The sequence below is a fragment of the Janibacter cremeus genome, from assembly GCF_029395675.1.
GTDB lineage: Bacteria > Actinomycetota > Actinomycetes > Actinomycetales > Dermatophilaceae > Janibacter > Janibacter cremeus_A.
In genome coordinates, this window is record NZ_CP115184.1 from 57,672 (window position 1) to 113,761 (window position 56,090).

56 protein-coding genes (2 of these 56 cut by a window edge) are annotated in these 56,090 nt (G+C 66.9%); 23 read left to right on the forward strand and 33 right to left on the reverse strand.

Annotated features, from left to right (window positions below):
• The 5 genes from O9K63_RS00265 to O9K63_RS00285 all read right to left on the reverse strand — a co-directional run.
• Positions 1-1,271, reverse strand: partial view of a choice-of-anchor B family protein gene (locus tag O9K63_RS00265; RefSeq protein ID WP_277239702.1) — the 5' portion only. The gene continues 79 nt to the left of window position 1, outside the view; 1,271 of the gene's 1,350 nt are visible here — the first part of the coding sequence; the start codon lies at positions 1,269-1,271; its stop codon lies beyond the left edge, outside the window.
• A 98-nt stretch (positions 1,272-1,369) separates the two neighbouring features.
• On the reverse strand, positions 1,370-2,167 hold the full coding sequence (locus tag O9K63_RS00270) for an inositol monophosphatase family protein (protein ID WP_277239704.1): 798 nt from the start codon (positions 2,165-2,167) through the stop codon (positions 1,370-1,372).
• A gap of 21 nt (positions 2,168-2,188) precedes the next feature.
• Positions 2,189-3,316: a ribosome small subunit-dependent GTPase A gene (rsgA, locus tag O9K63_RS00275; RefSeq protein WP_277239706.1), complete on the reverse strand. Its 1,128-nt coding sequence runs from the start codon at positions 3,314-3,316 to the stop codon at positions 2,189-2,191.
• Positions 3,316-4,620, reverse strand: a complete 1,305-nt coding sequence (gene aroA / locus O9K63_RS00280; RefSeq protein WP_277239708.1) for a 3-phosphoshikimate 1-carboxyvinyltransferase — start codon at positions 4,618-4,620, stop codon at positions 3,316-3,318. Before aroA ends, rsgA begins: the two co-directional genes overlap by 1 nt.
• Before the next feature lie 5 nt (positions 4,621-4,625).
• On the reverse strand, positions 4,626-5,108 hold the full coding sequence (locus tag O9K63_RS00285; RefSeq protein WP_277239710.1) for a DoxX family protein: 483 nt from the start codon (positions 5,106-5,108) through the stop codon (positions 4,626-4,628).
• A gap of 131 nt (positions 5,109-5,239) precedes the next feature.
• Here O9K63_RS00285 and O9K63_RS00290 point away from each other — a divergent pair, with 131 nt between their 5' ends.
• Both O9K63_RS00290 and O9K63_RS00295 read left to right on the forward strand, forming a co-directional pair.
• Positions 5,240-6,070: an SOS response-associated peptidase gene (locus O9K63_RS00290; protein WP_277239712.1), complete on the forward strand. Its 831-nt coding sequence runs from the start codon at positions 5,240-5,242 to the stop codon at positions 6,068-6,070.
• Positions 6,067-6,705: an alpha/beta hydrolase family protein gene (locus tag O9K63_RS00295; RefSeq protein ID WP_277239714.1), complete on the forward strand. Its 639-nt coding sequence runs from the start codon at positions 6,067-6,069 to the stop codon at positions 6,703-6,705. The genes O9K63_RS00290 and O9K63_RS00295 overlap by 4 nt, the downstream gene beginning before the upstream one ends.
• Before the next feature lie 57 nt (positions 6,706-6,762).
• Here O9K63_RS00295 and O9K63_RS00300 read toward each other — a convergent pair whose 3' ends face one another.
• Positions 6,763-8,085: a PucR family transcriptional regulator gene (locus O9K63_RS00300; protein ID WP_277239716.1), complete on the reverse strand. Its 1,323-nt coding sequence runs from the start codon at positions 8,083-8,085 to the stop codon at positions 6,763-6,765.
• A 98-nt stretch (positions 8,086-8,183) separates the two neighbouring features.
• On the opposite strand from O9K63_RS00300, the gene O9K63_RS00305 reads away from it, so the two are divergent.
• From O9K63_RS00305 to O9K63_RS00320, 4 genes are all read left to right on the forward strand, one after another.
• Complete coding sequence (locus O9K63_RS00305; RefSeq protein ID WP_277239718.1) at positions 8,184-9,269, forward strand: ferredoxin reductase; 1,086 nt, start codon at positions 8,184-8,186, stop codon at positions 9,267-9,269.
• Positions 9,269-10,516 carry a fatty acid desaturase family protein gene (locus O9K63_RS00310; RefSeq protein WP_277239721.1) on the forward strand — a complete coding sequence of 416 codons (1,248 nt, stop codon included), beginning with the start codon at positions 9,269-9,271 and terminating at the stop codon, positions 10,514-10,516. Before O9K63_RS00305 ends, O9K63_RS00310 begins: the two co-directional genes overlap by 1 nt.
• A 329-nt stretch (positions 10,517-10,845) precedes the next feature.
• Positions 10,846-11,031 (forward strand): hypothetical protein, encoded by a 186-nt coding sequence (locus tag O9K63_RS00315; RefSeq protein ID WP_277239723.1) that lies wholly within the window; start codon positions 10,846-10,848, stop codon positions 11,029-11,031.
• A gap of 329 nt (positions 11,032-11,360) precedes the next feature.
• Entirely contained in the window at positions 11,361-11,504 is a 144-nt protein-coding gene (locus tag O9K63_RS00320) for a hypothetical protein (protein WP_277239725.1), read from the forward strand.
• A 36-nt stretch (positions 11,505-11,540) separates the two neighbouring features.
• Here the strand turns inward: O9K63_RS00320 and O9K63_RS00325 are convergent, their stop codons facing one another.
• Complete coding sequence (locus tag O9K63_RS00325) at positions 11,541-13,874, reverse strand: MMPL family transporter (protein ID WP_277239727.1); 2,334 nt, start codon at positions 13,872-13,874, stop codon at positions 11,541-11,543.
• 124 nt (positions 13,875-13,998) lie between these two features.
• On the opposite strand from O9K63_RS00325, the gene O9K63_RS00330 reads away from it, so the two are divergent.
• Positions 13,999-14,574 carry a TetR/AcrR family transcriptional regulator gene (locus tag O9K63_RS00330; protein ID WP_277239729.1) on the forward strand — a complete coding sequence of 192 codons (576 nt, stop codon included), beginning with the start codon at positions 13,999-14,001 and terminating at the stop codon, positions 14,572-14,574.
• A 43-nt stretch (positions 14,575-14,617) separates the two neighbouring features.
• Here O9K63_RS00330 and galE read toward each other — a convergent pair whose 3' ends face one another.
• From galE to O9K63_RS16825, 5 genes are all read right to left on the reverse strand, one after another.
• Positions 14,618-15,637 (reverse strand): UDP-glucose 4-epimerase GalE, encoded by a 1,020-nt coding sequence (galE, locus tag O9K63_RS00335; protein WP_277239731.1) that lies wholly within the window; start codon positions 15,635-15,637, stop codon positions 14,618-14,620.
• A 99-nt stretch (positions 15,638-15,736) separates the two neighbouring features.
• Positions 15,737-16,033 (reverse strand): mycothiol system anti-sigma-R factor, encoded by a 297-nt coding sequence (gene rsrA / locus O9K63_RS00340; RefSeq protein ID WP_277239733.1) that lies wholly within the window; start codon positions 16,031-16,033, stop codon positions 15,737-15,739.
• Positions 16,030-16,680 carry a sigma-70 family RNA polymerase sigma factor gene (locus tag O9K63_RS00345; protein WP_277239735.1) on the reverse strand — a complete coding sequence of 217 codons (651 nt, stop codon included), beginning with the start codon at positions 16,678-16,680 and terminating at the stop codon, positions 16,030-16,032. The genes rsrA and O9K63_RS00345 overlap by 4 nt, the downstream gene beginning before the upstream one ends.
• A 251-nt stretch (positions 16,681-16,931) precedes the next feature.
• On the reverse strand, positions 16,932-17,225 hold the full coding sequence (locus tag O9K63_RS00350) for a GIY-YIG nuclease family protein (RefSeq protein WP_277239806.1): 294 nt from the start codon (positions 17,223-17,225) through the stop codon (positions 16,932-16,934).
• Positions 17,226-17,421: 196 nt separating this feature from the next.
• Positions 17,422-17,496 (reverse strand): 50S ribosomal protein bL37, encoded by a 75-nt coding sequence (locus tag O9K63_RS16825; RefSeq protein WP_422389016.1) that lies wholly within the window; start codon positions 17,494-17,496, stop codon positions 17,422-17,424.
• Positions 17,497-17,625: 129 nt separating this feature from the next.
• On the opposite strand from O9K63_RS16825, the gene O9K63_RS00355 reads away from it, so the two are divergent.
• The 3 genes from O9K63_RS00355 (at position 17,626) to O9K63_RS00365 (ending at position 20,425) form a co-directional block, all read left to right on the forward strand.
• Positions 17,626-17,886, forward strand: coding sequence for a hypothetical protein (locus O9K63_RS00355; RefSeq protein ID WP_277239739.1), 261 nt, complete (start codon positions 17,626-17,628; stop codon positions 17,884-17,886).
• A 74-nt stretch (positions 17,887-17,960) separates the two neighbouring features.
• Complete coding sequence (locus tag O9K63_RS00360) at positions 17,961-19,154, forward strand: HD-GYP domain-containing protein (protein WP_277239741.1); 1,194 nt, start codon at positions 17,961-17,963, stop codon at positions 19,152-19,154.
• Positions 19,151-20,425, forward strand: coding sequence for an HD domain-containing phosphohydrolase (locus tag O9K63_RS00365; protein WP_277239743.1), 1,275 nt, complete (start codon positions 19,151-19,153; stop codon positions 20,423-20,425). Before O9K63_RS00360 ends, O9K63_RS00365 begins: the two co-directional genes overlap by 4 nt.
• A gap of 176 nt (positions 20,426-20,601) precedes the next feature.
• Here the strand turns inward: O9K63_RS00365 and sodN are convergent, their stop codons facing one another.
• From sodN to O9K63_RS00380, 3 genes are all read right to left on the reverse strand, one after another.
• Positions 20,602-21,003, reverse strand: a complete 402-nt coding sequence (gene sodN / locus O9K63_RS00370) for a superoxide dismutase, Ni (protein WP_277239745.1) — start codon at positions 21,001-21,003, stop codon at positions 20,602-20,604.
• Positions 21,004-21,087: 84 nt separating this feature from the next.
• Entirely contained in the window at positions 21,088-21,417 is a 330-nt protein-coding gene (locus O9K63_RS00375) for a S24 family peptidase (RefSeq protein ID WP_277239747.1), read from the reverse strand.
• Positions 21,418-21,437: 20 nt separating this feature from the next.
• A complete protein-coding gene (locus O9K63_RS00380) occupies positions 21,438-23,471 on the reverse strand; it encodes a hypothetical protein (protein WP_277239749.1) in 2,034 nt (677 codons plus the stop codon).
• Positions 23,472-23,725: 254 nt separating this feature from the next.
• Between O9K63_RS00380 and O9K63_RS00385 the strand changes: the two genes are divergently transcribed.
• Entirely contained in the window at positions 23,726-24,886 is a 1,161-nt protein-coding gene (locus O9K63_RS00385; RefSeq protein ID WP_277239751.1) for an NAD(P)-dependent malic enzyme, read from the forward strand.
• A 328-nt stretch (positions 24,887-25,214) separates the two neighbouring features.
• Entirely contained in the window at positions 25,215-25,676 is a 462-nt protein-coding gene (locus O9K63_RS00390) for an Hsp20/alpha crystallin family protein (protein WP_277239753.1), read from the forward strand.
• A 90-nt stretch (positions 25,677-25,766) separates the two neighbouring features.
• Here O9K63_RS00390 and O9K63_RS00395 read toward each other — a convergent pair whose 3' ends face one another.
• The 3 genes from O9K63_RS00395 to cysC are packed head-to-tail and all read right to left on the reverse strand — an operon-like array spanning position 25,767 to position 28,688.
• Positions 25,767-26,513, reverse strand: a complete 747-nt coding sequence (locus O9K63_RS00395) for a 3'(2'),5'-bisphosphate nucleotidase CysQ (protein WP_277239755.1) — start codon at positions 26,511-26,513, stop codon at positions 25,767-25,769.
• Positions 26,506-27,483: a sulfite exporter TauE/SafE family protein gene (locus O9K63_RS00400; RefSeq protein WP_277239757.1), complete on the reverse strand. Its 978-nt coding sequence runs from the start codon at positions 27,481-27,483 to the stop codon at positions 26,506-26,508. The genes O9K63_RS00395 and O9K63_RS00400 overlap by 8 nt, the downstream gene beginning before the upstream one ends.
• Complete coding sequence (gene cysC, locus O9K63_RS00405) at positions 27,471-28,688, reverse strand: adenylyl-sulfate kinase (protein ID WP_277239759.1); 1,218 nt, start codon at positions 28,686-28,688, stop codon at positions 27,471-27,473. The genes O9K63_RS00400 and cysC overlap by 13 nt, the downstream gene beginning before the upstream one ends.
• A gap of 138 nt (positions 28,689-28,826) precedes the next feature.
• On the opposite strand from cysC, the gene cysD reads away from it, so the two are divergent.
• The 4 genes from cysD to O9K63_RS00425 all read left to right on the forward strand — a co-directional run bounded on the left by cysD (position 28,827) and on the right by O9K63_RS00425 (position 33,526).
• Positions 28,827-29,738 (forward strand): sulfate adenylyltransferase subunit CysD, encoded by a 912-nt coding sequence (gene cysD / locus O9K63_RS00410; protein ID WP_277239761.1) that lies wholly within the window; start codon positions 28,827-28,829, stop codon positions 29,736-29,738.
• A 14-nt stretch (positions 29,739-29,752) separates the two neighbouring features.
• The gene (locus O9K63_RS00415; RefSeq protein ID WP_277242345.1) at positions 29,753-30,994 is read left to right on the forward strand and encodes a sulfate adenylyltransferase subunit 1; all 1,242 of its coding nucleotides are present in this window, start codon (positions 29,753-29,755) and stop codon (positions 30,992-30,994) included.
• Positions 30,995-31,301: 307 nt separating this feature from the next.
• A complete protein-coding gene (locus O9K63_RS00420; RefSeq protein WP_277239763.1) occupies positions 31,302-32,585 on the forward strand; it encodes a nucleotide sugar dehydrogenase in 1,284 nt (427 codons plus the stop codon).
• 14 nt (positions 32,586-32,599) lie between these two features.
• Positions 32,600-33,526: an NAD-dependent epimerase/dehydratase family protein gene (locus tag O9K63_RS00425; protein ID WP_277239765.1), complete on the forward strand. Its 927-nt coding sequence runs from the start codon at positions 32,600-32,602 to the stop codon at positions 33,524-33,526.
• 186 nt (positions 33,527-33,712) lie between these two features.
• On the opposite strand, the gene O9K63_RS00430 is transcribed toward O9K63_RS00425, so the two are convergent.
• The 11 genes from O9K63_RS00430 to O9K63_RS00470 all read right to left on the reverse strand — a co-directional run bounded on the left by O9K63_RS00430 (position 33,713) and on the right by O9K63_RS00470 (position 47,550).
• Positions 33,713-34,905, reverse strand: a protein-coding gene (locus O9K63_RS00430) for an IS3 family transposase (RefSeq protein WP_277242346.1) whose coding sequence is annotated in 2 segments (ribosomal slippage) — positions 33,713-34,618 and positions 34,621-34,905 — 1,191 coding nt in all. Because the reading frame shifts where the segments join, the coding sequence is not laid out codon by codon here.
• 708 nt (positions 34,906-35,613) lie between these two features.
• Positions 35,614-36,636: a glycosyltransferase family 4 protein gene (locus tag O9K63_RS16830; RefSeq protein WP_431190397.1), complete on the reverse strand. Its 1,023-nt coding sequence runs from the start codon at positions 36,634-36,636 to the stop codon at positions 35,614-35,616.
• Between the two features lie 709 nt (positions 36,637-37,345).
• Entirely contained in the window at positions 37,346-38,020 is a 675-nt protein-coding gene (locus O9K63_RS00435; RefSeq protein ID WP_277239767.1) for a sugar transferase, read from the reverse strand.
• Positions 38,013-39,146, reverse strand: a complete 1,134-nt coding sequence (locus tag O9K63_RS00440; RefSeq protein WP_277239769.1) for a DegT/DnrJ/EryC1/StrS family aminotransferase — start codon at positions 39,144-39,146, stop codon at positions 38,013-38,015. The genes O9K63_RS00435 and O9K63_RS00440 overlap by 8 nt, the downstream gene beginning before the upstream one ends.
• 50 nt (positions 39,147-39,196) lie before the next feature.
• On the reverse strand, positions 39,197-39,706 hold the full coding sequence (locus tag O9K63_RS00445; protein ID WP_277239771.1) for an acyltransferase: 510 nt from the start codon (positions 39,704-39,706) through the stop codon (positions 39,197-39,199).
• Positions 39,706-40,791, reverse strand: a complete 1,086-nt coding sequence (locus O9K63_RS16835) for a glycosyltransferase (RefSeq protein ID WP_431190337.1) — start codon at positions 40,789-40,791, stop codon at positions 39,706-39,708. Before O9K63_RS16835 ends, O9K63_RS00445 begins: the two co-directional genes overlap by 1 nt.
• Positions 40,727-41,911, reverse strand: coding sequence for an O-antigen ligase family protein (locus O9K63_RS00450; protein ID WP_277239773.1), 1,185 nt, complete (start codon positions 41,909-41,911; stop codon positions 40,727-40,729). The genes O9K63_RS16835 and O9K63_RS00450 overlap by 65 nt, the downstream gene beginning before the upstream one ends.
• Positions 41,905-42,939 carry a glycosyltransferase family 4 protein gene (locus O9K63_RS00455; protein ID WP_277239774.1) on the reverse strand — a complete coding sequence of 345 codons (1,035 nt, stop codon included), beginning with the start codon at positions 42,937-42,939 and terminating at the stop codon, positions 41,905-41,907. The genes O9K63_RS00450 and O9K63_RS00455 overlap by 7 nt, the downstream gene beginning before the upstream one ends.
• A 25-nt stretch (positions 42,940-42,964) precedes the next feature.
• Positions 42,965-44,170 carry a lipopolysaccharide biosynthesis protein gene (locus O9K63_RS00460; RefSeq protein ID WP_277239776.1) on the reverse strand — a complete coding sequence of 402 codons (1,206 nt, stop codon included), beginning with the start codon at positions 44,168-44,170 and terminating at the stop codon, positions 42,965-42,967.
• Positions 44,151-45,896: a polysaccharide biosynthesis protein gene (locus O9K63_RS00465; RefSeq protein WP_277239779.1), complete on the reverse strand. Its 1,746-nt coding sequence runs from the start codon at positions 45,894-45,896 to the stop codon at positions 44,151-44,153. Before O9K63_RS00465 ends, O9K63_RS00460 begins: the two co-directional genes overlap by 20 nt.
• Before the next feature lie 199 nt (positions 45,897-46,095).
• Positions 46,096-47,550, reverse strand: coding sequence for a polysaccharide biosynthesis tyrosine autokinase (locus tag O9K63_RS00470; RefSeq protein WP_431190338.1), 1,455 nt, complete (start codon positions 47,548-47,550; stop codon positions 46,096-46,098).
• A 50-nt stretch (positions 47,551-47,600) separates the two neighbouring features.
• Between O9K63_RS00470 and O9K63_RS00475 the strand changes: the two genes are divergently transcribed.
• Entirely contained in the window at positions 47,601-48,188 is a 588-nt protein-coding gene (locus O9K63_RS00475) for a low molecular weight phosphatase family protein (protein ID WP_277239783.1), read from the forward strand.
• Here O9K63_RS00475 and O9K63_RS00480 read toward each other — a convergent pair.
• Both O9K63_RS00480 and rfbA read right to left on the reverse strand, forming a co-directional pair.
• A complete protein-coding gene (locus O9K63_RS00480; protein ID WP_277239784.1) occupies positions 48,181-48,624 on the reverse strand; it encodes a PGPGW domain-containing protein in 444 nt (147 codons plus the stop codon). The two genes, O9K63_RS00475 and O9K63_RS00480, sit on opposite strands and share 8 nt — an antisense overlap.
• A 118-nt stretch (positions 48,625-48,742) precedes the next feature.
• On the reverse strand, positions 48,743-49,609 hold the full coding sequence (rfbA, locus tag O9K63_RS00485) for a glucose-1-phosphate thymidylyltransferase RfbA (RefSeq protein ID WP_277239785.1): 867 nt from the start codon (positions 49,607-49,609) through the stop codon (positions 48,743-48,745).
• Positions 49,610-49,643: 34 nt separating this feature from the next.
• Here rfbA and O9K63_RS00490 point away from each other — a divergent pair, with 34 nt between their 5' ends.
• The 6 genes from O9K63_RS00490 (at position 49,644) to rfbB (ending at position 54,457) form a co-directional block, all read left to right on the forward strand.
• Positions 49,644-50,480 (forward strand): SGNH/GDSL hydrolase family protein, encoded by an 837-nt coding sequence (locus tag O9K63_RS00490; protein WP_277239787.1) that lies wholly within the window; start codon positions 49,644-49,646, stop codon positions 50,478-50,480.
• 99 nt (positions 50,481-50,579) lie between these two features.
• Entirely contained in the window at positions 50,580-50,894 is a 315-nt protein-coding gene (locus O9K63_RS00495) for a hypothetical protein (protein WP_277239788.1), read from the forward strand.
• A 275-nt stretch (positions 50,895-51,169) separates the two neighbouring features.
• Complete coding sequence (locus tag O9K63_RS00500) at positions 51,170-51,580, forward strand: helix-turn-helix domain-containing protein (RefSeq protein WP_277239789.1); 411 nt, start codon at positions 51,170-51,172, stop codon at positions 51,578-51,580.
• Between the two features lie 24 nt (positions 51,581-51,604).
• Positions 51,605-53,020, forward strand: a complete 1,416-nt coding sequence (locus tag O9K63_RS00505; RefSeq protein WP_277239791.1) for a bifunctional dTDP-4-dehydrorhamnose 3,5-epimerase family protein/NAD(P)-dependent oxidoreductase — start codon at positions 51,605-51,607, stop codon at positions 53,018-53,020.
• Positions 53,021-53,167: 147 nt separating this feature from the next.
• Positions 53,168-53,443 (forward strand): hypothetical protein, encoded by a 276-nt coding sequence (locus O9K63_RS00510; protein WP_277239793.1) that lies wholly within the window; start codon positions 53,168-53,170, stop codon positions 53,441-53,443.
• Positions 53,444-53,464: 21 nt separating this feature from the next.
• Positions 53,465-54,457 (forward strand): dTDP-glucose 4,6-dehydratase, encoded by a 993-nt coding sequence (gene rfbB / locus O9K63_RS00515; RefSeq protein WP_277239795.1) that lies wholly within the window; start codon positions 53,465-53,467, stop codon positions 54,455-54,457.
• A gap of 170 nt (positions 54,458-54,627) precedes the next feature.
• Here rfbB and O9K63_RS00520 read toward each other — a convergent pair whose 3' ends face one another.
• Both O9K63_RS00520 and O9K63_RS00525 read right to left on the reverse strand, forming a co-directional pair.
• Positions 54,628-55,134 carry a GDYXXLXY domain-containing protein gene (locus tag O9K63_RS00520; RefSeq protein WP_277239797.1) on the reverse strand — a complete coding sequence of 169 codons (507 nt, stop codon included), beginning with the start codon at positions 55,132-55,134 and terminating at the stop codon, positions 54,628-54,630.
• Positions 55,131-56,090: the 3' portion of a DUF2157 domain-containing protein gene (locus O9K63_RS00525; RefSeq protein WP_277239799.1), read on the reverse strand. 276 nt of this gene lie beyond the right edge of the window; 960 of the gene's 1,236 nt are visible here — the last part of the coding sequence; its start codon lies beyond the right edge, outside the window; the stop codon is at positions 55,131-55,133. Before O9K63_RS00525 ends, O9K63_RS00520 begins: the two co-directional genes overlap by 4 nt.

Sequence of the window (56,090 nt, forward strand, 5' to 3'; positions counted from 1 at the left end):
ACCTTCCCGGACTCGAAGTAGGGGTAGTTGCCCCAGGTGCCAGCGAACTTCGTCTCGTCGTCGTTGGGGTAGACGTCGAGGAAGCCACGCTCGGTGAGGCGGCCCTGCTCGGCCTTCCAGGTGTCCATGACCCGCAGACCGGAGGTGTAGTTGCTCTGGTAGGCGAGACCGTCCTTGATGAAGATGTTGTGGTCGATCGACGGGTTCCCGCTGCCGTCGGCGCCACGCAGGACCGGGTTGTCCAGGTCCTGCAGGTCCCACACGTAGGTCGTCGTGCTGTCGACCGTGCCGGTGAGCTCGTCGAGCTCGTCACCCAGCAGGAAGTAGGCCTGGTCCTCGGTGAACCAGCCCTGGTGGGTGTAGGCGGCCGTCGTGTACGAGACGCGCGCGAGCATGTCGATCGCGGACTTGTCCGTGACGTCGAGGATCGTCACCGTGTCCTCGTTGGAGGCCACGCAGATCTCGCGACCGGCGTGCTCGGTGTCCGGGCCCGCGTACTCCACGCACTGGATGTCGTGGGTGTAGCCGTCCTCGCCGTAGCATCCGGCGAGCTCCGGCTGGCCCGGGCTGGAGAGGTCGTACATGATCGGCCCGCCGTCCACGTCGGCGCAGCCGGGGGCGGTGACGCCGCGCGTGGAGCCGACGACGTAGAGCGACGCACTCTCCTCGTTGACGTAGAGGTTGTGCGACTGCCCGACTCCTGTGATCCGGGTGTCTTCGCTCCAGTCCTGCTCGGACGTGACGCCGCGCAGCCTCGTGAGGTCGAAGACCTGCACGCCGTGCCCGGCGGCCTCGGAGCCGATGTAGGCGTGGTTGCCGTAGGTCTTGATGTCACCCCAGATGTTGCCGGAGCCCTCGGCGGCGGCCGGCAGCACGCCGAGGTGGACGGGGTTGGCCGCGTCGGTGATGTCGACGAAGGCGGTGCCCTCGTAGAGCTTGGCCAGGGCGTACTCCCTGCCGGTCTGCGGGTCGGTCCAGCCCCAGACGTCATTGGCCCAGATGCTGTCGCCGAGGTCCTTCAGCGGGGTGAAGGAGGCGACATCGACCTTGTGGCAGGGGAAGAGGTCCCCGGCCATGCCGTCCTCGCAGCGCAGATCGCTCATCGGCTCCTGTGGCACCCCACCGGGGCTGATGTCCTCCTGGACCAGATCGAAGCCGGCCGCCTTGCCCTCGCCCTCCTTGTGGGTGGGATGCGCTGCGGCGGTGGTGGCGCTGATCAACAAGCCAAGACTCGCGACGGCGACGGTGGCGACGCGGGTTGGTCGTCTCATGGTGCGTTCCTCTCGGTAGGGGTGCACCGCACGTTATGGCCTGGATCACACTCCCGCATGTTGAGACGAGCTCCAGCACCGCGCCCTGCGCCGGGCGGTCAGGCGTCGGGGGCCAACCGCCGCAGCACCTCGTCGTGCAGCAACCCGTTGGTGGCCAAGGCGTTGCCACCCCAGGGGCCGGGCTCGCCGTCCAGGGACGTGAACCGCCCGCCGGCCTCCTGGACGATCGCGGCGAGGGCGGCCATGTCGTGCAGCTCGAGCTCGGGCTCGGCGGCCAGGTCGACCGCCCCCTCGGCGACGAGCATGTAGGACCAGAAGTCCCCGAACGCCCGGGTGCGCCACAGGTCGGAGGTGAGGTTGAGGAAGGAGCGGGCACGGCCCAGCTTCCGCCACCCCTCGAGGGAGCTGTAGGAGAGCGAGGCGTCACCCAGCCGGGAGACCTTCGACACCGAGACCGGCCGGGCCTGCGCGAGTGACCGCCCGGTCCAGGCGCCGGCCCCCTTCGCCGCCCACCAGCGACGGCCGAGGGCGGGTGCGGCGACCAGGCCCATGACGCACTCGTCCCCGTCGACGAGTCCGATGAGCGTGGCCCAGACGGGCACGCCGCGGACGTAGTTCTTCGTGCCGTCGATCGGGTCGATGATCCAGCGTCGCTGGGCGGAGCCGGTCGTGCCGTACTCCTCCCCGACGACGGCGTCCCGCCCACGGGCGCGCGCGAGCTGGGAGCGGATGGCCTCCTCGCACGCGCGGTCGGCGTCGCTGACGGGGCTGAGGTCGGGCTTGGACTCGACGACGAGGTCGTCGGCCCGGAAGCGTGCCAAGGAGATCGGCTCGACCTGGTCCGCGAGGACGTGGGCCAGACGCAGGTCATCGGCGTAGGGGGAGCTTGCGGACATTGCGTCAACGTACCCGAGGGATCAGCTGTCCTCGCCGGAGCGTGCCCGCAGCAACCGGCGAAGGGAGTCCAGCCGCTGCTCCCCGCCCGGACCCGCGTGGCCCTCGGCCACCCAGGCGTCGAGGGCGCAGTCCGGCTCGTCGTGGCTGCAGCCTCGCGGGCACCCGTCCTCGGCGCCCTCCCAGAGCTCGGGGAAGTGCCGGATGATCGTGTCGGCCTCGACGTGCGCGAGCCCGAAGGAGCGGATCCCCGGGGTGTCGATGATCCACCCGGCCGCATCCGGGTCCCCCTCTCGCAGCTGCTTAGGCTCCTGCGAGTTCTCCGGGTCCCCCTCTCGCAACTGCCTAGGCTCCTGCGAAGGGGTGGGCTCGGGTCGGGAAACGCCGGGCAGCCGCAGCGCGAGGGCGCTGGTCGAGGTGTGCCGCCCCCGGCCGGTGACGTCGTTGACGTGGCCGGTGGCGCGGTGGGCCTGCGGCACGAGCGCGTTGACGAGCGTGGACTTGCCGACGCCGGAGTGGCCGACGAGCACGGACACGCGACCGGCGAGGCGCTCGCGCAGCTCGTCCAGTGCGGGGATCTGCGCGCCGAGCACCGACGTGACGACGTGCGGCACGTCCAGCGGCGCGTACTGCGCCAGGAAGTCCTCGGCGGACGCGAGGTCGGACTTCGTCAGCACGAGCAGCGGGTCCATACCGGCGTCGTACGCGGCGACGAGGCACCGGTCGATCAGGCGCGGCCGCGGCTCGGGATCGGCAAGCGCCGCCACGACGACGAGCTGGTCGGCGTTGGCGACGATGACCCGCTCGACCGGGTCGGTGTCGTCGGCGGTGCGCCGCAGCACCGTGTCCCGCTCCTCGACCCGCACGATCCGGGCGAGCGTGTCGCGCTGCCCGGAGGTGTCACCGACCATGCCGACCCGGTCACCGACGACGATCGGGGTGCGGCCGAGCTCGCGGGCGCGCATGGCGGTGACGACGCGCTCGGGTGGACCGGGGACCAGGGTCGTCCACCGTCCCCGGTCCACGGCGGTGACGCGACCGATGACCGCGTCCTCGTGCTTGGGGCGTTCCTTGGTGCGCGGTCGTGAGCCCCGGCGGTTGGGGCGCACGCGGATGTCGGACTCGTCCCACTGGCGCGCCGAGCGGCCCATCAGCCGGCCGACGTCCTGATCATGGACTCCCAGAGTCCGACGAACCCGGGCAGCGTCTTCGCGACGGTCCCGGGGTCCTCGATGACGGTCCCGGGGGCGGCGATCGACATGACCGCCCCGGCCATGACCATGCGGTGGTCGGCGTAGGTGTGGAAGGTCGCCGGGCGCAGCGGCCGCGGGTCGATCCGCAGCCCGTCCTCGCGCTCGGTCACCTCGACGCCAAGGGCGCCCAGCTCCTGCGCGAGCGCGACGATCCGGTCGGTCTCGTGCCCGCGGATGTGCCCGACGCCGCGGATGATCGAGGGCCCCTCGGCGCACGCGGCGAGGGCGGCGACGACCGGCGTGAGCTCGGCCGCGTCGCTGAGGTCGAGGTCGACCCCCTGCGGGTGCCCGTCACCGGCCACGGTGAGCGTCCGCGCGTCCAGCCGGACCTCGGCACCCATCTGGTCGAGCACGTCGCGGATGCGGTCCCCGGCCTGGGTGGTGTGCTGCGGCCAGTCCGGTACGACGACCGTCCCGCCCGCGACGAGCGCGGCGGCGAGGAAGGGTGCGGCGTTGGACAGGTCCGGCTCGACCGTGACGTCCAGCGGCAACAGCTCTCCCGGCTCGACGCGCCAGGTGTTGGGCTCGGAGTCGTCGACCTCGGCACCGGCATCGCGGAGCGTCTCGACGGTCATCTCGATGTGGGGGAGCGAGGGCAGCGGCCCGCCGTTGTGCACGACGGTGATCCCCTCCCCGTACCGTGCGCCGGCCAGGAGCAGCGCGGAGACGAACTGCGAGGAGGCCGAGGCGTCGAGGGTGACGGTGCCGCCGTCGACGGAGCCCTGTCCCTCCACGACGAAGGGGAGGGTGCCGGTCCCGCCGTCGTCGACGCCGACCGAGAGGTCGCGGAGCGCATCGAGGACAGCGGCCATGGGCCGGGTGCGGGCGTGCTCGTCGCCGTCGAAGGAGACCGGCCCGCGTGCGAGGGCCGCCACGGGCGGCAGGAAGCGCATCACGGTACCGGCGAGACCGCAGTCGATCGTCCCGCCGCCGCGCAGGGTGGCGGGGGTGACGAGCCAGTCGGGGGAGGTCAGCGCGTCGGCCGAGGAGGTGGCGTCGTCGACGCCGGCGCCGAGCTGGCGCAGTCCCTGCGCCATCAACTCGGTGTCACGGGAGCGAAGGGGGCGGCGCAGCCGGGATGTCCCGCTCGCCAGGGCGGCCAGGACGAGATAGCGGTTGGTCAGCGACTTGCTCCCCGGCAGCGTCACGGTCGCATCGAGCGGTCCGGACGCTGCCGGGGGATGCCAATCTGGGCTGGTCATCCGGGTCAGTGCGCCGCGTTCTTCGCCTGGAGGGCCGCGAGCTTGGCCTCACGGCGGGCACTGTTCTTGGCCTGCTTGGCGCGGTAGCTCAGCCCGGGCTTGCCCTCGGTGTCGGCGGCCGCGAGCAGCAGACCACCGAGGAGGGAGAGGTTCTTGAAGAACTGGACCTGCTCACCCTGCTTCTTCTCCGGGTCGGTCTCGGTCCACCACTGGTGGGTCAGCGTCGTGGGGACGATCGAGCCGAGCAGCACGAGCGAGCCGAGGCGGGGGGCCTTGCCGGTCGCGACGAGCACACCGCCGCCGATCATCGCCGCACCGTTGGCGCGCACGAGCAGCTCGGAGTCCTCCGGCAGGCCGAGCGGGGCGGCGAGCTTCTTGATCACCGGCTCGGCGGCGTCCTTGTGCGCGGAGGCGTAGCGCACGGCGTTGATGCCGCCGAGGATGAAGATGCTCGAGAGGAGCGGACGGGCGATTCGACGAACGATCATGGTGCGGTCTCCTTGTCGTCGTGGGGTGTGTCGCTGCACCGACCGGGCGGGTCCCGGTCGGGTCGGTACATGCCTACCGTAGTTCGTTACATCCTGCCCGTACCCGCCGACAGGGCGCCTATGCTGGAGCAGTGTGTGGACGATATGCGGCCACGGCCGACCCGGGTGAGCTCATCGAGGAGTTCGAGATCGACGCCGACCGGACGGGCGAGCCCACCCGTTCGATCCTCAAGTCCCCGCAGGACCCGCCGCCGGCCACCCCGGACCACAACATGGCGCCGACGAAGCAGGCGCCGGTCATCCTCACGCGCGCGCCGAAGGACGAGCCGGGAGCACCCCTTCGCCAGCTGCGGTTGCTGACCTGGGGCCTGGTGCCGTCCTGGGCCAAGGACACCAAGGTGGGGCTGCGGATGACCAATGCCCGCGCGGAGAGCGTGCTGGAGAAGTCCTCCTTCGCCCGGGCGGCCGCCGTGCGGCGCTGCCTCGTGCCGGCGGCCGGCTGGTACGAGTGGCAGGCCTCGCCGGTCGCGACCGATGCCAAGGGCAAGCCGCGCAAGCAGCCCTTCTTCATCCACCGCGGGGACGGTGACCTGCTGACCTTCGCGGGGCTGTACGAGTTCTGGCGGGACCGCGCGCTGCCCGACGACGACCCGGCGGCATGGCTGGTCAGCTTCACGATCATCACCACCGCTGCGGAGCCGGGGATGGACCGCATCCACGACCGCCAGCCCCTCGTCCTCGAGCGCGCGGACCACGAGCGCTGGCTCGACCCGGACCTCACCGACCCGACGGGGATCGAGGACCTGCTCGCCTTCTCGCAGCCGGGACGGTTCGCGGCCCATCCGATCTCGACGGCGGTCAATGCCACGCGCAACAATGGTCCGGGCCTCCTCGAGCCACTCCCGCAGAGCGAGCTGGTCGGCGTCGTCGACCCGGAGACCGGAGAGGTGATCGGGGCATGATCGAGGTAGTGACGCAGCAGGGCCCGGCCAGGGTCCACTTCCACGAGGCGAAGGGGGACCCGGCCGGCTCCCTGCTCCTCACCCACGGAGCCGGCGGCGGGGTCGACGCGAAGGACCTCGCCGCGATCGCGGCGGCGCTGCCGCCGCTGGGCTGGACCGTCGCGCTCGTCGAGATGCCGTGGCGGGTGGCCGGCAAGAAGGTCGCGCCGATGCCGCCGAGGCTCGATGCCGACTGGCGCGAGATCGTGGCCGCGGTGCGCGACGACCTGCCCGGCCGGTTGGTCATGGGCGGGCGCAGCGCCGGTGCGCGGGTGGCCTGCCGGCTGGGCGAGGAGCTCGGCGCGCAGGCCGTGCTGTGCCTGTCCTTCCCGCTGCTGCCGGCCGGCAAGCCCCCGGAGAAGTCCCGTATCGGCGAGCTGCTGCTGCCGATCCGCGCCGGGCTGCCGCTGCACGTGGTGCAGGGGATGCGCGACCCCTTCGGCGGGCCCGACCACGTGCGACGCGCGCTCTCGGGCGAGGGCGTCGAGATCGATGGCGACCGCGTGCGCGTCGACGAGGCACCCGGGTCGCACTCCTTCACCGACGGTGCCGCCGTGGCCGACGCAGTGGCGGCGAGACTGGCCGCATCTGCTTAGGCTCCTGCGCACGGCTTCGCATCTGCTTAGGCTCCCGTGCGGGATCGGCGCATCTGCTCAGGGTCGTGTGCCCAGCGCGAGGATGATCGCCAGCACCTCGTCCGGGTCGGTCAGTCGGTCGCCGTAGAGATCGCGCACCTGGTTCATCCGGTAGCGCACGGTCTGCGGGTGCACGTGCAGCACCTCGGCGACGATCTCGCGGCGCCCCTGCAGCAGCAGCCACGCGCGCAGGGTCTCGGCGAGCCGGTCGGCGGTGCCCTCGGCGACATCGGCGAAGGGAGCCAGCGCCGCCTCGCGCAGGTCGGCCAGGGCGGTCGGGTCAGCCTGCAGGACGAGCTCGGGCAGCACCGCGTCGGTGTCGAGCGGGGCGTCCGCGGGGGCCAGCGGCAGCGCCCGCACCGCCCGGTCGTAGGACTCCCCGGCGAGCTGCCACGGGCGGGCGGGGCCGATGACGGCGGGGCGGCCCTCGAGGACCTCGTGCAGGTGGGCCCGGGCAGGGCCCCCGGCGTCGGGGACGAGCAGCGCGGCCTGCCCGCTGACCGGGTGCTCCTCGCGCTGGGGGAGGTCCTCGGAGAGGGTGAGCGTGCGCGGGTCGAGGACGGCGGCGGTGGTGCCCAGGCGTGGGCTCGGCACGAGCACGGCGGTGAGCGTGCGCGGCGGGGTCCACGTGGCGGCGGCCGCGGCGGCGTCGAGCTCACCCTCACCGGCACCGGTGAGCAGCCCGCGGGTCAGCCGGTCGAGGTGGACGATGCGGGCGCGCTCGGCGCTCGTGGTCTGGCTGTTGTGCCCGGCGACCGAGGCGGCGGACAGCTCGTCGATGTAGGTGAAGACCAGCTCGGCGAAGCGCCCCAGCGTCGCGGCGTCGACCCCGGCGGCGATGGCCTCGACGGACAGCTCGCGCCACGCGGCGCCGGCGCCCACCCGGTAGGCGGACAGCAGTGCCTCGACGGGCCGGCCGGTGCGCGCCTCGGCCTGCCCGAGGTCGCGGGCGGCGGTGACCCCGACGCCGACCTGCGCGTCCGAGCGGGGCGTGGTCTGCCCGGCGAGCGAGACGAAGCTCTCCAGCGAGACCTGCACGGCCTTCTCGATCACCCGCCCCATCCGGCCTTGGAAGGGCACGTCGTAGGCGGGCACCTCGCGCATGATCTCGGCGACGACGAGCTTGGCCACCCGCGGCAGGTGCTGGCGAAGGGCGTCGACCGTCGCCTCGTCGAGGGCGAGCGCCGCGGCCCGTTGGGCGGTCCGCCCGCCGTCCTTTCGCAACTGCGTGGGCTCGTGCGAGTTCCCGGCCCCCTCCTTTCGCAACTGCTTAGGCTCTTGCGAGTTCCCCGCCCCCTCCTTTCGCAACTGCTTAGGCTCGTGCGAAGGCTCGTCATCCATCACCAGCACCCCACTTGTCTCCCGTGAACAAATACCTCGGTCAGATCCTACTCGCGCAGGATCAATCCCGTGGGCAGTTGAGGCGGGAGGATGGAGACATGGCAACGACTCTGACCCGAGCCCGCGAGACCGCGGCGCGCTTCGCGCGCGGTCTGGCGACGCCTGTCATCCCCGAGGACTACCTCGATCTCTTCGCCCCCCTTCGCTCCGGTGCCGACCTGCGCGGGCGCATCGTCGCGATCACCCCGGAGACCGCGGACGCGGCCACCATCACCATCCGCCCCGGCAGGGACTGGCAGGGCCACCTGCCCGGCCAGTACATCCGCTTGGGCGTCGACGTCGACGGTGTGCGCTGCTGGCGGGCCTACTCGCTGACCTCGGACACGAGCGCGCGCGACGGGCTGATCTCGATCACCGTCAAGGCGATGCCCGACGGCGTCGTCTCGCGCCACCTCGTCCACCACGCCCGCCCGGGCACGCTGGTCCAGCTGGACCAGGCGACCGGCGACTTCATGCTGCCGCAGTCGGTGCCGGCCAAGGTCCTCTTCCTCACCGGCGGCTCGGGCATCACCCCCGTCATGGGGATGCTGCGCAACCACGACTTCGACGGGCGCGACGTCGTCCACGCGCACTCCGCGCCGACCGCCGACGACGTGATCTTCGCCCGCGAGCTGGCCAACCCGGCTCCCGGCGTGCGGGTCATGGTGCGCCACACCGACCACGAGGGGATGTTCACCCCCGACCAGCTCGAGCAGGAGGTGCCCGACTGGCGCGAGCGCGAGACGTGGATCTGCGGACCCACCCCGATGCTCGACGCCTTCGAGGAGCACTACGCGGCGCACGGCCGCAGCGACCTGCTGCACGTGGAGCGCTTCCGCCCGGCGATCATCGAGGTCGGCGAAGGGGGCACCGCCACCCTGCGTACGGGCGAGGAGCAGAAGGAGCTCGACCTCGACGGCGGCACCACCATCCTCGACGCGGCGGAGGACGCCGGCGTCCTCATGCCGAGCGGCTGCCGGATGGGCATCTGCTTCGCCTGCGTCCTGCCCATGACCGACGGTGCCGTGCGCGACCTGCGCAACGGCGACCTGACCACGACCACCCCGGACGACCCGGCCGTGAAGGTGCAGACCTGCATCTCGGCCGTCGCCGGTAACTGCACCATCGAGACCCAGGAGAAGTGATGACTGCGACGCTCGAGCGCACCACTGCCCGCACCACCGACGCCCGGATCACCGGCGGCTCGTCGGAGGTGATCCACACCGACGTCACCATGACGCCGTCCCCGATCGCACACCTGACCCCGCAGCAGATCGAGCAGCTCGGGCGTGAGCTCGACGAGATCCGCACCGAGACGATGGACTCGCTGGGGGAGAAGGACGCCCGGTACATCCGTCGCGTCATCGCCGCCCAGCGCTACCTCGAGATCGGTGGCCGCGCGGCGCTGTTCTTCTCCGGCAACCCGGTCGCGTGGGTGGCGGGCACCGCCGCGCTGAGCGCGTCGAAGATCCTGGACAACATGGAGGTCGGGCACAACATCATCCACGGCCAGTGGGACTGGATGCGTGACCCGAGGATCCACTCCTCGACGTGGGAGTGGGACAACGTGACCCCGGCGGACCACTGGAAGAACAGCCACAACAAGGTCCACCACACGTACACGAACGTCGTCGGCCACGACAACGACCTCGGCTACGGCATCATGCGCGTCGACGACGCCCAGAAGTGGTACCCGGGCTACCTCATCCAGCCGGTCACCCAGTTCATCAACGCCACCTTCTTCGAGTACGGCATCGCCGCCTACGACCTCGAGCTGGGCAAGCACTGGGCCACCCGCCACGACAACCCGGAGTGGATGGCCGAGGCGAAGAAGGTCGTCAACAAGATCAAGAAGCAGGCCGGCAAGGACTACCTGCTCTTCCCGCTGCTGGCCGGGCCGAACGCGCTGTCGACCCTCGGCGCGAACGTCGTCGCCAACCTCGTGCGCAACTACTGGACGCACTCGGTCATCATGTGCGGCCACTTCCCGGCCGGGGTGAAGACCTTCGCCAAGAACTCGATCGACGGGGAGACCCGCGGCGAGTGGTACCTGCGCCAGATGCTCGGCTCGGCGAACATCACCGGCTCGACGGCGATGCACATCGCGACCGGCCACCTGAGCTACCAGATCGAGCACCACCTCTTCCCCGACATGCCCAGCCGCCGCTACCCGGAGATCGCCCCCAAGATCGAGGCGCTCTTCGACAAGTACGGCCTGGAGTACGTCACCGGCCCGCTGCACAAGCAGGTCGGCTCGGCGTGGAGCGAGATCCTCCGCCTGTCCCTGCCCAACGACACCTCGCTGGGGCAGACGATCCAGATCCTGCGGACGAAGGGCATGAAGGGTCTGAAGGCCCGCGCCCGGGCGACCCGGCACATCTACGCCCGCTGAGCCACGGTGGTTGAGGTGTGACGAGCGCCAGCGAGGAGCCTCGAAACCACCCCCACGCTGGTTGAGGTGTGACGAGCGCCAGCGAGGAGCCTCGAAGCCACCACACTCGAAACCACACCCCACCCGAGATGAGCGCAGGGCCGCAGAACGCGGCCCTGCGCTCATCCGTGTGTTCCCCGGGATGTCCGAATACTGACGAAGTGCTGACTATCGCGTGACATTTCTTTGGCGTTTCCGTAATCTTTCCTTGTGAGCAATTGGATGGCGTGGGGAGACGCCGACAACACCCCCTTCGATGCACTGTCACTGCGAGCAGAGGGGCGGACCGCATGACCAAGTTGTGCCGCCTCTTCGGCCACAAGCGCTACCGCGTGACCGTCGTGGACGCCTTCGACGGCCGTCGCTACTACGCGCACCCCAACGGCGCCCGCACCGCCTGCCACAGGTGTCACCGCGTGCTGCCGAAGAGCGAAGGACGCCACTCTGCCGTGATGGCAGAGGCCAGCTACTCCTGACCGCGCCCCCACGGTGGTTGAGGTGCGACGAGCGCCAGCGAGGAGCCTCGAAACCACCAGCCCCCCACGGTGGTTGAGGTGCGACGAGCGCCAGCGAGGAGCCTCGAAACCACACCCCACCAGAGACGAGCCCAGGGCCACAGAATGCTGCCCTGCGCTCATCCCGTTCGCGCCCCCCGGGTTGTCCAAATACTGACAGAGTGCTGACCACCCCGTGACTTGTCACGGGTGATTCCGTAATATTTCCTCATGAGTAATTCGACGGCGTGGGGAGACGCCGACAACACCCCCTTCGATGCACGGTCACAGCGAGCAGGGAGGCGGGGCGCATGAAGGTCCTGTGCCGCCTGCTCGGCCACAAGCGCTACCGCGTCACCATCGTCGATGCCCATGACGGGCGGCGCTACTACTCGCACCCCAACGGCACCCGCACTGCATGCCGTCGCTGCCATCGCGTCCTACCGAAGGAGTGACGCACCCGCCGCGATGTCGTGCGGCAGGGCGAGCGCTCACTCCTCACTGCTGGATGTCGCAGCCCTGAGGGGTGGCCGGCGGCCAGCGCCAGGTGTCGGCTCATCGACGTCGGCTGTGCGCAGGGCGCGGGTGTGGGCGACGTGCCTCGTGCCCCGGCCGGCGCCGTTGGCGGGTGCGATGGCGGCAGGGGGCGGTGCACCATCGGCCGGGTCGAGCTCGTCGAGCTCCTCCTCGAACGGGTCGACCGGGTGGTCTTCGAGCTCGACCCCGGGCAGCAGTCGGTCCAGCCACCGGGGCATGTACCAGGCAGCCTTGCCGGCCACCGCCATCACCGCGGGGACGAGGACCAGTCGGACGATGGTGGCGTCGATCGCGATGGCGACCGCGAGGCCGAAACCGAACAGGTTGACCACCCGATCGTCGTTGAGCAGGAAGCTGGCGAAGACCACGACCATCACCGAGGCGGCGGCGGTGATCACCCGCGCGGTGGCGGCGATGCCGTCGGCGACCGCCTCACCGGCTCTGCCGGTGCGGAGGTACTCCTCGCGGACGCGGCTGAGCAGGAAGACCTCGTAGTCCATCGAGAGGCCGAACAGGACCGCGAAGAGCATCATCGGTGCGAACGACTCGATCGGTCCTGGCTCGGTGCCGAAGAGGTCGGCGAGCCAGCCCCACTGGAACACCGCGACCACGGCGCCGTAGGCGGCCCCGACCGAGAGCAGGTTCATGATGGCTGCCTTGATCGGCACGAAGATCGAGCGGAACTCCACCAGGAGAAGCAGGAAGCTCAGGCCGACCACGAAGCCCATGAACCAGAGCATCCGTTCCTCGAGCTTGTCGGCGAGGTCGATGTTCGTGGCGGTGGCACCACCGACGTGGACTGAGGCGCCCTCGGCCTGGTCGGCCAGCACGTCGTCGCGCAGGTGATGGACCAGGGCCTCGGTGGCCGCCGCGTCGGGGGAGGTTGTCGGCACCACGGTGAGCACGGCGGTGTCGCCGGCCTCGTTCACCACCGGTGGGGCGACCTGCGCGACCCCGTCGACTGCGGCGATCTCGGCGGCCAGGTCGGTGGCTGCCTTCTTGGTCTGCTTGGGGCCGCTGTCGTCGTACTCGGCGGTGACCATGAGCGGTCCGGTCCAGCCGGCACCGAAGGAGTCGTCGACGAGCTCGTAGGCGGCGCGTTCGGTGCTGTCCTCGGGGGCGGAGCCGGCGTCGGCCGTGCCCAGCCGCAGGTCGAGCACCGGCGCGGCCATCACGGCGAGCAGCGCGAGGGCGGCGACCAGGTGGGGCCACGGGCGACGCTGCACGTGGTGGGTCCACCGGTGCCAGCCGGAGACGTGTCCGTCGCCGTGGTCCAGGCGGGTCCGTCGCACCCGGAACCGGTCGAGGTTGTCCCCGAAGACGCCGAGCAGGGCGGGCAGCAGGGTGACGGCCGCCAGCAGGGTCGTGGCGACGGTGATGGCGCTGGCCAGGCCGAGGGTGGCGACGAAGGGGATGCCGATGGCGTACAGCGACAGGATCGCGATGATCACGGTGGTGCCGGCGACGAGCACGGAGCGACCGGCGGTGGACAGCGCGATCGGGATGGACTCCTTGGCTGGGTGGCCGGTGGCCAGGCCCTCGCGGTGCCGGGTGACCACCAGCAGGGCGTAGTCGATGCCGACCCCGAGTCCGATCATCGCCGCGACCACTGGGCCGGCGGTGCCGACGGCGACGTACTCGGCCAGCAGGAAGATCGCGCCCATGCCCATGCCGAGCGCCAGGACGGCGGTGATCAGAGGCACCAGCATCGCGAACACCGAGCCGAAGGCCACCAGCAGGACCAGGACGGCTGCGGCGAGGCCGATGGCCTCGCTGCCCGAGGGGTGGTTCTCCGCGTCGAGCGCGGCTCCGCCGTACTCGACCTGCACGCCGAGGTCCTCGACCGGGGCGAACGCGTCCTGCGCGGCCTCGATGTGGTCCTCCTCGATGTCGGCCGCGCGGTCGGTGAACCGGACCGTGGAGACGGCAGTCGCGCCGTCCTCGGAGACCATTTCCGGTCCGGGTCCGTACGGCGACGACGCCGAGGAGATGCCGTTGAGCTCGGCCACGTCCGCAACGGCCGCGTTGACGGCCTTGCGGATCTGTGGGCCGCTGACGCCGTCCTCGGCGTGGATGACGACCTGCATCCCGTCACCGGACATCTCGGGGAACTGCTCCTCCAGGGCGTCGTAGGCGGCCTGGGAGTCGGTGTCCTCGATCGACATGTCGTTGCTGAACGAGCCGCCGTAGGACTGGCCGGCGAACAGGAGGCCGCCGACCAGCAGCAGCCAGGTCACGATGACCAGCCATCGGTGGCGGACGGAGAAGGTGGCTAGTGCTCGCAGCATCACGGCTCCCGGCGGTTCGGTACGGAGTGGCCTGACCCCTCATCCGGGGTCAAATGAGACAAGTCTGTCTCGTTTCATCAGCATACATCCCCCGCGGAGAACGCACGTGGGTACGCTTCCCGGCATGGCCGTCCAAGGTGAGGAGCACGCCCGCGCCGACGCAGTGCGCAACCGCGCCGCCTTGCTCGACGCGGCCGCCGACGTGCTGGCGGTGGCTCCGCACTCGTCCCTGGCCGAGGTGGCCACCCGCGCCGGCCTGGGGCGGGCGACGCTCTACCGACACTTCGAGAACCGTGAGGCGCTCCGCGCCGCGATCCGGGCGGAGGCGCTCTCCCGGGCAGCCACCGCACTCGCCGACGCGGACCTGCTGGAGTGCGACACTCGCGAGGGCATCCGCCGGGCAGCCGCCGTGCTCGTCCCGCTCGGCGTGCGGTTCAGGATCCTGCTCAGCGAGGGCGCCGACACCGATGAGGACTTCCTCGCCGCCCGGAACGAGGCACTGGCGCCCCTGTGGGGCGTGCTGGCGCGCGGGGTCGAGACCGGCGACCTCCCCACCAGTGCGAACACCGCATGGCTCGGGCTGGTGCTCGCCGGGACGCTGATGGCCGCAGTCCGCGCGGCCGGAGCCGGCCTGATCGATTCCGCTGAGGCAGGCGACCTGGTCGCGGACGCGTTCGTCAGCGGCTTCGGAGCCAGCTGACCGCCGCCCGAGCCTTGGTCGGTGCGGGCCTGGCGGGTACTTGTTAGTCGGTGTAGCCCTGCGGGTTGGCTGACTGCCAGCGCCAGGTGTCGGCGCACATCTGCTCGATGGTGTGCTCGGCGCGCCAGCCCAGCTCGGTCTCGGCACGGGAGGCGTCGGCCCAGAATGCGGCCAGGTCGCCTCCTCTGCGCGGCGCCACCTGGTAGGGGATGGCCTGCCCGCTTGCCGACTCGAAGGCTGCAATCATCTCGAGCACCGACGTGCCGTGGCCGCCACCGAGGTTCCACGCCCGCTCGGCGACCTCGGGGTGGTCGCGCAGGTACTCCAGCGCGGCGACGTGCCCCTCCGCGAGGTCGACCACATGCAGGTAGTCGCGCTGGGGCGTGCCGTCGGGGGTGGGGTAGTCGTCACCGAAGACCTGCAACTGCTCACGGCGGCCCACGGCGACTTGGGCGATGAAGGGCATCAGGTTGTTCGGCACACCGTGCGGGTCCTCGCCGATGCGGCCGGAGGGGTGCGCGCCGACAGGGTTGAAGTAGCGCAGCAGGGCCACACGGGGGCCGCCAGCTGCGGCGACGTCGCGGAGCAGCATCTCCTGGACAAACTTGGTGCGGCCGTAAGGGTTGTTGGAGGCCAGCGGCTCGTGGGTCTCGACGTAGGGGACCGGCGCGAGCTCGCCGTAGACCGTCGCCGACGAGGAGAAGACGAGCACGGGGATGCCGGCTCGGTCCATCGCCCGGGCCAGGACGAGCGTGGAGCCGACGTTGTTGTCGTAGTACTCCAGCGGGATCTGGCTCGACTCACCGACCGCTTTCAGGCCGGCGAAGTGGATGACCGCGTCGAACCGTCCCTCGGCGAGGAGTGCGTTCGTCTTGTCGACGTCGCGCAGGTCGAACGAGTGGGTCTCGATCGTGCGTCCGGTCAGCTCCTCGAGCCGGGGAACGACGCTCGGCCGCGAGTTGACGAAGCTGTCGAGGATCACCGGCTCGTGGCCGTCCTCGACGAGTCGGACGACTGTGTGTGAGCCGATGTACCCGGCTCCGCCGGTGACGAGGACGCGCATGCAGTCACCCTAACCGGGCCGGCATCAGAGGGTGGTCGAGGTGCGTATCCAACGGAGGTTGAGGTGCGAGGAGCTCTGCGACGAGCCTCGAAACCAGCCTCAGCCCTCGCTGACGCGCCGCACCTGGGTGACCTCGGCCCAGGACCCGTCGTCGCAGATGGACGTGATGCGCTGCATGATCATGGTGCGCAGCTGTGGGGGAGCGGTCTCCCGGGCGCAGGATCGGCGGATCAGCTGCTTGATGATCTGCTCGCGCTCGTGCTCCTCGAGGCAGGGGGCGCACTCGGTGAGGTGCCGGGCGATCTCGCGGGCGTCCTCGGTGGTCATCTCGCCGTCGAGGTACTCACTCATCCGGTAGAGCGCCTGCGAGCAGTCCACGTGCTCGTCATGGCTCATGACTGGTTCTCCTTCGCAGCGGCGACCCCGCGGTCGGCGGCGTAGTCGGTGAGCATCTCGCGCAGCTGGCGGCGTCCCCGGTGCAGGCGCGACATGACCGTGCCGATGGGGGTGCCCATGATCTCGGCGATCTCCTTGTAGGCGAATCCCTCGACGTCGGCCAGGTAGACGGCCATCCGGAAGTCGTCGGGCAGGTCCTGCAGGGCCTGCTTGACCTGGCTGTCGGGCATCCGGTCCAAGGCCTCGACCTCGGCGGAACGCAGGCCCTTGGACGTGTGCTGCTCGGCCTTGTGCAGCTGGTAGTCCTCGACCTCGGGACTGTCCGACTGCTTCGGCTCGCGCTGCTTCTTGCGGTAGGTGTTGATGTAGGTGTTGGTCAGGATCCGGTACATCCACGCCTTGAGGTTGGTCCCCGGGCGGTACTGGTGGAAGGCGGCGAAGGCCTTCGCGTAGGTCTCCTGGACCAGGTCGTCGGCGTCGGTCGGGTTGCGCGTGGTGCGCAGCGCCGCGGAGTAGAGCTGGTCGAGCAGCGGCATCGCCTCGCGCTCGAAGCGCGCACGGCGCTGCTCGGTGGTCTCGGTCTCGACGTCAACTGCGGCATCGGCCTGGGCCTGTGCCTCCAGATCGTCGGTCGTGGGGTCGCTCATTGCACTCCACCCTAGTGGGGTGGCGGTGCGCTCTCCGGCGTGCAGCACGAGCAAGTCCGGCTCCTGTCCCTCGCAGTTCTCTCGCGAGGTCCAACGTCATCGCCCGCCTCCTCATTCCAAGGAGCCCTCATCACCCGGTGATTGAGGTGCGGAGGCCGCCTGCGGCCGGAGCCTCGAAATCACGCTCTTCGTGCCTCCACCCGGTGATTGAGGTGCGGAGGCCGCCCGCGGCCGGAGCCTCGAAATCACGCTCAGTCCGGCGCCCGACCACCACGCCGCCTCGCCAAACCCGGCAGCGCCGCGAAGTCTCCCCGGATCAACGCTTCGCGCTTGGCGCGTGACCAGCCCTGGATGCGCTTCTCCAACGCGTACGCCTCGGTGACGCGCTCGGTCTCATGGGCCCACACGAGCTCGACCGGCATCCGGGTGCTCGTGTACACGGCGCCTCGTCCGACGGCGTGCTGCTGCATCCGGTGCTGCAGGTTGCGCGTGCTGCCGACGTAGTAGCTGCCGTCGCCGCAGCGCAGGATGGAGGTGTGCGCCATGGCTCCAAGCACATCAGGTCGGGCTCATGGCGAAGGGGGATTGTCCACAGGTCCGTGGCTTCGAGGCTCGTCGCAGGGCTCCTCGCACCTCAGCCACCGGGTGGGAAGTCCCTCAGCCGCCGGGGCTGGGACATGACGAAGGGGGCCGGCCCGGTGTCAACCGGGCGCGGCCCCCTTCGTCGGCTGAGTCGTGGACTCAGGCGTTGGGCTTCTTGCCGTGGTTCGCGTTCTTCTTCTTGCGGTCACGACGCTTGCGAGCGCGCTTGCTCATGGTGACTCCCTTCGGGGTCGGTGTAACCGCCGATCGGCGGCCCGGTGGTCAGGGGAATAATTCTGACACGGCAAGAAATGATCACCACATTCCTTCCCGCCATACCATTTTACTGGCATCATGTGCACTATGAAGACAAAGATGATGCTCGCCGCTTCCGCCCTTGCCCTCTCGCTCGGCGGCCTCATTGGTGGTGCCAGCACTCAGGGGAACGTCGACTGGGCGAAGTCCTCGCTCAACGTTGACTGGGCCACCTCGACGCTCAACGTTGACTGGGCTTCCTCAACCCTCAACGTTGACTGGGCCAAGTCCTCCCTCAACGTCGACTGGGCCAAGGCCACTCGCAATGTGGACTGGGCCGCTGGCACGGACAACGTCGACTGGGCCTGACCCGCGCCGCACGGTCGCGTCTGGCCCCGCTGACGCGACCCGACCGGTCGGCTGAGGCGGCACCTCGGTCGACCGTGATCTACGTCGTCACTGTCGCTATTGCGGCAGTGATGGCGCTTCTCTGCGCCGTATGGCTCCATGGCGCTCCCCAGCCAACCTCTTGGGTAATCGCGTTCCTTGTCGTGGCCTTCATCGCCTCGCTCGGGCGACCCCAAGCCATCGGTCCGATGCAGTTCTCGGTCTCGGCCATAGTGCAGATCGCAGCCATCCCCCTCATCGGTGGCGTCGGGGCCAGCGTCGTGTCGCTCATCCCCGCGATGACCGAACGCACATCGGCCATCAAACGGATCTTCAACTCGGCCCAGCGGGTGCTTCTCGTACTGGTTGGTTCGCTGGCGTACCACGGGGCCGGTGGGATCGCTCTGCGGCCCGGCTTGGAGAATGTGGACCTGTTCACGCTCGTTGTCGCAATGGTCGCGGCCAGCGCGGCTGCCGCCCTGGTCAACACGACGCTCTTGGCCGGAGTGCTCCAGCGGGACACGGGTGGTTCGCTTGCCTTCATCCTTCGGGACGCTCTGCCACGTGTCCTCAGTTCTTATGCCCTGTCTTTTGTCGCTGCCTACCTTCTGGTGGTGCTGTGGTCACCGGCACGGCTGGGATGGATCTCCGCGCTGTTCTTCCTGCCCACCATCGTCGTCATCCAGTGGAGCCTGCGACAGCTCGCGGACGAGTGGGCCATTCGGCACGAGGTGCTCGCCCCCTTCGTCACCGCTCTTGATGTGCGGCACCCGGGAGCAGCCGATTCAAGCCGTCTGGCAGCCGGCGCCGCGAGCGCGATCGCTGCGGCCGTGGGGCTGCGGCCGTCATTCGTCGACAAGGTCGTCATGTCCGCTCGGCTGCGGGACGTGGGCCTGCTCGCGCTCGAGGGCAGGCCGGCGGCGATCGTCCGGCGCGACCACGCGGTGGCGTCGTCGAAGGTACTCGGACAGATCGGCTTCCTCGCCGGACCGGTGGAGTACATCGCCGGGCACGACGAGCGCGTCGACGGACAGGGCTGGCCGGAAGGCCTGGTCGGGGAGCAGATCCCCCTGGGCGCCCGTGTTCTCGCGGTCGCCGATGCCTGGAGCGACGCGGTCACGGACGGGTGCACCGCCGAGGAAGCAGTCCGGCTCTGCGAGGCCCGGGTCGGCACGGCCCTGGATGAGGTGTGCGTCAACGCGCTCCGGCGAGCCCACGGGCGGGGACAGCTCCCGGCGGTGGTCCGATGAACCACAATCACACCAGGCCCGGGATCCTCCTCTTCGCCGTCGCGGTCATCCTCGGGTCGTTCGCCACCCTTCGCGGAGAGCTGGACGGGTCGGCCCTCACCCCCTTCGTCGTCGTCGCGTTCATCGCGATCATCGTCGGCATGCAGCTGCCGGTCAGTCTGGCCCAGCGGGTGCTGACGCCCCTGACGACGGCGGCGGCCCTCGGGCTGATCCTCGCCCCGCTGAACTTCGACGGGCGGGCACCCGGCGCTGCCTCCGTCCTGGTCATCGTCTGGTTGGGCATGCTCATCGGCGGCGTGGCTCGCCGGTTGCGAGGGAGGCAGTTGGTCGAGGGGTCTCTCGCTGCCCGATTCCTCGGCATGGCCCTGACCGCGGTGCTGGCGCGGGACGTCAGCATCGGCGACACCACGGTGGTCGAGTGGGCCTTCGCGGACGGCACGCGGCGCTCGCTCGCGGTCTTCGCCCTCCTCGCGGTGGCGGCCGTGGGCGGCCTCTTCGAGGGCGTCCTGGAGAAGGCCGTCCTCTGGCTCGACGAGGGCGGCACGCTCCTGGGGATGATGACCGACGAGATCCGTCCGCTCGCCGGGATCGCCGCGGCCACGGCCTCCGCCGGCCCCCTCATCGCCGTGGCGCACCCGGTCCTTGACTGGGTGGCCATCCCGCTGCTCCTCCTGCCGGTGCTGATGATGTACCTCGCGGTCCAGTGGGTGCAGGACAGCCGCCGCGACCTCGAGGAGTCGATCGCCGCGATGTCCCGCCTGCCGGAGGTCAGCGGCTTCTCCCGCACCGGGCACGGGCGCCGGGTCGCCGACATCGCGGTGCGGATCGCGAACGAGATGAGTGTGGACCCGGAGACCTCCCAACGCATCGAGCGCACGGCCCTGCTGCACGACCTCGGGCACCTCGGCCTGCCGGAACCCCTGCCGGGGGGCAGGACCCTCAACGCCTCCTCCCAGACCCAGGAGCAGATCGCCTGCACCACGGTGCGGATCGTCGGGAGCGCGCCGATGTTCGAGGAGCTGCTGCCACTGCTGGACCAAGTGCGCACGCCCTTCCGCCAGTGGCGAGAGTTCGGCGAGCGCATCCCGCTCGAGTCGCGCATCGTGCGCGTCGCCAATGCCTGGGACGACATCACCGAGGGGGCGCGCTCGCCGCGGGCCCGGCAGGTGGCCCTGGAGCGGCTGCACCTGGGTCTGGGCTACGAGTACGACCCGGACGTCGTCGCGGCCCTTGAGCAGGTCTTCGTCGCCGAGGGTGCGTTGGTGGTGTAGGTCGGGCTGGTTTCGAGGTTCGCCCGCTGCGCGGACTCTCGCCTCAACCAGCGGTGGTCGACGTGGCTTCGTGGCTCGTCGCAGAGCTCCTCGCACCTCAGCCAGCGGTGCCGGCATGACGAAGGGGGCCCACCGCACCGTGTGCAGTGGACCCCCGACGATCGGGACGAGCAGGCTCAGCCCTGCTTGGTCTCCCAGAAGATCTTGTCGATCTCGGCGATCTTGGCGAGGAGCTCGTCGGCCTTGCCCTCGTCGAAGGTGCCCTTGGTGCCGGAGGCGCCGGCGAGCTTGGTGGCCTCGTTGACCAGCACGTGCAGCTGCGGGTACTTATCGAAGTGCGGCGGCTTGAAGTAGTCCGTCCACAGCACCCACAGGTGGTGCTTGACCAGCTCGGAGCGCTCCTCCTTGATGACGATCGCGCGGGCGCGGAAGTCCGGGTCGTCGCTCTCGTTGGCCTTCTGGATGATCATCTTGACCGACTCGGCCTCGATGCGAGCCTGCGCGGGGTCGTACACACCGCAGGGGAGGTCGCAGTGGGCGCTGACCTCGGTGATCTGGAAGATGTCGCGAAGACGCATGTGGTGCCTTCCTCTCGTGGTCGGTTGCTGCCGCCCGTCATGCGAGCGGCGCCGTCTTCAACCTACTCGTTAGCCCCGACGACGTCACGTGAAGGAGGCTCTCCTGCAAGGTATTCGCAGTACAACCCGGGCGAGGACCGCCGAGCGGGGGAGGGAGCCCACGAGCCACGAGTCCACGCCGACGCCGGGGTTGTCCCCCTCGATCCACCACCGGTCCGGGTCCGCCGGGTCGGTGCCGGTGACGCGCTTGACCGACACCGGTCGCGGCATGCCGTGCGCGTCGCGGGGGAGCCGCACGATCGCCAGCGAGCCGACCCGCGCCCGGGCGCCCCAGAGCACGAGCAGCAGGTCGCCCTCGTGCAGGGTCGGCTCCATGGAGGCTCCGACGACGCGTGCCAGGCCCGGACGGATCATGCCCGCATCGTAGGTGTCGGCTAGCGGATGAGCCTGCTGTAGGTGATCGCCGAGCCGCTGACGTAGCCGGTGCGGCGGGCCGTGGCCCGGGCCTTGATCCGCTTCCCCCGGTCGATCCGCCTGACCGTGTACGTCTTCGCGGTCGCTCCCGTGATCCGGGTCCCGTTGCGGTACCACCGGTAGCGGTAGCTCGAGGGTCGCGGCGTCCACGCCCCGACCCTGGCGGTCAGGGTCCGCCCCGCGGCGGGTGTGCCGGAGATGTACGGGCGGGTCGTGGAGTGCATCGGGATGCCGACGCGGTAGGAGGTGGCGGGCTTGTTCTTGTAGCCCGCGCGTCGGGCCCTGACCGTAACCGTGAGGTAGCGGCCCGCGTCCGCGGTCCTCGGGGTGTACGTGCGCGCGGTGGCTCCCGTGATCGCGACGCCGTTGCGCTTCCACCGGTAGGTGTACGACGTCGGGGTCGGGGACCACGCGCCGTTCGACGTGGTGAGCTTCTTGCCGACCCCCTTCGTGCCGGTGATCCGCGGGACGGCCGTGTTGGTGAAGAGGCGCAGCGTCGCGTTGTTCGAGATCCTCACGACCGCGTCGCTGCTGCTCGTCGAGACCGTGGTGACCTTGATGCGGCCGTCGTGGCTGGAGAAGGTCCGGCCGGCGGCGAGGACCCCGTCGGCGTCGGGCGCGGTGCCGGGTGTCGGGTCGAGCAGCACGCTCGCGCCGGACAGGCCGTTGTAGCGCAGGACGCGGACGCCCGGCACCGCCGCGGTGGGGGTGTGGGCATCGCGCCCGGACGCGGTGCGGTACTCGACGTAGTAGGTCGTCCCGGTGACCGAGTTCGTGACCCTGGCGGCGCGGACGCCGGTGCGGCCCGACAGGGGCGCGAGGGTGACGGAGGTGGTCCCCGGGCCGACGGTGACGGCCGCGGCGGCCTCCAGGGTGCCGACCCGCAGCGCCTGCGGCGTGGAGAGCATCGCCGCCTCGCTCGGCCCCGAGTAGCTCATGACGTCGAAGCCGTCCTCGTACTCGTACTCGGTGCAGTCCGAGGGCCACCAGTCGTCGACGAGCCGGGCATCGGTGCGCCCGGGGCACACGAGCCAGTTGGCATGGCCGAGGGACATGTTGTGCCCGAGCTCGTGGGCGAGCACCGGCCAGTCGGTGTCGGCGACGGAGAGCATGCCCCCGTCGTTCGGCCCCGACCCGATCGTGCCGTACCCGTACCCGCACCCGGCGCGGGCCGCGGAGCGGGGGAGGTTGACCACGAGGCTCGCGTTGTCCGCCCAGGTCCACCCGAGTCGCTCGGCCGCCTCCGCCCAGTAGTCGAAGGGACCGGCGCTCGAGCAGCTGTGCACGGAGGTGTACTGGGCCCGCACCGTCGGGGCCCCCACCTGCAGCGTGGATCGGGAGTTGTCCCGCCAGAACGAGTCGACCGAGGCCACCTGGCCGGTCGCCGTCGCGGTCGACACCGGCTCGCGTGTCAGGCCCCTCGGCGTGACGGCGACGTAGGTGATCCTGCGCGTCGCCGGGGTGTAGGTGGCGGCTGCCGGCGCCACTGCCGCGACGACCTCGGTCACCTCGAGCTCCGGGGCGTCGGGGGCCAGTGCCGCGTCGGCCGTGGCCCGGCCCAGGTCGGAGCCGAGGGGCGAAGGGGTGGTGTCCGAGGCCGCGTCGACGTCACCGGGGTCGAGCCGGTGGGTGCTGGGGGTGCCCACCGGGGCGGGGATGCGCAGGGTGCGCCCGTCCTCGGCGGCGTCGGCGACGAGCTGCGGCACGGCGACGTCGAGGCTGACCCGGCTGCCGGGGGTGATCGTCTCCAGGGCCTCGCCGGAGACCGGGAGCACGCGGTCGGCCACCTGCACGGCGTGCCACTGCCGGTCGCCACGGCGCTCGACCGCGGTGCTGAGCAGGTCACCGGAGACCCGCACCCGGGCGTCGGAGGCGGCGGCCGCGCCGGGCCCGGCGGGTGTGGCGGCGCTCGCGGATCCGGTCGGCGCCGTCGCCAGCAGCGTCCCGATCAGGGACGTGGTGACGAGACTCGCGAGGGCGGTGGACAGGCGCAAGGCGCGCTCCCTGGATGTGAGACCTGGACAGGAGACACGGAGCGTGCCGGGAGGGAGCGCTCGACGTGGTCGCAGAGTATTGCGCCCGGGCCCGTCCGCACCACTTGTGGCGGGACACGGCGGGCATCATGCGCCGAACGGTCCGTGCACGTGTGGGATGATTGCGAGCGGCTCACCAGCCGCCCACTCGTGACCACACCCGGTCGCCCCGGGGCGTTTCTTGATTCTTTCGATTTCTCCGAGGTTTGTCTGCCGTGTCTGCGTCCGAGCCCACCACCACCTACGACCTCACTGCCCCGCAGTTCGTCGCCCACGAGGGCGGCAAGGTCGAGGTACGGGCGACGAAGCCGCTGGAGGGGCAGGAGGACCTCTCCCTCCTCTACACGCCCGGTGTGGCCGATGTCTGCCTGGCGATCGAGGAGGACCCCTCCCTCTCGCGCCGCTTCACCGCCCGCAACAACACCGTCGCGGTCATCACCGACGGCACCGCGGTGCTGGGCCTGGGCGACATCGGTCCGCTCGCGGCGATGCCGGTGATGGAGGGCAAGGCCGTCCTCTTCAAGCACTTCGCCGGCGTCGACGCCATCCCGGTGTGTCTGGAGTCCGGATCGGTCGAGGAGCTCGTCAACACCATCGCCCGCATGGCGCCCAGCTTCGGTGGCATCAACCTCGAGGACATCTCCGCGCCGCGCTGCTTCGACCTCGAGCGACGGCTGCGCGAGCGGCTGGACATCCCCGTCTTCCACGACGACCAGCACGGCACCGCGATCGTCGTGCTCGCCGGCCTGATCAACGCCTGCCGCGTCGTCGAGCGCACCATCGGCTCGCTGAAGGTGGTCGTCGGTGGTGCCGGCGCGGCGGGTGTCGCGGTGACCCAGCTGCTGCAGCTGGCCGGCGTCACCGACATCGTCGTGTGCGACTCCCGCGGGATCATCGGCAAGCACCGCCACGACCTGGTCACCCACAAGGAGATGCTCGCCGCGACGACGAACATCTCCGGCAAGACCGGCACGATGGCCGACGCGCTCAAGGGCGCCGACGTCTACATCGGCGTCTCCGGGGGCACCGTCCCCGAGGAGCAGATCGCGTCGATGGCCGAGGGGCCGATGATCTTCGCGCTGGCCAACCCCACGCCGGAGGTCCACCCGGACATCGCGCACAAGTACGCCTCGATCGTGGCCACGGGTCGCAGTGACTTCCCGAACCAGATCAACAACGTGCTCGCCTTCCCCGGCATCTTCCGCGGGGCCCTCGACGCCGGTGGGGTGCAGATCAGCGAGGAGATGAAGCTCGCCGCCGCGCGCGCCATCGCCGACCTCGTCGAGGAGCCCACGGCTGACCTGATCATCCCGCCGGTCTTCCAGGAGGGCGTCGCCGAGGCCGTCGCCGCCGCCGTGGCCGCCCACGCCAACTGACCCACACGGTGGTTGAGGCGCGAGCGGTGGTTGAGGTGTGAGTCCGCCCTGGCGGGCGAGCCTCGAAACCTTCGCGCAGCGAGCGAGCCTCGAAACCACCCACGCAACCACACCCCGGCCCCAAGGAGGCCCCCCTTCGATTCAGGGCGGAGGGGGGTCGTCTTGGGGCCGGGGCGTGTCGCCCAGCACCCCCCAAAACCACCTCAAAAACCCCTCACAAACCACTTGGCACTCTCAAGGCGAGAGTGCTAAATTTTTGCTGTCGGTACAGGGAAGCGCCACCCCCGCGGGGGCGGTGGGTGGCCCACATTGTTGGAGGTGACCTTTGATGATGCGCACTGATGGATTCAACGAGCTGGATGCCTTGGCCCAGGGGTTGCTGGGTGGGCGCTCGACACCGCGATCGCCGCAGTTCATGCCGGTCGACGTCTACCGCATGGAGGACCAGTACGTGGTCCACGCGGACCTGCCGGGCATGGACCCGGGCAGCATCGACGTCAACATGGGCCGTGGTGTGCTGACACTGACCGCCCACCGCACGGCGCCGCCGGAGGAGCGCGTGCAGTGGCTGACCAGTGAGCGGTTCTCGGGCAGCTACCGCCGCCAGATCACCTTCGGGGACGACATCGACCCCGACCAGGTCAAGGCGAGCTACGACAACGGGGTGCTGACGGTGACCCTGCCGCTGAATTCGCGTGCGATGCCCCGTCAGATCTCCGTCGAGAGCAAGGGGGCCGAGCCCATGGAGGTGTCTGCCTCCAGCAGCGAGCAGCAGCGGATCGACAGCTGAGGCCGAGCCCCCGAGGCAGAGCGGCCCCGCCCTGGTGGCGGGGTCGCTCTGTGTGACGACACCGGGCGAAGGACGCCGCCCGCGCCGCGCTCAGTCCTCGACCGCGCGGATCCCCTCCAGGACGGCGTCGGCGACCTCCGGTCGGCAGACCACGAGGTCGGGCAGGTAGGGGTTCTCGTTGTTGTAGAGCAGCTCCGAGCCGTCGATGCGGCTCGTGTGGAGACCGTGGGCGCGGGCCACGGCGACGGGCGCCGCGGAGTCCCACTCGTACTGGCCCCCGGCGTGCACGTACGCATCGGCGATGCCGTCGAGGACGGACATGGCCTTCACTCCGGCCGAGCCCATCTCGACGAGGTCGGCACCGAGGTGGTCGGCCAGTCGGGTGACGAACTCCGGCGGCCGGCTGCGGCTGACGGCGAGGCGAAGGGGGTTGCCCGCCGCTCCCTTCGCCGGCTCGCTCTCGGCGCTCGAGTAGGTCACGCCACGGGCCGGGCGGCCCACGGCCCCGGCGACGAGCTCGCCGCCCTGCCACAGGGCCACGTGCACCGCCCAGTCGTCCCGCTCGGCCTCGCTGAACTCGCGCGTGCCGTCGAGCGGGTCGACGATCCACACTCGCTGCGCGGACAGGCGGGCGTGGTCGTCGGCGCCCTCCTCGGACAGCACGGCGTCGTCGGGGCGGGCCGTGGCCAGCTCGGCCATGAGGAAGTCGTGGGAGACCCGGTCGCCGAGGTCCTTCAGCTCCTTCGGGTCGATGCCGGCGTGCTCCTCGCGGGTGCGCAGGAGCAGCTCGCCGGCAGCCGTGGCCAGCTCGGCGGCGAGAGTGTGGTCGTTAGTCATGGTTGCTTCCTTGTCGTTGTCTCAAGCGTTCGGCGGCGGCCTGCAGGCCTTCTTCGCGGGTGCTGGGGAAGGGGGGAAGTCCGTGCGCCCTGCGCACCGCCCCCCACGCGATGGGCCCGAGGACGAGCAGTGTCGCTCCCGCGATCCCGACCCACACCGGGGGCAGGCCGAGCATGCCCAGGCCGGTCAGCGACAGCACGATCGCGATACCGCGCCGCACGACGTTCTGCTGGACCCAGGAGGCCAGTCGGGCGCCGAGGTAGGTGCCGGGGGCGCCGCCGATGATCAGGGGGAGCAGGATGGACCAGTCGACACCCTCGTAGATGACGTGACCGATGGCTGCGGCGATGACGAGGGGGATGGCCTGCACGAGATCGGTGCCAACCAGCCGGTTGGGAGCCAGTCTGGGGTAGAGCATGAGCAGGGCGACCATGATCAGGGAGCCGGACCCGACACTGGTCAGGCCGACGAGGAGGCCGCCCAGGGCGCCGACGATAATCGTGGGGACGACGCGAAGCGTGGGGTTGTCGTCGGTGTAGGGGGTGCCTCCCTCGCTGGCGATCTGGATGTTGTGGCGCATGTTGAGCAGTGTCCGCAGGACATAGGTCCCCGCCGCCAGGAGCAGCGCGACACCGATGGCCATCTTCACGAAGGACTGCTGCTCCTCGGGCGAGCCGACCTGATTGATGAGCCACCCGCCGGCCGCCGCGGTCGGGACAGACCCCAGGATGAGCAGTCCGGCGAGTTTCACGTCCGGCGAGCCGTGCTTGAGGTGGGCCGCGGCACCGACGGACTTGTTGACGGCAGCAGCGACGAGGTCGTTGGCCACGGCCGTGGTCGGCGGGATACCCAGGAAAATTAGCGCCGGGGTCATCAGGGCGCCACCGCCCATGCCGGTCAGGCCGATGACGATGCCGACGGTGAAGGCGACGAACAGCAGGGAGGCGATGTCCCCCATCAGATGGTCCACTCGGGCTGGGTCGGGTCGGCGAGGTGGCCGCGCTCACGCAGCAGGTCGAGCACCTGGTCGCGGGCCTCGTCGATGCTGATCGACGAGGTGTCGAGGTCGAGGTCGGCGTCGGTGGGCGCCTCGTAGGGGGCGCTCACGCCGGTGAAGTCCTTGAGCTCGCCGGCCTGGGCCTTGGCGTACAGGCCCTTGCGGTCACGCCGGGCGCACTCCTCGACCGGGGTGCTGACGTGGATGAGGACGAAGTCGCCGCCGCGGTCGGTGGCCATCGCCCGCACGGCCTTGCGGGTGGAGTCGTAGGGGGCGATGGGGGAGCAGATTGCCGCGCCGCCGTGGTAGGCGATCTCGGCGGCGACCCAGCCGATGCGGCGGATGTTGGTCTCGCGGTCCTCGGGGGAGAAGGTCAGCCCGGCCGACAGGTGCCGACGCACGACGTCCCCGTCGAGGATCGAGACTGGCCGGCCGTCCTCCTCGAGGATCGACTCGCGCACCGCCCGAGCGACGGTCGACTTGCCCGAGCCGGACAGCCCGGTGAAGAAGACGACGAGACCACCCGATTCGCCGGTACGGTCCACCGTGTGCGTGCCGGGCAGCCGGGTGGTGTGGGTGCCGAGCCAGGCGACGGGGCCGGGGGCGTAAGCGGAGACCACCTCGTCCTGCAGCTCGGGGTCCGTGGCCGCGATCCTCGGGTCGAGCGGGACGGCGATGACACGAGCCCCCGTCAGGCCCTTGGCGACCTCGAGGCTGCGCCGCAGGAGATTGACCCCGCGGGTGTAGGGCGACATCGTCGGGCCGCACAGGACGAGCAGCAGGACGGGCCGGCCGGTGCTGACGTTGCGGATCTCGGTGATGTCGTTCCGGTTCAGCCGGCGGTCGACGACGATCGTCAGCGTCTCCTTGTCGACAGTCGCGCGCACCTGGGCGGGGGAGAGGTAGAGACGCTCGTATGGTCGGGGGGAGCCATTGCCCAGCCACTCCGGCGTCCCGGTCGGCCCGTCACTCCCGATCTGCTCGGCAGGGAACCGCGCGATCGGGACACCCTCGGGGTCGACGACCTCCAGCCCGTCGCGCTGCGCCGCTCGGCGCACGTCCTCGTCGATGGTGAGCGTGGGCCCCTGCGGGGCGGAGGCGCCGACCCTGAGCCGCTCGAGGGCGTCGAGCTGGTCGAAGGGGGGACAGTACTGCTGGGCGCGGGCTGGTCCGGTCACGCCATGGATTGTGACAGGTCGACACCCCACCATGTCCAAGTGACTCGCTGGGAGATGACATGTCGCGGGCCATCGCTCTTGAGCATGTCGCGACGGGTATGGTTGGCGCGATCCGTGTCCCCTGCCGTGAGAGAGACGATGTCCACGCATGCCGACTACCGGCTGAGTCATCTGGACCAGCTCGAGGCCGAGTCCATCCACATCTTCCGCGAGGTCGCGGCCGAGTTCGAGAAGCCGGTGCTGATGTTCTCCGGCGGCAAGGACTCCATCGTCATGCTCCGCCTGGCGGAGAAGGCGTTCTACCCCGCGCGGGTGCCCTTCCCCGTCCTGCAGGTGGCCACTGGCTACGACTTCCCCGAGGTGCTCGCCACGCGCGACCGCTGGGTGGAGCGGCTCGGGGTGCGCCTGCACGAGGCATCCGTGGAGCAGGCCATCGCCGACGGGATCGTCGTCGACGACGGCAAGACCCCCCGCAACCGCCTGCAGATCGGCACGCTGCTGCACGCCATCGAGTCCGAGGGATACACCGCCGCCTTCGGCGGCGGCCGTCGGGACGAGGAGAAGGCACGGGCCAAGGAGCGGGTCTTCTCCCACCGTGACGACTTCGGCCAGTGGGACCCGAAGAACCAGCGTCCGGAACTGTGGTCGCTGTACAACGGTCAGCTGCACGAGGGCGAGCACATGCGTGTCTTCCCGCTGAGCAACTGGACCGAGCTGGACATCTGGCACTACATCGCCCGAGAGGACATCGACATCCCCTCGATCTACTACGCGCACCAGCGCAAGGTCTTCGAGCGGGGCGGGATGCTCTTCACCGAGAGCGAGTACAACCCCTGCCGCGAGGGGGAGACCGTCACCGAGCGCACCGTGCGCTTCCGCACCGTCGGCGACCTGACTCTGACCGGCTGCCTGGAGTCGGAGGCAGACACCGTGGAGAAGGTCATCGAGGAGGTGGCTGCCTCGCGCGTGACCGAGCGCGGCGCCACCCGTGGTGATGACAAGTTCTCCGAGGCCGCGATGGAAGACCGCAAGAAGCTGGGGTATTTCTGATGATTGACGACCGTATGGACATGCTGCGCTTCGCGACGGCCGGGTCGGTGGACGACGGCAAGTCGACCCTGATCGGGCGACTGCTGCTGGACAGCAAGGCGATCTTCGAGGACCAGATGGAGTCCGTGGAGAAGACCAGCAAGGACAAGGGCTTCGACTACACAGACCTTGCGTTGCTGACCGACGGGCTGCGCTCGGAGCGGGAGCAGGGCATCACCATCGATGTCGCCTACCGCTACTTCGCGACCCCGAAGCGCAAGTTCATCATCGCCGACACCCCGGGGCACGTGCAGTACACCCGCAACATGGTCACGGGCGCCTCGACCTCCGACCTCGGTCTGGTCCTCGTCGACGCACGGCATGGGTTGACGGAGCAGTCGCGTCGTCACGCGGTGCTGCTGTCGCTGCTGCGGGTGCCGCACCTGGTGCTCGCGGTGAACAAGATGGACCTGGTCGACTACTCCGAAGAGGTCTACAACAAGATCTACACGGAGTTCACCGCCTTCGCCGGCAAGCTGAACATCCCGGACCTGGCCGTCATCCCGATCTCGGCCCTGCAGGGCGACAACGTCGTCAACCGCAGCGAGAACATGCCGTGGTACCAAGGCACGAGCCTGCTGCACCACCTGGAGAACGTCCACATCGCCTCAGACCGGGACCTGCGGGACGTGCGCTTCCCCGTGCAGTACGTCATCCGTCCGAAGTCCGACAAGTACCACGACTACCGCGGGTATGCCGGTCAGGTGGCCGGCGGGGTCCTCAAGCCCGGTGACGAGGTCGTGGTGCTGCCCAGCGGGATGACCAGCACCATCGACGGCATTGACCTGCATGAGGAGTCGCTCGACGAGGCGTACCCCCCGATGTCGGTGACCGTGCGCCTGAAGGACGACGTCGACGTGAGCCGCGGTGACATGATCGCGCGGGTCAACAACCAGCCCGAGCCGATCCAGGACATCGACGCCATGGTCTGCTGGATGTCGCCCAGCCCGATGCGGCCCAAGCAGAAGCTGGCGATCAAGCACACGACGAAGACGGCGCGCGCGGTGATCAAGGAGGTGCAGTATCGCCTCGACGTCAACTCGCTCCACCGCGACCCCGATGCTGGTGAGCTCATGCTCAACGAGATCGGTCGGGTGAAGCTGCGCTCGGCGCAGCCGTTGCTGGTCGACCCCTACGAGCAGAACCGCACAACTGGGTCGTTCATCCTCATTGACGAGGCGACGGGCGTTACCGTCGGCGCAGGAATGATCAACTAACTGACGCCGGCGCAACCCGACGCCCCCAGACCTTCACTCGACGTCGTGACCGTCCGTAGTCGCATCCTCTTGCTCCTTGACGGGCTGGGGGTGGCCGCGCAGTCGACGAGAAGAGCCAAAACGATACCACGTAGGCTCTATGGCAGTGGCAATGGCAATGGCAACCCAAGGATTCTCCTCCGCTGCTGCCCTCAAGGCGCAACCATAAGCCATGGTCGAAAATGGAAGCTCAAGGAATCAAGTGTCGGGGCGGGATGATCGTCCGTGCGCGGTTACCCCCGCCCTGGCAGACTTAGGAGATACAACGATGACCGCCCTGCCCACCAATATCTATCTTGGTGTCATCGGACTTGGCTACGTGGGCCTACCGCTTGCAGTGTCCTTCGCAAAGCATTACCCAGTAGTCGGCTTTGACATTAATGGGAATCGTATTCACGAACTTTCCCAAGGCGTCGACCGGACTCTCGAAGTATCGAGTGATGAACTGAATGAGGCGACACAACTTGTCCTTAGCGCCGACCCATCTACGCTCGAAGCCGTGAATACGTACGTCGTTACAACCCCGACCCCGATAGACGAACACAGGCAGCCAGACCTCACTCCGCTCCTCGCGGCCACCCGAACTGTGGCTGGCGTACTGCGTCCGGGCGACGTCGTGATCTATGAGTCGACCGTCTACCCCGGTGCGACCGAAGAAGACTGCGTCCCACTCCTTGAAGAAATTAGCGGATTGCGTTATAACGACGAGTTCTTCGTTGGATACAGTCCCGAGCGAATCAATCCCGGCGACAAGGAACATCGGTTCGAGACGATCACAAAGGTTACATCGGGCTCCACGCCGAAGGCCGCTCAATTCGTGGACGAGTTGTATGGGAGCGTTGTGACCGCAGGCACCCACTTAGCGTCGTCAATCAAGGTAGCCGAAGCAGCGAAGGTCATCGAGAATACTCAACGAGACCTTAACATTGCCCTGATAAACGAGTTGTCGCTCATCTTCAACCGTCTCAACATCGACACCTTAGACGTCCTCGAAGCGGCTGGGACGAAGTGGAACTTCCTTCCCTTTCGCCCCGGCCTCGTCGGTGGCCACTGCATTGGCGTGGATCCGTACTACCTTACGCACAAGGCGCAGTCGATCGGTTACAACCCTGAAGTCATTCTCGCCGGTCGGCGTCTCAACGACTCGATGGGGCAACACGTAGCGGACCAACTGCTTGCGGCGATGATCCGCAAGCGTGTGGACGTGCGGGACGCGAAGGTGCTCGTGCTAGGGCTGACATTTAAGGAGAACACGCCGGACCTGCGAAATACGCGTGTAATCGACATCGTCGAGCGCCTCGAAAATTACGGTATTTCAGTGGATGTCCATGATCCGTACGCTGATCCAGAGCAAGCTATCGATGAGTTTGGTATCAAATTAACCGCTGCCCCAACCCTGGGAGCGTATAGCGGAATCGTCTTGGCAGTGGCCCATCGGGAGTTTCAGACGCTCGGTGCCGAAGGAATCCGCGCGTTCGGACGGCCAAGATCCCACGTACTCCACGACCTCAAGTCGATTCTCGAGCCGACCGAGTCGGACTTGCGTCTATAAACGAAGGAGTAGCATTGCGCATTCTCATAACAGGCGGCGCCGGATTTATCGGCTCGAACCTTGCAAAACTTGCGCTTACGCGCGGTCACGACATCCGGATAATCGATGACTTGTCTACGGGCTACGCGGACAATCTGGTAGACTGCGACATTGATTTCCATCTTGGTAAAGTGCAAGACCCACAAGCGGCTGCACGCGCGGTAGCAAATGTAGATAGTATAATCCATCTCGGCGCTCTCGGCAGCGTGCCTCGCAGCATAAAAGACCCTATCGCTAGCCATCACGCAAATGCGACGGGAACTCTCACCATCCTCGATGAGGCCCGGAAGGCCAACGTCACCCACGTACTTTCAGCTTCCTCGAGTTCAGTTTATGGAATGAACCCGGCCCTTCCAAAACATGAACGTGAATGGGTTCGACCCATGAGCCCCTACGCGGTTAGTAAGCTAGCCGCAGAGCAGTACACCCTGGCCTTCCAGCAGGCTTATGGGTTCGACTCAATCGCATTCCGATTCTTTAACGTGTACGGACCCGGGCAGCGTGCTGGTCACGCATATGCCGCGGTGATTCCTACTTGGATCGATGCAATGCTCAAGGGTGAGCCGGTTTGGATTAATGGCGATGGGCAGCACTCGCGCGACTTTACCTACGTTGAGACCGTCTGTGATGCGCTCCTGCAAGCAGTGGAGCGCCGGCTCACACACGTGGAGCCCGTCAACCTCGCCTTCGGCACGAACACGACCCTCATGAACCTCATCGAGCATCTGACCCAGATAAGCGGCGTAGAACCTGATGTCCGACACCGAGAGCCCAGGGCAGGCGATGTTCCGCATTCACAGGCACAGAACGACACGCTCACTGCCTTGTTCCCAGAAATATTCCCAACGGACATCGAAGTCGGTCTGGAATCGACATGGCGATGGATGGCGGAACGATCCTAGGTGTACGGACCCAGAGGTTGGCGCATCGGTGAGGGGTTGACGAGATTGCTAGAACCTCCGGTTAGGTGCGGCTTGTCTAGGTCAATCCACTCCGAAGGCTCCCCGTGGCTCACGCTCACGCACGTTGGAACGCAATGTCGGCTGCTGATGGTCCGGGACTGCTGCACGAACAGGTGACAGGTTGGGTCAGGCTGCCTGACTGGTGGGTGTGGTCATGATGGTCTCGTACTCGATGGGGGTCAATCGACCGAGTGCGGCTTGGCGACGGCGGCGGTGGTAGGTCCGCTCGATCCAGGTCACGATCGCGATGCGCAGTTCCTCGCGGGTGGTCCACGAGCGGCGGTCCAGGACGTTCTTCTGCAGCAGCGCGAAGAAGGACTCCATGGCGGCGTTGTCGCCGGCAGCGCCGACGCGGCCCATCGATCCGACCATGGCGTGTCGGTTGAGGGCATGGACGAATTTCCTCGATCGGAACTGACTGCCGCGGTCGCTGTGGACTACGCAGCCGGCGACGTCACCGCGCCTGGCGACGGCGTTGTCCAGCGCAGCGACCGCGAGCCGGGACTTCATCCGTGAGTCGATGGAGTACCCGACGATCCGGTTGGAGTAGACGTCCTTGATCGCGCACAGGTAGAGCTTGCCCTCATCGGTGCGGTGCTCGGTGATGTCGGTCAGCCACAGCTTGTTAGGGGCATGTGCGGTGAACTGGTGATGGACCCTGCCCTTGTCGTCGACGATCGCGCACAGGTCGTCGTGGACCGGTGGACCGGGCTTCTTGGCCTTGCCGCGCCTGGGCTTGTCGAACTCGCTCCACCAGCCCAGGTCCGAGCAGATGCGCCACGCGGTGCGCTCCGCCATCGCTTCACCGGCTTGGCGCGCCTCGTCCAGGAGGAACCGGTACCCGAACTCGGGGTCGTCCTTGTGCGCGTCGAACAGCGCGTTGGCGCGGTAGGCGGCTGCGAGCTCGGCGACGGTGACCGGACGTGCTAGCCACCGGTAGTAAGGCTGTCGAGCGATCTTGAGCACCCGGCACGTCACCGTCACGGGGATCCCGTCGACGGCCAGCTCACGAACGAGCGGGTACAACATTTTCCCGGCAGGTTCGCCTGCGACAGGTAGGCCGCTGCGCGGCGCAGGACCTCGTTCTCCTGCTCGAGCAACCGCACGCGCTTCTTCAGCTCCCGGTTCTCACGCGATTCCTTCTCGGTGGTACCGGACTTGCCACCGTCCTCGACGTCGGCCTGGTGCATCCAGTTACGCAGGCAGGACTCCGCGATCCCGAAGTCCGCCGCGATCTGCTTGATGGTCTGTCCCTGCTCGCGGTTACGGGCGACGTTCACCACGTCCTCGCGGAACTCTTTCGGATAAGGCTTGGGCACGATGTACATCCTTCCAGCGACGCTCCTCAGCGCCACAGATCAGATGTCACCTGTTCGTGCAGCAGTCCCTCCGACCAAGCCCCAGGTAGTGGTGTAGCGCCTGCGTGTTCTCGCTCACGGTTCAGGCGGTCAGTGTTCACTCGAAGGATCACGCGGTGGCCGCACCCATGTCCACTACCGGGACGATGTCGACGACTGCGCTACACCACTATGCGGGACTCAAGTGATGATCCAGTGCCGTCAGCCAGGGCTGGTCGCAGGCCGCGATCGCGGAGAAAATGGGCATCTCAGGCCGAGTACATCTTAAGGAGAGGTAGGTGCTTTAAGCGCTGCCGCGGGGAAGACGACATCGCTCCTGCGAGACGCCCTACTGCTTCGAGACCGCGACCATCATCGCCTCGGTCACCGAGGAATACTCCTGCTGGTGCTCCTGCATCAACCTGACTGCTCGAACGCGCAGTTCGGGATCAATCTTCTTCGGCTTGTGCTCTTTCCTCCTGGACTCAAACAGGAGCGGGCATCAAACCCAAGGGCGCTTCACTGGTGCTGACGCGGCCCATTAGCCCAAATCTAACTGGGACTCGTTGCGAGCATGGGGCGGGGTCCAGAGGGCGGCCTGAGCCAGGTGACACATTAGAGGAATCCTGGGATGGGCGGGATCGTTTCGGTCGAGTCCTGTGCGCACTGGGGGACGTCGGAACTACCGGGTTACTCAATAGCCAATGTTTGCGCGACCCAAACATCCGCGATTTTCGCTGCATCAAAATTGGAAACCGCTCGCGCGCGAGCAGCACGGCCATGCTCATGGGCTAAATGCGGGTTCAGAATATAATGACGCATCGCTTGAGCTAACGATTCGACGTTCCGCGGCTCGACCAACAAACCCTCTTGGCCGTCTTCGATCGTCTCGCGGCAGCCCGGCGCAGTGGTTGTGATAACTGCTCTCCCTGAGGCCATGGCTTCGATAGTACTTCGCGAAGTACCTTCTCGATACGAAGGTAGAACGAAAACAAGTGACCTGGCGAGAGCCTCTCGGACATCTGCGAGGGGACCCGTTATCGAGATCGGTGCCCCACTGTCTGCGATAATCCGCGCGACTTGCGATTCCTCAAAGCCATCGGGATTCTCTCCATCGTGCCACCCGACCAACTCTACTGAGAAATCAAAGCCCTGCCTGGTGAGGAAAGAGCTTGCCTCAATAAGCTCGGACAAGCCTTTGCTGCGCAGAAATCTCCCTACGAACAAAAACGAAACTTTGCCCTCAGGGTAGGGGAGGGGGGTAAAGTGCGACCGAGTATCGACGCCGGATCCATGAACCACACTCGCTTCTCGGCCTGCACGCAAAATACCAAGCCTGCTGAAGAGCTCCAAATCATCCGAGTTTTGAAAAACCGTATGGTCGTAACTTGGCAAGGTAATCTTATATAGAAGCAGTTGAATCCGCCGTAGTATGGAGAATCGCGGCCGCATATCTCCAGAGAACCCAACCCCCAACCCCGTTATAACGGCGACCCGGCGGGACCAACGGCGCCCTCCGGCGGCGAAACTAGCATAAAGAACGGGCTTAACGCCAAAGGCGACCAAGATCGCACCACGGCGGGCCTTGAGGGCTCGGCGCAGAGACCAAACACTGACCAGCTCGCTAACCGGATTGGCTCCACCTCGATTCAACTGAAAATGCCGCTGACTCAATCCTGTAGGGGCGTCATGGTCCCATGCGTTCGCGGCCATAGGTGATACGCCAACCACCGGGTTTCCACGCTCGAGAAGTTGGGTGACGTAGGTTTTGCGAAAAGAACCGAACGCTCTACCGTGGGCTTCCACAATCCAGACCTCACGATGGGTGTGACAATGTGCACTCACGCAAGCTCCTTGGTATAAATGTTCAGAATTCGTCCTTGGCTCCCAGCGCGAGACCCCGCCACGCGCCACCCAGAATTTCGGTAGAATCGATTCACATAGTCATTGCCTAACGCGTCAGTCTCAAGCACCATGCACGGGAATCCGCGCCACTGTGCCTCCTTCTGAAAAGCTCCCAGGAGCAGACGTCCACAGCCTGCACTTGCGGACTGGGGTAGCACCCCGATGGAAGCCAACAGAATGGCTTCAGCTGGCACGGAGTCGGGCCTAGTAGACCTGTTAGCGGCAGTAAGCCTCTGTGCGAGCGTAAAGATTTTGATGGGACGATGAAGCAGTACGTCGATTCCTGCGATAAGCCAGCCCATCGGGTTGGCAACCAAGAGTGCCCAGGCCCGCCCACTTAAGGGGCCGGAACCTGCAACAAACCCAACTATGTTGCCTTCTTTGAGGCAAACTAGGGTGACTCCATCGATCTTGATGTATGCCCGATAGAGTTGCTCAAGAAACCGTGGACCAAGTGAGGTCAAGAAAAACCCTTCGAAGGCTGCAGCGTGCACGTTTGCCATGACTTTGGCATCTTCTAAGACCGCTTCTCGAACTCGTGGATGCACGATTCGGCTCCTAGCCTTTCGATAATTCGCTGCCGAGCTTTGTTGCTAACTGCATGGAGACCCATGAGCCTAGCGAGAGTACCAAAGAGGATAGCCATATCGGTGGCGGTCGTCGCAGTCTCGGCATACTTCACGTACATGCAACACTTGAAGGGAATGAGAACTTCTTCGTAGTACGTGTTGGGCCGAGCTTGATTGGCCAGCAACGCGCCCTCGTCGATGAGTAGCCAACTTGCCGGGTCGGTTATTCCTGGTCGCACGGACAACGAGATGCGCCGCGATGCAGTCGGCCACTTAGCCACGTAGTACGGAACTTCAGGTCGTGGGCCGACAAGTGACATACTTCCCCTGAGGACGTTCCAGAGCTGGGGGATTTCGTCCAACTTAGTTTTTCGTAGTATGGCTCCGACGCGGGTGATGCGGGGGTCGTCCTCACCGGTAAATAGCGGCCCGGGCGAGCCAGCGCGCATGGATCGAAACTTCAGGATCTCAAATGTTCCGCCTCCGCGACCGACCCTCTCCTGAACATAGAACACTGGTTTGCCTTCGACCACTCGCAATAAGAGTGCGAGCAGCAGAAGTAGGGGGCTAAGCAGAACGAGGGCCGACCCGGCAGAGAGGACGTCAATGGTCCGTTTAACCATGGCACCACTCTCGTACGGCGGAAATGACACGTTCCACCTGATCATCTGACATAGCTGAAAAGATCGGAAGCGACAAGGCTAGCTCAGCGCACGCCTCAGCATTGGCCACGTCGCCCCAAGTCCAGCGTGCATTAGCCTCCCAAAAAGACAACCTATGCAGGGGTGTAAAGTGAACCGAAGTACCTATGCCCTTCTCCTTCAAAAAGCGAGCTAACGCATCTCGACCCCCCTTGCGTTTTGAGGGGATCTGTAGAACGTACAGATGCCAGGCGTGTAGACCCTTGCTGGCTGTCATGGGAGGCGCACCCAGTTCCAGGGCCGCAAATGCGGATGAATAGCGTCTTGCGATTTCGCTGCGTCTCGCCAGCATCTGTTCCGACCGAGATAGTTGCACACGTCCTAGTGAGGCTGCAATATCGGTCATGTTGTATTTGTATCCAGGTGCGATGACGTCGTAATTCCACCCTGAAGTGTTACCTCGGTAGCGATCGTAGACATCGCGGTCGATTCCGTGGAGACGCATGGTTCGCATTCGTGACGCCGCGTCGGAGTCAGGGGTTAATACCATTCCTCCCTCGCCGGTGCACAGGGTCTTAGTCGCGTAGAAACTGAAGACGGTTGCGAAACTTCCGCCTGCACCAACCATCTCGCCTTCCGTGGAACGTGCAGGAAAGGCGTGCGCGGCATCCTCAATCACGTAAACTTGAGTGGCTTGGGCGAATTCGGTCAACGCTTGCGAACTCAACGCTCTGCCCGCGAAGTGCACTGGAATGATGGCTTTGGTGTTACTGCTCATTACCCGACTGGCGGAATCCAAGTCAATGTTCAATGTTTGCGGATCAACATCCGCCAAGACCGGAGTCGCCCCAAGATATGCGCACACCTCAGCAGTTGCGGTGAAGGTCCACGTAGGTACGATCACCTCATCGCCAGGGCCAATGCCTGCGGCCTCGAGGGCCAAATGTAGACCGGCGGTTGCGGAGTTAACGGCCACTGGGACCGGAGGCGCGTGTCCTCCGTCCACGAACCTGGCGAATTCAGCCTCAAAAGCGGCTACTTGCGGACCGCTAGTGAGCCAGCCAGAGGCCACCGCCTCCGCGACGGCGGCCGTCTCTCGCTCGGTCATGTCGGGAACTGCAAAAGGTATTGCCGACTCGTGCGTGGACACTAGATCCATCACACCTTTCGCTGACGGATAATGCGGGCGGGATTGCCGACTACGGTGGCGCCGGGCGGCACGTCTTTAGCGACCACGCTGCCAGCTCCAACTGCTGCCCCTCGACCAATGGTCACACCAGGAAGGACGATTACCCTACCGCCAAGAAAGACATCCTCTTCAACGAAGATTTCCCCGCGAGTCGATACCTCATCTCGGAAGCGTCCGTAGTCCTTGGGGACAGGATGATCTCCAGTTATGAAGTAGCAGTATGGGCCCATTGTCACATGGGGACCGATATGAACGCCGCCGCTCAAGATGGAACCTTCACCAACGCCGCCGTGATCCGCGACCGAACAGTCCCAACTGAGACGCGCGTGACGGTTGATGTTGGCCTTGCGGGACACATGAGCGAAGTGTGAGGCGCAGTAGGCGCGGAAGGGGCGCAATGGGCGAACCCAGCTTGGGAACCGCGATGCAACCAGTTGGTAGAGGGCCCACCAGAACAGTCTCTTAGGTGTGTACTTCATTATTTCTCCTTTGTGCCTTTGATTACTTCGCGCCAAAGAACGCGGACAGACTCTGTGTCTGGAACGGACTGGGCCGCGCCTCGAGGTAGGGACAACAACGAGCCTAGCTTGTCTGAGAACCCCTCAGGATCATATGGGTCGCTGACTACTACGTTGTCTGGAAAGGAGTCCATCAGTTCCATCATGGCGTTGTTCTTGACGCCGAGCACACGGCACCCGGCAGCGAGCGCCTGTAATGCGACATTCGGCATACCCTCAAATAGGGTCGTGTTGAGGAGGACTCTATGCCTCGCGCATACTCCTCTAACGTCATCAACCCAGCCGAGGTTCACAGTATTCGACGGAGCTGAAGGTAGTTCCCGACCGATCACAGTGAAACGTGCCTTCGGGTATCGGTTGGCAAGATGCAGCAGCAATTGCTGGCTCGCTTCGGTCGCATCCTTGCGGTGGTACCAAAGGACGTCGCCACTCACGCCTATATTACTCGCGGAGCTGGCGCAGTCTGTAACGGCGTTGGGAACGTAAAACCGTCCACTGAGCGTCGACGGAAGATGTTCTTCAGCGTCCCGAAGGAGATGACGTCCCGGCGCAACTAATGTTGCACCCTTAGTTATCCAGCGCATGTGTAGCCTGGACGGCCATTTCTGAGATCGTGCGACCGGTTCGCTCCGTGCCCCCATGCGCGCCCCGCCGGTGAGTCGAATGATATGGCTTGCTGACGTACTACGAGCAGCGATGCTAGCAGCAGTGGACGCAGCTCCAAGTTGGAGACTGAGTACAGTCTCCGGCTTGGCTTGTATGGCACGGATGGTTCCCACAGTTAGAAAGTAGATTTGGCCTAGCGCCTTCAATCGACCACGGAAAAGGGGTGGCCAACCAACACGAACCACTCGGAGTTCCTCGGGTGTGTCGTGGACGTCCTTAGGTAATTGGGCGCCAGTATTGCGAGTCACTACACTCGTATCGATATCTTCGTGAAGGCTGCCCAGTACCGTCCGCAGCTGGCGTTCAGCGCCACCTTCAACGGGATAGAAACTGCTGGTAAGAAGAACGAGCCGGTGGCGCCGTTGGGGTGCACTCTTCATTCCCTGATTCCTTATTGTTTTTAGGGCCAATTCCGATCGCGGCGGCCAGGATGAGCCAAGAGAGAGGTTGGTGGTGCAAATTCTGTACGAGTTGGAGGAGGGCGAGGGCGAAGAGGCTCAACTGAACCGGATGGCCAAAAGGAAGTCGAGCAACCCTACTAATAGCAATAAGGAGGATGGCCAACCACATAAGACCAGCAAGGACGCCCGCTTGGGCCATAAGCGCTAGGGGGGTAGAATGCGCGGAGCCTTCAAGGCCGAGGCCCGATACATGCGTTGCTCCACTGCCGAATACAGGCGCGTTGGAGATGGTCTCGACAGCCGCATAGTAGTACGGCAATCGATCGCCCAAAGTGGTCAAGTCGCTCTGTACTAGGTCAGTAGCGGACAAATTGTAGACGACGAGTGCGAATGCGACTCCAATACTGATTAAAGCCCAAGGAAAGAATCTCCGCGGGAGTTGGCTGGTGAGCCATAGGAGTGCAGTGATGGCAATTGCTATCATCCCCTGTCGGGACTCCGACAGGAAGATGGAATGACCTGTGACGATTACCAGTGCTAACTGTTTGAGGCCAGCGAGGTGACGACTTCTTTTCAGGGTCGCGAGGCCGAAGGGAAGCATCAGCGCGACGCCGAAGGCCAGGCGGTTGGGATTCCCACTCAGAGCTGCAAATCGGGATGCCTGGTCCGTAATCAGGTACTGCAACCAAGCCGCTCCGATGAAAACGATGTAGACGCGCCCAACTGCCTCAACCATGCGGTCGACGGAAGATCTTGCCACGAACACAACTGCGATAAGCGACGCAAAAAGCGCATAGAACACGCCTGCCCCGGCCGCACCACTGCTGGCCGAGCCAATCCATACCAAGAGGGCGGAGAGGAGGCCGACAGTTCTTAGCCGACTGTAGACATCACCGCTTGGCATTCTGGTGATGAGGAATCCGCCTAGCCCTGCGCCCATGAGAGCATAGCCAATTGCAATGAGGTTACTATGCACACCGCCAGAGAAGGACAGGACGATGCCCGTTCCGAACAGCAGACTGGGAGTTAGTAGCGCCACGTATAAGCAAATCAGGGCACCAATAGAGAAAATTAGAATAGGTGGGCCGAAGGTCAGCAAGGGCTTGGCGCTTCGCGATTACGAAGAACGTTGTCCAAGAACGCGCAACTGTATGCCGTCAAAGTCCACGAGTTTGTGATGCGGACCCTCTCTGGAGCATCGAGTGGGGCGGAGGGTGCAATATCGAGCAAGGCTTGGGTGACCTCGTCCATGCTGGGTTCTGGAGAGAGGAGGCGGTGAACCGTGCCCTGCAATACTGAGTCTGTTGAACCGACGTCAGTGGCAATGATTCTGCATCCTCGAGAAGCCGCCTCAAGCAGAACGCGAGGGACGCTTTCACTTAGCGACGTGTGGAGGACAACGTCGACCTCGTCGTAGTCCGACGGTTCCATGGTGTGATTAGTTATCGCTTGTACTCGCGCCAGTTCTGGAATTTCCCACCGAGCCAACTCGCTCGGGAGCCACTCTGCGCTATCTGTATAGATGATCAATTCTGCACGGATGCGGCTAGAGAGAAAGGCACGAACGCCTAATACTTGATTCTTTTCCGGTCGATGGTTTCCTATCATCGCAATCCGGAGGGGCCGCTTTGTCCGCGGAGTAAGCGTGGAGAACCACTCGTCCGGAAGTGCTGGGGGTAGTACGTGAATCCGTTTCGCCGCGATCCCATGGGCTATGAGATGTTCCTTCACCGCCTGAGAGTTGGCGAGGAATTTGTTACCGGCTTGAGTCGCTCTATCTAGGGCATGCCACCACGTCGGCCAGTTCATGTCTAGTCCATTCCTGGCGTTGTACAACGAGCCAGATATGATTCCTAGCACAGAGAGGGCTCTCGCCGGGAGAGTCATCCTCATCCCGTATGTCACGACTGCGTTCGCGTTTATCTGGGAGCAGCGTTTCAGGGCGGAGGTGACGCTCTTTTCTGGATGCAGTGTCGTGAAATGCTTTTTGAAGAACTGGCTGGCCGCGGAATTGCCGCTAGACACGTTCACTGCTATGACTTCGGTGCCCCTGCTCCTCAGCAGCGAGGCGACCTCGCCAGCGCGGCGTTCTGATCCGCCAATGCGGTCGGTCCTAAAGAGGAACACGAGGCAAGAGTGACGTTTGCCCGAATTAACTGACGGGATGGACTGGTTCCGGGTCATGATTAGTTCGGTCCTTTCCAATGAAGTACTTGAGAGCGAATGTGGTCATCGCCAAACATGAGACCGACCAAGCTGCCGCGATTCCTACCTCTTCGAGGGGCCGCATAAGAAGAGCGGTCGTCATGAGGACTGCCACTCCAAGAATGGCTAGCTTCGTGTAGTCTTTGGCAGAACCTGTAATTCGAAGGTGCGTTATTGCGACCTGCACAATGCTGTAAGCAACCACACCAGGGATCGCTGCGTACATAACGGGTATAGATTTCGCGAAGTCGGCGCCAAACAGCGGGACGATGGCGTAAGTTCCGACTCCCGCTATGAGTGCCCCGGAAGCTGTTGCTAATATTGCTGACTGCAAGAGGCGTCGAGTGGTTCGGTCGGGTCCCGAGCCCGACGCTTCGTGGAGTGTTTGATGGGCTACTTGCTGGGGGATGACATTGGCCAGCATCGCTAGTGACGTGCCGACGGAATAGATTCCTGCTGAGCTGGCGCCCAAGAGCCAGGCAGCGATGAGTACGTCGGCTTTAAGTGTCGCTGTATGAAACAGCCTTCCCACTTGCCATTCGCTCGATGTTCGGAGGACGGCCTGGAGTGGGACTACGCCATCTTCGACGTCTGAGTGATGCTGATCCGAGATGATCAGCGGAAGGGCGATTAGTGTGAGTGGTGTTAGGAAACTGAGTGCAGTGGCAGCAAAGATGTTACTTGAAGTAAGGGCATCGAGGTGCGCCAATACCAATACACCCGAGCCCAGTGTGAGGGGTTGAAGGACGCCAGTCCAATTGGCGATGGCGGGACCTCTGAGTCCAACGAGAACCACAGTCGTGATGGTCATAGCGGCATGTACTGTCGCTCCAGCGACAAGCCAAAAGACTTTCGAGTCGTAAATTGCGGCCGTAATCGCCGCTGCGCTAGACAGAACCAGAAACAGAATGGTTATAGTGAGGATAGGTCTTAGTAGACCTATGGGAATGGAGGATTCGCGGCGCACCCGCAGTGCCTGTTGCCCGATATCGAAGTTCAGAACAGTGGAGCCTAGGATGACAGCGGCGGTATATGCGCTTGCTACCCCTTTAAGATCGGGTCCTCCGAGCCTTGCGATCAAGATCCCGACGCTGATGCCCAAGCCGAGGGCAAGAAGCCGCAGCCCTGACGCCCTAACGAGTGGCGTGAACATCTGCTGGGTACGCGCACTGGCGCATCCAAGCGACTGCGGAGTGTCTGGGACTAGTCGTGGACGCCAGCAATTGGTCGGCAGCAAGGCTCGGGACGTCGACACTTGATACAAGCTCGTGAGCAGTGGATTCGATGGACTCCCCGGGTGTAAAGAGCTCTTCGGACATCTTCTCACCAGGACGCAGGCCGGTATAAATGATCTCGATGTCCTTCTGCTGCGACAGGTCGATGAGTGTTTTGGCCACGTCGACGATTTTCATCGGCTCGCCCATATCGAGCACCATGACTTGACCATCGCGCCCTATGGCGGCTGCTTGGAGCACGAGCTGACATGCCTCTGGAATGAGCATGAAGTATCGCTCGACGTCGGGGTGGGTTACTGTGATCGGACCGCCTCGCTCAATCTGCGAGGTGAAGGCCGTGATGACTGATCCGCGGGACCCGAGGACGTTGCCGAATCGGACGCTGACGTAGGTGTGATCGTCTATGTCCGCGAAGTAGGCCGTCAGCCGTTCTGTGACCCGCTTGCTGTAGCCAAGTACGCAGGAGGGGTTCGCCGCCTTGTCCGTCGATACGTTGACGAAGGTGGACACGCTGGCGGTGTGCGCCGCCCGCAGGACATTGAGCGTGCCGAGCACATTGGTCTTCCAGGCCTCCTCTGGGTACATCTCAAGGAGGGGTAGGTGCTTTAGCGCTGCCGCGTGGAAGACGACATCGGGACGATGATGTTGGAAGACCTCGACCATGCGGTCGGCGTCGCGGATATCGGCAAGGACGACGTCATCGGACTCGAGGAGCCCTTGTCCCGTGACGGACAGTTGGGTGCCGTGCAGCGCGGACTCATCACGATCGAGCATGATGAGCCGACTGGGCCCGAACTTGCCGATCTGGCGACACAACTCGGATCCGATGGAGCCTCCTGCGCCCGTAACGAGGACGGTGCGTCCGGAAATGGTGTCGGCGATGGCGGTGGCGTCGAGCTCGATCGGGCGACGCCCCAGGAAGTCAGCCAGATCAAGACTGCGCAGGTCGCTCCCACCGACCGGGCCCAGGATCTCGTCAGCACGGGGGAGGATCAACGTCGACAGGCCCGCATCCTCTGCGAGGGCGCGTAGGGTGCGCACCAACTCGGCGCTCGCGCTCGGAACTGCGATGGCGAGCGTGGTCGCTTCCGTCTTCTCGGCGATGTTCACGAGGTCCGGCGTGGCTCCGAGGACGCGGACCCCGTCGATGCGCATCCTGCGCTTGGACTTGTTGTCGTCGATGAGCCCGACGGGGACCATGCTTCCCGATGGGTCCCGGACAAGGGTGCGCACGAGCTGGCGACCCCCTTCACCGGCTCCGAACACGAGGACTCGTTGCTCCGCTGCCGAGGAGGGAGCGATGTGCGAGCGAGCAGTACGCAGGACGAAACGTGCGCCGAACATCCCGATCAGCGCCACCGCGCCAGCCGTGACGGGGAGGGATCGGGGACCGAGGTTCCACGGCCCGAACACGGTCACGACCTGCAAGGGCAGCGCCCACAGCGCGACTGTGCGGGTGAGGTCGATGATCTCCTCGTAGGAACCCCGAAGGTGACCCACGGCATATGGGCCGGCAATGCCGCCCAGTAGAAGGTGAGCGGCAAGGGCGATCAGCGCGAGTTGAGCGATGGGAGCCGAAAACGTGGCCGCCGGGTTGAAGTCATACCGTAGCCACGCTGCGAGGAACACGGCGGTGGTGAGCACGAGGAGGTCGACGAAGGCCCACAGCCACCGGCCGGCTCGTTGACCCGCCGGCGGTCGAGGATTACGCGAAGACACCGATGACCTCGACATTCTCATTCATGCTGTTCGGCACGCGTCCTTCGTCCTCCCTGGCCTCGTGGCGTCGCGTCGAGAGTCCTTCGGCCCCTCGTCGCGGAATCTATCAGTCGCGCTCATGGGCTCATCGACGGCTGTTGGCCAAGCGCCTCTCGCGACCTTGCTTGCGCGCCGCCCGCGACGTCGGGTGGTGCTCCTCGGCGTAGTAACCGTAGTAACCGCTGCCGTAGCCACCCGACGAGGCGTGCCCGACGCGGTTGAGGACCAGGCCGAGGAGCGTGTTGTCGACAGCGCATAGGGACTCGAGGGTTGCCTTGAGCTGCTCCTTGCGCACGATGGTCGTCCCTACGAGGACGATCACACCGTCGACCTTCGTGCTGAGGACCACGGCATCCGTGACGGGCAGGACCGGTGGGGTGTCGATGAGCACGTAGTCGAACCGGACGGACAGCTGCGCGAGAACGCGACTCATGGCCTCGGACGCGAGGAGCTCGCTCGGGTTCGGTGGGATCGCCCCTGCCCCGATCACCTCAAGCCTGTCAGCGCCGTACGGCTGGAGCACGTCGTCGAGATCCGCCCGGTCGATGAGGACATCGGTCAGTCCAGCAGAACCCTCGAGGCCGAGGTACTCCAGCAGTCGGGGGCGGCGCAGGTCGGCCTCGATGAGACATACGCTGGAGCCGGACTGGGCCAGAGTGAGCGCGAGGTTCGCGATCGTCGTGGACTTGCCCTCGCCTGGGATGGAGGAGGTGAGCATGATCGTCCGGGGATGGTTGGCGGCGTCCACGAACATCAGGTTGGTGCGCACCGCACGGAAGGCCTCGGAGCGCGGTGACGACGGGTCCGACTGCACGATGAGCGGCTCCTTGCCGGCACGCGGGTCGTAGTGAACCGCGCCGATGACCGGCTCCTCGGTGACCTCATCGACGTCCTCGTCGGTGCGCACCGTGGTATCCACCATGTGGCGCAGGACGGCCAGACCGACTCCGAGCAGCAGGCCGAGGACGAGCCCGAGTCCGAGATTGCGCACGGGAACAGGGCTCGTCGGGGTCTCACTTGTGACCGCCGGCTCGACGAGAGTGACCTTGATCGGCGACATGCCGGACCCCTCCGGTGTCTCCACCTCGGCAACGACCTCGGGGAAGGTCTCGCCGATCGCGTCGGCAACCGCCTCGGCGTGCGTGGGCGAGGAGTCGGTAACACTCACCTCGATCAGGACGGTGTCCGGAGGAGTGGTGACCGTGATCTGCTCCGCCAGGTCCGCGCTCGTCTCCTCGCCACCGAGCTCGTCGATCACCGGGTTCAACGCCCGGGGGGTAGTCAACAGCGAGGCATAGGACTTCACCCGCTGCTGGGTGAAGGTGCTTCCCTGCTGCAGGGCCGTGCTGTCCTCGGCGCCAGAGACCGAGACGAAGAACTGCGTGCTGGAGGTGTACTGCTTCGTCTGCAGGGCGGTCCACCCAGCTGCCAGTCCGACGACGACGAGCGTCGTGATGACGATGGTCATCCATCGTTTGCGAACGATCCTCAGGTAGTCCTGCAGCTCCACGAGCTTGGTGCCTCTCGATAAGTTGGTCACACGGCAACCGCGAGTGTTTCACAACGGAGGCATTACGGCAGGATGTGCCCATGAGCGTGCGCATCCTGACCATCTGCACCGGCAACATCTGCCGCTCGCCATACGCCCACCTGGCGCTCCAGCACGGACTCGACGCGGTCCGGCCCGGTGCCTTCGAGGTGGCCAGCGCCGGCACCCACGCGATGATCGACAACCCGGTCGACCCGGGCAGCGCGCGCATCCTGCAAGGGCGAGGCATCATCCACGACGACTTCGCGGCCCGCCAGATCACCGAGCGGATACTCGAGGACGTCGACATCGTCCTCCCGCTCGAGGTCGCCCACCGCAAGATCGTGCTCTCCTACTCCCCACGCCACCTCAAGCGGGCATTCACCCTCAAGGAGTTCGCTCGGCTGCTCGACTCGGCCGATGCCCGCGAGCCGTGGACCCAGCGCCTCGCCGGCATGGGGACGCCTGAGGAGCGGTGGGCGGCGCTCCCTTCGCACCTGGCGCGTGAGCGCGGGCTGAACCGGGCCGAGGAGGGGGCCGATGACATCGCCGATCCCTACCGGCGACCGCAGGAGGCCTTCGACCAGATGGCTGTCGAGGTGGATGCTGCTGTCGATCGGATCGTGGCGTTTGAGCGGCAGTTCAGCTGAGGGCAGTCTCCGGGCCGTCACTGCGGAACCGTCGCCAGCTGTAGATCATCAGCCCAATGGCGACGATGCCGGAGAAGATCAGTGTGGAGCCTGTGCCCCAGCCTGCGAAGAGCCACCACCTGTCCGGCAGCGGCCACCAGCCGGGTGCGGGCGGGTGGATGCCCCACACCGCTCCCACGGCTATGACCAGGAGCGCACCGCACAGCGTGATCAGGGCCCTGGGTGCCGACTGCACGCTCTCCGCGGCGGCCTTGAGTGCGGCCCGCCGGACCGGCTCGACCCGACGGCGGGCCCACTCGTATTGCTGCGACAGCAGGAGGAGGCCGGCGGCGAGCGCCAGCAGTCCTGGTCCGGGGAGGACCAGGGCTGCCACGCCGACGACGACGAGGAGCCATCCGAGGGTGAGCTTGGCGATGCGTTTGGTTTGGTTGGTCATGGTGCTTCTTGGGTTGGGGTTCGTGATTGCGAGGTCGTGATTTCGAGGCTCGCCCGCTGCGCGGACTCGCACCTCAATCACCGGGGTGCGCCTCAATCACTAACCGGTTCCTCGCACCTCAATCACCGGTGAGGAGGTCGAGGAGGTAGCGGCCGTAGCCGCTCTTGATCAGCGGCTCGGCGCGTGAGCGCAGGCCGTCGTCGTCGATGAAGCCCATCCGCCAGGCGACCTCCTCGGGGCAGCCCACCTTTAGGCCCTGCCGGCTCTCGAGGGTGCGCACGTAGGTGCTCGCGTCGTTGAGGGAGTCGAAGGTGCCGGTGTCCAGCCACGCCGTGCCGCGGGGGAGGACCTCGACGTGCAGCCGGCCCTCGTCGAGGTAGGCGCGGTTGAGGTCGGTGATCTCCAGCTCGCCCCGCGCCGAGGGCCGCAGCTGCCGAGCGCGGTCGACGACGGTGTCGTCGTAGAAGTACAGACCCGGCACCGCGTAGCGGCTGCGCGGATTCTCCGGCTTCTCCTCCAGGGAGGTGGCCCTCCCTTCGCCATCGAAGTCCACCACGCCGTAGGCGCGCGGGTCGGCGACCTGGTAGCCGAAGATCGCCGCCCCGTCGACGTGCGCGAACCGGCGCAGCCGGGTGCCCAGCCCCGGCCCGTAGAAGATGTTGTCGCCGAGCACGAGCGCGGCCGGCCCACCGGCGAGGTGCTCCTCCCCGATGAGGAAGGCCTGTGCCAGTCCGTCCGGGGAGGGCTGCTGCGCATACGTGATCGAGACGCCGAACTGGTGGCCGTCACCGAGCAGCCGCTCGAAGTCGGGCGCCTCGTGCGGAGTCGTGATGACGAGGACGTCCGTGATCCCCGCAAGCATCAGCGTGCTCAGCGGGTAGTAGATCATCGGCTTGTCGTAGACCGGCACCAGCTGCTTGGAGACGCCGAGCGTGATCGGGTGCAGTCTGGTCCCGGTCCCCCCGGCGAGGATGATCCCGCGCATCCCTCAAGGTAGCGCCCCGCAGTAGTGTGCCGCCATGGCTCGCTCTCCGGATCGCCGCTCGTCCGCCCTGGCGCTCGTCGTGGCCCTCGTGCTCCTGGTGCTCGTCGTGGGCCTGTGGGCCTTCGTCTTCCTCGACCATCGGCAGGCATCCTCTGCCCAGGCGTCCACGACCGGCAGCGGCGCGGGTTCCTCGTCCTCCGGCGAGTCGAGCAGCTCCCCGAGCCCGGAGTCGAGCAGCTCCGATGGCGACGAGGGCGCGGCCGAGGGGGAGTGGAGCATGGACGACGCGCGCGAGGCCTTCGCCGCCGACGGGTCGCGAGTGCTCGTGCTCGGCGACGAGACCGGTGACGGCTGGGACGAGTGGGCCTTCCTGCTGGCGGAGTCGCAGGGCATGCCCGGGGCGATGTGGATGACCCAGACGGAGAACGGCTACAGCGGGGTCACCGAGGACACGCGGCTGTGGTCCGGCGGGATGACCGAGGCCACCGCCGACTACCCGGTGGAGCACTGGGACCCGATGTGGCCCTCGGCCGACCCGGACCTGGTGCTGCTGAGCTACGGGCACCACTACTCCTCCGAGGACGAGGCGACGCAGTCCATGGAGGAGCTGCGCGCGGCCATCGCCGAGGAGGCCCCGAAGACCCCGATCGTCGTCGTCCTGCAGAACCCGCAGGCCGACGACGCCAACGCGTCGGTGCGCGAGGCGATCGCCGGGTGGGCGGAGGAGTCCGGGCTGCCGACGATCGACGTGGCGGCCGCCTTCGCCGAGTCCGACCAGCCGCCGGACAATCTGCGGCTGGACGAGATGCACCCCTCGACCGCCGGCTCGCAGCTGTGGGCGGAGACGGTGGAGGAGGCGCTCGCCGGCTGACGCGACGTCCCGCGAGTTCGTGTCGCGCACGACCGATAGCGACAGCCCCGGCTGTCGGCACCCGCTGACACGCTTCCTTCCACCCGAGAGAAGGAACGAATGGGCATGGGACGACGACGGTGGGTAACCATTGCCGATCCGGTTGGCCTGCGATCGTGCTACGACCCGTGGGGCAACCCCGGGTTGGGCGGTGAACGGACACTTGCCGGCCAGCCGAAGGCGATGCTGACCGACTTGGAGACGCTGAGCGGACTGGTCTCAGACCTCGAGTTCACGATGCTGCGGGCGGAGCTGCGCAAGAAGTTCAGCCGGGCGAGTCAGGGGAAGCTCCGTCTGACGCGCAATGAGCATCGCGAGGAGGTCGTTCAAAGCGAACGCCAACGCAGGATTCTTGAGATACGCCTCAATGACTGACAGGAGCGCCCGCCCGGCGCTGGGGCATGGAAGATCCGCTGCTACTACTCCGAGCCCGCACATCAACAGCGCATGTTGCTGGCCCTCGCAATTCATGCAAAGCCACCTGGGCGCTCGGGTCTTGATGAGCAGAACCGTCGCATGGACGAGGCCTCGGACCGCTTGGACAACCATTACTCCTGACCCGGCAGAAGGCGCCGTACGGGTTCCGTACACATGACTTATCAGTCATACTGGCACCTTGATCGAAGGGGCGACGAGCGTGAGGAGGCGACATGGACCTGGACGAGATCTTCGGAATTGACCAGGAGGACGCGACGGCCCGATTGGCTGCTCTCCTGGTCGACGAGGACGAGAGGCTGATCGACCGCCTCATCGAGATGCGTCGAGCCGCCGGCCTGAAGCAGAGGGACGTTGCCGAGCTCCTTGGCATCACCCAGAGCGCGATCGCCAAGTTTGAGTCCGCCGAGCGCGACCCGAGGCTGAGCACGGTCCGAAGGTATGCGTTGGCGGTTGGCGCGGCCGTGCGGCATGACGTGCAGGCGAACGAGGAGACGACTGATTCCGATGTGCCCGTGCGGGGTTCGCGCCCGGTGAAGACCGAGGCCAAGAAGAAGTCGGTCAACAAGATGTCCGGTGGGCGATTTGCCCAGCCGACGAGAGCACGGCGACGTCCGGTCGGCTGACGCGGGAACAGATAGCCTCCGATCATGGCGATGCAGCTCGAGCACACCGAGGTCCCCGGACTGCTCGTGCTGCGTATGCCGGTCCACCGGGACACGCGCGGCTGGTTCCAGGAGGCCTGGCAGCGGGAGAAGATGACCGCGCTCGGGCTGCCCGACTTCGGCCCGGTGCAGCACAACGTCTCCCACAACGCCGTCCGCGGGTCCACGCGCGGGATCCACGCCGAGCCGTGGGACAAGCTCGTCACCGTCGTGCACGGGGCGGTCTTCGGCGCGTGGGTCGACCTGCGCGAGGGGGAGACCTTCGGCGCGACCTTCACCACCGAGATCGCGCCGGGTACCGCGGTCTTCGTGCCCCGCGGCGTCGGTAACTCCTACCAGGCGCTCACCGACGGAGCCGTCTACTCCTACCTCGTCAACGCGCACTGGCGCCCCGACCTGACCTACACCGCGCTCGCCCTCGACGACCCCACCGCCGCCATCGACTGGCCGATCCCGCTGTCGCAGGCCGAGATCTCGCCCAAGGACCAGGCGAACCCGACCCTGGAGGGGGTCACCCCCTTCGCCCGGCGTCGGCCGTTGATCCTCGGGGGGAGCGGGCAGATCGGCTCGGCCCTGCGCGCGCTGCTGCCCGATGCGCTCGCGCCCACGCGCGCGGAGCTGGACCTGACCGACCGCGCGGCCGTGGCCGCCCTCGCCCTCGGCGAGCACGACCTGGTCATCAACGCCGCCGCGATGACCGCCGTCGACGCCGCCGAGAGCGACGAAGGGCGCCGCCTGGCCTGGCGGCTCAACGCCGAGCTGCCCACCCAGCTGGCCCGCCGCGCCGCGAGCGAGCGCTTCACCCTCGTGCACTACTCCACCGACTACGTCTTCGACGGGCAGACCGAGGTCCACGACGAGGACGAAGCCCTCGCCCCGCTGTCCGTCTACGGGCAGAGCAAGGCCGCCGGGGACCTCGCCGTCACGCTCGCCCCGCGCCACTACCTGCTGCGCACAGCGTGGGTGGTCGGGGACGGGGCCAACTTCGTGCGCACCATGGCCCGCCTCGCGGACGAAGGGGGTACCCCCGCCGTCGTCGACGACCAGCACGGGCGGATCTCCCTCGCCTCGGAGATCGCGGCGGCGACGCTGCACCTGGTGGAGCGCTCCGCTTCCTTCGGCACGTACAACGTCACCCAGGCCGGTGAGCCGTTGACCTGGGCGGGGGTCGCCCGGGAGGTCTTCGCGCTGCGCGGGCGCTCGCGGGAGGGCGTCACCGGGATCAGCACGCAGGAGTACGGCGCCCCGGCGCCGCGGCCGCGGCACAGCACCCTGTCGCTGGACCGGTTGCGCCAGACGGGTTTCCAGCCCGTCGACCAGGTCGAGGCGCTGCGCCGGTACGTGGCCTCGGGGCTCGCGCCCGGGGACGCCCACGCCCCGGCCACCGATTCAGGTGTCTGAGGGGCAGGTCAGAAAACTTACTGCTCTCTTACCCTTGATTTACCATTCAATGTACTCCAGAGTAGGAGTGCACCCCCGCTGGGGAAGAGCGGGGGTGCACTCACGGGCCGCCCAGCCGAGGGCGGTCGGAAGGTGCGGAAGGTGGACATGGCGCGGTCGACGCAGGGGCCGGACCTCCAGCTGAGCCTGGTCACGCCCATCGCCGCGATCTTCGCCGCGCTCATGGTGGCGCTCGGCTCGTACGGTGTGGTGACGGACCTGGCCGACACCTCGGGCAGCGAGCGGTCGTTCGGGTTCTCGGTGGGGAGCGACGACAGCGCGGCCACCGCCGGTTCGCTGGTCGGCGATCGCCCCGGCGGGGCGGACCCGAAGGCGATCGAGGCCCTGCACGAGGCGATCCTCGAGCACTACCGCACCCGCTGACGGCCGACTAGCCTGAGCGGCATGCGGGTGCTCGTCACCGGGGGAGCCGGGTTCATCGGGAGCAACTTCGTGCACCGGACGCTGGCGACCCGGGACGTCGAGGTGACGGTGCTCGACGCGCTGACCTACGCGGGGTCGCTGTCGTCGCTGGACGGGGTGCGGGATGACGTGCGGTTCGTCGAGGGGGACGTCGCGGACGCGGCGCTCGTGGACTCGCTCGTGGCGAACTCGGACCTGGTGGTGCACTTCGCGGCGGAGTCGCACAACGACAACTCGCTCGCCTCGCCCGGGGCCTTCGTGCAGACCAACGTCGTCGGGACATACGAGCTGCTCGAGGCGGTGCGCCGGCACGGGGTGCGCTACCACCACATCTCCACCGACGAGGTCTACGGCGACCTCGCGCTGGACTCGCCGGAGCGGTTCACCGAGGCCACGCCGTACAACCCCTCCAGCCCGTACTCCTCGACGAAGGGGGCCTCGGACCTGCTGGTGAGGGCATGGGTGCGTTCCTTCGGCATCGAGGCGACGATCTCCAACTGCTCCAACAACTACGGGCCGCGCCAGCACGTGGAGAAGTTCATCCCCCGCCAGGTCACCGAGGTGCTCGACGGACGCCGTCCGCGCCTGTACGGCGACGGGCTCAACGTGCGCGACTGGATCCACGTCGACGACCACAACGACGCGGTGTGGGCGATCGTCGACCGGGGTGAGGTGGGGGAGACCTACCTCATCGGGGCCGACGGCGAGGTCGACAACGTGACCGTCGTGCGCTCGGTGCTGTCGCTGATGGGCCGCTCACCGGAGGACTTCGAGCACGTGCCCGACCGTGCCGGCCACGACCGGCGGTACGCGATCGACTGGTCCCGGCTGCGGGAGGAGCTGGGGTGGCAGCCGCGGTACCGGGACTTCGAGTCCGGGCTCGCCGCGACGATCCAGTGGTACGAGGCCAACGAGCAGTGGTGGCGCCCGATGAAGTCGGCCACCGAGGCGAAGTACGCCCGCACGGGGCAGTAGGCGCCGGCCGGGCCCCCCTTCGCCCCGGTCGATGTAATCCCGCGGCTACGGAGGCGCGGGATTACATCCAACCGAGTACACGGGGCGGCGCAGTGAGCGAGGGCGGCCACACGGTCCCTGAGGTGCGAGTTCGCGGAGCGAGCGAGCCTCGAAGGGACAGCCCCCGAACCTCAGGGCGACTCCCGCACGTCGACGAGGGCGGCGTGGCCCCACCTGTCGACGCGGACCTCGGCGTAGGCCCCGTCGGCGAGGTCGCCCTCCATGGCCAGCGCCTCGTCCTGGGGCAGGAACCAGCTGTCGATGCCGCACCGGACGTTCCACGAGTGGTCGTCGCAGGCCAGGTACGGGGTGTCCGAAGGGCGCTCGCGGAGCCACTCGTCCGCGACCCAGACGTCCCCGTCGCGGCGCAGCGTGATGTAGACGTCTCCCGACTCGCCGTCGTCGAGGCTCCAGGCGCCGGGTGGCATCTCGCCGGAGGCCGGGTCGGGTGGCGGCTGCAGGTCGGGGTAGCCCAGGCTGACGTAGGCCCCGCGGAAGGGGTCGATCAGGTCGATGGGTTCGACCCGCAGGACGTGGCTGTCGCCGATGAGCCGCGCCGAGAGCTGGGGAGCGACGGCGACCCCCACGAGGACCAGCTGGGCAACCGCGATGGTCGCGACGGTGGCGATGCGCTTCATCGCTGCACCCCCTCGTCGGAGCCCGGTCCGGTGACGGGATCGAGCGTCTTGGCCATTCGTCGGCGAGCACGGTCGAAGAGCAGCCCGGTCCCGAGGAAGACGACGCCCAGGACCACGAAGAGCAGGGCCCCCGTGACGATCGGCGCGAAGACCGCGAAGCTCTGGAAGGTCGTGAAGGCCACGAGGGCCGCCATCGCGACCCAGTTGAGCGCGCGGTGCTCGCGCAGCACGTCCAGGGCGAGGAGGGCGACCGCCAGACCGACGTAGGCCACGACACTGAGCACGGCGTGCGCCCACTGGCTGGGCCCGACGTCGCTGATGTCCGTGCCGGTGTCCCACAGGGCCAGCAGCACCGCTGCGGCGAGGACGACGAAGGCCCCCACCGGCTCGATCCACGCGTGGTCGGGCCGGCGCACCGCCAGGGCGACCGCCACGATGCCGAGCAGCACGGCCGCGATGAGCTCGACGATCAACCACAGCGACCAGTCGAGCCCGTCGTAGATCCCCGGGATCGCCGCGACGAAGAGGGCGGCCAGGGCGAGGGCCGCGGCGACCAGTCGCCACCCCCACGCGAAGGAGCGGACCCAGCCGTCGCTGAGCACCGCGAGCGAGGCGGTGACGACGGCGCCGGCGCCGAGGGAGATGACGCCGGCCATCGCGCTGCCCTCGGTCCACAGGGGCTGCCAGATCCACCACTGGACGCCGGTCCCGAGGCCGACGAGGAAGGGCATCGTCGACTTCGTGAGGTGGGCGTGCAGCAGGGCGCCCAGCGACCACAGGCCCACCAGCGTCGGCTCGTACGCGGGCACCTGCAGCGACTGCGCGGCCTGCATGATCACGGCACCGATGCCGAGCGCGGCGAGCAGCCGGATCGCTCCCACGAGGGGAAGGGGGGCGCGGCGCGCGGCGAGGACCTCACCGCCGATGAGGAAGGCCAACCACAGGGCGACGACGGC

Bases quoted from the DNA above. Each gene is read 5' to 3' on its own strand.
- O9K63_RS00310 (WP_277239721.1), top strand. From the start codon at position 9,269: ATGACTGCGACGCTCGAGCGCACCACTGCCCGCACCACCGACGCCCGG.
- rsrA (WP_277239733.1), bottom strand. From the start codon at position 16,033: ATGAGCCATGACGAGCACGTGGACTGCTCGCAGGCGCTCTACCGGATG.
- O9K63_RS00445 (WP_277239771.1), bottom strand. From the start codon at position 39,706: ATGAAGTACACACCTAAGAGACTGTTCTGGTGGGCCCTCTACCAACTG.
- O9K63_RS00415 (WP_277242345.1), top strand. From the start codon at position 29,753: ATGGACATGCTGCGCTTCGCGACGGCCGGGTCGGTGGACGACGGCAAG.
- rsgA (WP_277239706.1), bottom strand. From the start codon at position 3,316: ATGGGCCGCTCGGCGCGCCAGTGGGACGAGTCCGACATCCGCGTGCGC.
- O9K63_RS00475 (WP_277239783.1), top strand. From the start codon at position 47,601: ATGAGCGTGCGCATCCTGACCATCTGCACCGGCAACATCTGCCGCTCG.
- O9K63_RS00270 (WP_277239704.1), bottom strand. From the start codon at position 2,167: ATGTCCGCAAGCTCCCCCTACGCCGATGACCTGCGTCTGGCCCACGTC.
- O9K63_RS16835 (WP_431190337.1), bottom strand. From the start codon at position 40,791: ATGAAGAGTGCACCCCAACGGCGCCACCGGCTCGTTCTTCTTACCAGC.
- O9K63_RS00420 (WP_277239763.1), top strand. From the start codon at position 31,302: ATGACCGCCCTGCCCACCAATATCTATCTTGGTGTCATCGGACTTGGC.
- O9K63_RS00375 (WP_277239747.1), bottom strand. From the start codon at position 21,417: ATGATCCGTCCGGGCCTGGCACGCGTCGTCGGAGCCTCCATGGAGCCG.
- O9K63_RS00480 (WP_277239784.1), bottom strand. From the start codon at position 48,624: ATGACCAACCAAACCAAACGCATCGCCAAGCTCACCCTCGGATGGCTC.
- O9K63_RS00435 (WP_277239767.1), bottom strand. From the start codon at position 38,020: ATGGTTAAACGGACCATTGACGTCCTCTCTGCCGGGTCGGCCCTCGTT.
- O9K63_RS00390 (WP_277239753.1), top strand. From the start codon at position 25,215: ATGATGCGCACTGATGGATTCAACGAGCTGGATGCCTTGGCCCAGGGG.
- O9K63_RS00495 (WP_277239788.1), top strand. From the start codon at position 50,580: ATGGGCATGGGACGACGACGGTGGGTAACCATTGCCGATCCGGTTGGC.
- O9K63_RS00325 (WP_277239727.1), bottom strand. From the start codon at position 13,874: ATGCTGCGAGCACTAGCCACCTTCTCCGTCCGCCACCGATGGCTGGTC.
- cysD (WP_277239761.1), top strand. From the start codon at position 28,827: ATGTCCACGCATGCCGACTACCGGCTGAGTCATCTGGACCAGCTCGAG.
- O9K63_RS00285 (WP_277239710.1), bottom strand. From the start codon at position 5,108: ATGATCGTTCGTCGAATCGCCCGTCCGCTCCTCTCGAGCATCTTCATC.
- rfbB (WP_277239795.1), top strand. From the start codon at position 53,465: ATGCGGGTGCTCGTCACCGGGGGAGCCGGGTTCATCGGGAGCAACTTC.
- O9K63_RS00350 (WP_277239806.1), bottom strand. From the start codon at position 17,225: ATGGCGCACACCTCCATCCTGCGCTGCGGCGACGGCAGCTACTACGTC.
- O9K63_RS00345 (WP_277239735.1), bottom strand. From the start codon at position 16,680: ATGAGCGACCCCACGACCGACGATCTGGAGGCACAGGCCCAGGCCGAT.
- O9K63_RS00440 (WP_277239769.1), bottom strand. From the start codon at position 39,146: ATGACCGAGCGAGAGACGGCCGCCGTCGCGGAGGCGGTGGCCTCTGGC.
- O9K63_RS00315 (WP_277239723.1), top strand. From the start codon at position 10,846: ATGACCAAGTTGTGCCGCCTCTTCGGCCACAAGCGCTACCGCGTGACC.
- O9K63_RS00490 (WP_277239787.1), top strand. From the start codon at position 49,644: ATGGCTCGCTCTCCGGATCGCCGCTCGTCCGCCCTGGCGCTCGTCGTG.
- O9K63_RS00330 (WP_277239729.1), top strand. From the start codon at position 13,999: ATGGCCGTCCAAGGTGAGGAGCACGCCCGCGCCGACGCAGTGCGCAAC.
- O9K63_RS00460 (WP_277239776.1), bottom strand. From the start codon at position 44,170: ATGTTCACGCCACTCGTTAGGGCGTCAGGGCTGCGGCTTCTTGCCCTC.
- aroA (WP_277239708.1), bottom strand. From the start codon at position 4,620: ATGACCAGCCCAGATTGGCATCCCCCGGCAGCGTCCGGACCGCTCGAT.
- O9K63_RS00305 (WP_277239718.1), top strand. From the start codon at position 8,184: ATGGCAACGACTCTGACCCGAGCCCGCGAGACCGCGGCGCGCTTCGCG.
- O9K63_RS00320 (WP_277239725.1), top strand. From the start codon at position 11,361: ATGAAGGTCCTGTGCCGCCTGCTCGGCCACAAGCGCTACCGCGTCACC.
- O9K63_RS00510 (WP_277239793.1), top strand. From the start codon at position 53,168: ATGGCGCGGTCGACGCAGGGGCCGGACCTCCAGCTGAGCCTGGTCACG.
- O9K63_RS00355 (WP_277239739.1), top strand. From the start codon at position 17,626: ATGAAGACAAAGATGATGCTCGCCGCTTCCGCCCTTGCCCTCTCGCTC.
- sodN (WP_277239745.1), bottom strand. From the start codon at position 21,003: ATGCGTCTTCGCGACATCTTCCAGATCACCGAGGTCAGCGCCCACTGC.
- rfbA (WP_277239785.1), bottom strand. From the start codon at position 49,609: ATGCGCGGGATCATCCTCGCCGGGGGGACCGGGACCAGACTGCACCCG.
- O9K63_RS00395 (WP_277239755.1), bottom strand. From the start codon at position 26,513: ATGACTAACGACCACACTCTCGCCGCCGAGCTGGCCACGGCTGCCGGC.
- O9K63_RS00505 (WP_277239791.1), top strand. From the start codon at position 51,605: ATGGCGATGCAGCTCGAGCACACCGAGGTCCCCGGACTGCTCGTGCTG.
- O9K63_RS00300 (WP_277239716.1), bottom strand. From the start codon at position 8,085: ATGGATGACGAGCCTTCGCACGAGCCTAAGCAGTTGCGAAAGGAGGGG.
- O9K63_RS00520 (WP_277239797.1), bottom strand. From the start codon at position 55,134: ATGAAGCGCATCGCCACCGTCGCGACCATCGCGGTTGCCCAGCTGGTC.
- O9K63_RS16830 (WP_431190397.1), bottom strand. From the start codon at position 36,636: ATGGCCGCGAACGCATGGGACCATGACGCCCCTACAGGATTGAGTCAG.
- O9K63_RS00295 (WP_277239714.1), top strand. From the start codon at position 6,067: ATGATCGAGGTAGTGACGCAGCAGGGCCCGGCCAGGGTCCACTTCCAC.
- O9K63_RS00500 (WP_277239789.1), top strand. From the start codon at position 51,170: ATGGACCTGGACGAGATCTTCGGAATTGACCAGGAGGACGCGACGGCC.
- galE (WP_277239731.1), bottom strand. From the start codon at position 15,637: ATGCGCGTCCTCGTCACCGGCGGAGCCGGGTACATCGGCTCACACACA.
- O9K63_RS00365 (WP_277239743.1), top strand. From the start codon at position 19,151: ATGAACCACAATCACACCAGGCCCGGGATCCTCCTCTTCGCCGTCGCG.